The 55396-nt window shown below is 66.8% G+C and carries 53 protein-coding genes (1 of these 53 cut by a window edge); 35 read left to right on the top strand and 18 right to left on the bottom strand.

All coding sequences use genetic code 11. The features are described from left to right. The 4 genes from ISP14_RS17140 to ISP14_RS17125 all read right to left on the bottom strand — a co-directional run. Positions 1-812, bottom strand: partial view of an HlyD family secretion protein gene (locus ISP14_RS17140; RefSeq protein WP_404542224.1) — the 5' portion only. It extends 391 nt beyond the left edge of the window; 812 of the gene's 1203 nt are visible here — the first part of the coding sequence; the start codon lies at positions 810-812; its stop codon lies off the left edge, out of view. Next, on the bottom strand, positions 809-2356 hold the full coding sequence (locus tag ISP14_RS17135; protein ID WP_404542221.1) for an efflux transporter outer membrane subunit: 1548 nt from the start codon (positions 2354-2356) through the stop codon (positions 809-811). Before ISP14_RS17135 ends, ISP14_RS17140 begins: the two co-directional genes overlap by 4 nt. Positions 2357-2367: 11 nt before the next feature. Further along, a complete protein-coding gene (locus tag ISP14_RS17130) occupies positions 2368-2892 on the bottom strand; it encodes a MarR family winged helix-turn-helix transcriptional regulator (RefSeq protein WP_404542219.1) in 525 nt (174 codons plus the stop codon). A 74-nt stretch (positions 2893-2966) separates the two neighbouring features. Continuing rightward, a complete protein-coding gene (locus ISP14_RS17125; protein WP_404542217.1) occupies positions 2967-3746 on the bottom strand; it encodes a TatD family hydrolase in 780 nt (259 codons plus the stop codon). Positions 3747-3938: 192 nt separating this feature from the next. Between ISP14_RS17125 and ISP14_RS17120 the strand changes: the two genes are divergently transcribed. Next, positions 3939-4538 (top strand): glycine zipper 2TM domain-containing protein, encoded by a 600-nt coding sequence (locus tag ISP14_RS17120; RefSeq protein ID WP_404542215.1) that lies wholly within the window; start codon positions 3939-3941, stop codon positions 4536-4538. A 27-nt stretch (positions 4539-4565) separates the two neighbouring features. After that, positions 4566-5045: an outer membrane lipoprotein gene (locus ISP14_RS17115; protein WP_404542214.1), complete on the top strand. Its 480-nt coding sequence runs from the start codon at positions 4566-4568 to the stop codon at positions 5043-5045. A 98-nt stretch (positions 5046-5143) separates the two neighbouring features. On the opposite strand, the gene ISP14_RS17110 is transcribed toward ISP14_RS17115, so the two are convergent. Both ISP14_RS17110 and ygfZ read right to left on the bottom strand, forming a co-directional pair. Further along, positions 5144-5578, bottom strand: a complete 435-nt coding sequence (locus tag ISP14_RS17110) for a cell wall hydrolase (RefSeq protein ID WP_404542212.1) — start codon at positions 5576-5578, stop codon at positions 5144-5146. Positions 5579-6042: 464 nt separating this feature from the next. After that, the gene (gene ygfZ / locus ISP14_RS17105; RefSeq protein ID WP_404542210.1) at positions 6043-6531 is read right to left on the bottom strand and encodes a CAF17-like 4Fe-4S cluster assembly/insertion protein YgfZ; all 489 of its coding nucleotides are present in this window, start codon (positions 6529-6531) and stop codon (positions 6043-6045) included. 3 nt (positions 6532-6534) lie between these two features. On the opposite strand from ygfZ, the gene ISP14_RS17100 reads away from it, so the two are divergent. The 15 genes from ISP14_RS17100 to lpxK all read left to right on the top strand — a co-directional run bounded on the left by ISP14_RS17100 (position 6535) and on the right by lpxK (position 19947). After that, entirely contained in the window at positions 6535-6966 is a 432-nt protein-coding gene (locus ISP14_RS17100) for a hypothetical protein (RefSeq protein WP_404542207.1), read from the top strand. 23 nt (positions 6967-6989) lie between these two features. After that, positions 6990-7157, top strand: coding sequence for a DUF1674 domain-containing protein (locus tag ISP14_RS17095; RefSeq protein ID WP_404542205.1), 168 nt, complete (start codon positions 6990-6992; stop codon positions 7155-7157). 84 nt (positions 7158-7241) lie between these two features. Then, positions 7242-7637, top strand: a complete 396-nt coding sequence (sdhC, locus tag ISP14_RS17090; RefSeq protein WP_404542204.1) for a succinate dehydrogenase, cytochrome b556 subunit — start codon at positions 7242-7244, stop codon at positions 7635-7637. Continuing rightward, positions 7634-8029: a succinate dehydrogenase, hydrophobic membrane anchor protein gene (gene sdhD, locus ISP14_RS17085; RefSeq protein WP_404542201.1), complete on the top strand. Its 396-nt coding sequence runs from the start codon at positions 7634-7636 to the stop codon at positions 8027-8029. Before sdhC ends, sdhD begins: the two co-directional genes overlap by 4 nt. 4 nt (positions 8030-8033) lie before the next feature. Next, entirely contained in the window at positions 8034-9821 is a 1788-nt protein-coding gene (gene sdhA, locus ISP14_RS17080) for a succinate dehydrogenase flavoprotein subunit (RefSeq protein WP_404542199.1), read from the top strand. A gap of 21 nt (positions 9822-9842) precedes the next feature. Beyond that, complete coding sequence (locus ISP14_RS17075) at positions 9843-10622, top strand: succinate dehydrogenase iron-sulfur subunit (RefSeq protein WP_404542196.1); 780 nt, start codon at positions 9843-9845, stop codon at positions 10620-10622. 170 nt (positions 10623-10792) lie between these two features. Then, on the top strand, positions 10793-11041 hold the full coding sequence (locus ISP14_RS17070; protein WP_404542193.1) for an FAD assembly factor SdhE: 249 nt from the start codon (positions 10793-10795) through the stop codon (positions 11039-11041). After that, on the top strand, positions 11013-11450 hold the full coding sequence (locus ISP14_RS17065) for a hypothetical protein (RefSeq protein ID WP_404542190.1): 438 nt from the start codon (positions 11013-11015) through the stop codon (positions 11448-11450). Before ISP14_RS17070 ends, ISP14_RS17065 begins: the two co-directional genes overlap by 29 nt. A 105-nt stretch (positions 11451-11555) precedes the next feature. After that, the gene (locus tag ISP14_RS17060) at positions 11556-12797 is read left to right on the top strand and encodes a lipoprotein-releasing ABC transporter permease subunit (RefSeq protein ID WP_404542187.1); all 1242 of its coding nucleotides are present in this window, start codon (positions 11556-11558) and stop codon (positions 12795-12797) included. Next, positions 12790-13503 (top strand): lipoprotein-releasing ABC transporter ATP-binding protein LolD, encoded by a 714-nt coding sequence (gene lolD / locus ISP14_RS17055; RefSeq protein ID WP_404542184.1) that lies wholly within the window; start codon positions 12790-12792, stop codon positions 13501-13503. Before ISP14_RS17060 ends, lolD begins: the two co-directional genes overlap by 8 nt. Before the next feature lie 181 nt (positions 13504-13684). Next, the gene (locus tag ISP14_RS17050; protein WP_404542181.1) at positions 13685-16003 is read left to right on the top strand and encodes a DNA internalization-related competence protein ComEC/Rec2; all 2319 of its coding nucleotides are present in this window, start codon (positions 13685-13687) and stop codon (positions 16001-16003) included. Between the two features lie 102 nt (positions 16004-16105). Beyond that, positions 16106-16750 (top strand): MotA/TolQ/ExbB proton channel family protein, encoded by a 645-nt coding sequence (locus ISP14_RS17045; protein ID WP_404542285.1) that lies wholly within the window; start codon positions 16106-16108, stop codon positions 16748-16750. Between the two features lie 5 nt (positions 16751-16755). Beyond that, positions 16756-17187 (top strand): ExbD/TolR family protein, encoded by a 432-nt coding sequence (locus tag ISP14_RS17040; RefSeq protein ID WP_404542179.1) that lies wholly within the window; start codon positions 16756-16758, stop codon positions 17185-17187. Next, positions 17184-18965: a lipid A export permease/ATP-binding protein MsbA gene (msbA, locus tag ISP14_RS17035; protein WP_404542176.1), complete on the top strand. Its 1782-nt coding sequence runs from the start codon at positions 17184-17186 to the stop codon at positions 18963-18965. The genes ISP14_RS17040 and msbA overlap by 4 nt, the downstream gene beginning before the upstream one ends. After that, positions 18943-19947 carry a tetraacyldisaccharide 4'-kinase gene (lpxK, locus tag ISP14_RS17030; protein WP_404542173.1) on the top strand — a complete coding sequence of 335 codons (1005 nt, stop codon included), beginning with the start codon at positions 18943-18945 and terminating at the stop codon, positions 19945-19947. Before msbA ends, lpxK begins: the two co-directional genes overlap by 23 nt. On the opposite strand, the gene hutI is transcribed toward lpxK, so the two are convergent. From hutI to ISP14_RS17015, 3 genes are read right to left on the bottom strand one after another with little or no spacing between them, the layout of a single operon-like run. Then, positions 19933-21156 carry an imidazolonepropionase gene (gene hutI / locus ISP14_RS17025; protein ID WP_404542170.1) on the bottom strand — a complete coding sequence of 408 codons (1224 nt, stop codon included), beginning with the start codon at positions 21154-21156 and terminating at the stop codon, positions 19933-19935. The two genes, lpxK and hutI, sit on opposite strands and share 15 nt — an antisense overlap. Further along, the gene (locus ISP14_RS17020) at positions 21153-22604 is read right to left on the bottom strand and encodes a chloride channel protein (RefSeq protein WP_404542168.1); all 1452 of its coding nucleotides are present in this window, start codon (positions 22602-22604) and stop codon (positions 21153-21155) included. The genes hutI and ISP14_RS17020 overlap by 4 nt, the downstream gene beginning before the upstream one ends. 33 nt (positions 22605-22637) lie before the next feature. Next, positions 22638-24203, bottom strand: coding sequence for a GNAT family N-acetyltransferase (locus ISP14_RS17015; protein ID WP_404542165.1), 1566 nt, complete (start codon positions 24201-24203; stop codon positions 22638-22640). A 146-nt stretch (positions 24204-24349) separates the two neighbouring features. On the opposite strand from ISP14_RS17015, the gene hutG reads away from it, so the two are divergent. Both hutG and ISP14_RS17005 read left to right on the top strand, forming a co-directional pair. Next, positions 24350-25300, top strand: coding sequence for a formimidoylglutamase (gene hutG / locus ISP14_RS17010; RefSeq protein WP_404542162.1), 951 nt, complete (start codon positions 24350-24352; stop codon positions 25298-25300). A 120-nt stretch (positions 25301-25420) separates the two neighbouring features. Next, positions 25421-25585, top strand: a complete 165-nt coding sequence (locus tag ISP14_RS17005) for a hypothetical protein (RefSeq protein WP_404542160.1) — start codon at positions 25421-25423, stop codon at positions 25583-25585. Here the strand turns inward: ISP14_RS17005 and ISP14_RS17000 are convergent. Continuing rightward, on the bottom strand, positions 25576-26541 hold the full coding sequence (locus ISP14_RS17000; RefSeq protein ID WP_404542158.1) for a LysR family transcriptional regulator: 966 nt from the start codon (positions 26539-26541) through the stop codon (positions 25576-25578). The genes ISP14_RS17005 and ISP14_RS17000 overlap by 10 nt on opposite strands. Positions 26542-26655: 114 nt before the next feature. Between ISP14_RS17000 and ISP14_RS16995 the strand changes: the two genes are divergently transcribed. The 3 genes from ISP14_RS16995 to ISP14_RS16985 are packed head-to-tail and all read left to right on the top strand — an operon-like array spanning position 26656 to position 29435. Next, entirely contained in the window at positions 26656-27804 is a 1149-nt protein-coding gene (locus ISP14_RS16995; protein ID WP_404542155.1) for an aldo/keto reductase, read from the top strand. 30 nt (positions 27805-27834) lie between these two features. Beyond that, the gene (locus ISP14_RS16990; RefSeq protein ID WP_404542153.1) at positions 27835-28692 is read left to right on the top strand and encodes an alpha/beta fold hydrolase; all 858 of its coding nucleotides are present in this window, start codon (positions 27835-27837) and stop codon (positions 28690-28692) included. Then, positions 28689-29435: a 3-oxoacyl-ACP reductase family protein gene (locus tag ISP14_RS16985; protein ID WP_404542151.1), complete on the top strand. Its 747-nt coding sequence runs from the start codon at positions 28689-28691 to the stop codon at positions 29433-29435. The genes ISP14_RS16990 and ISP14_RS16985 overlap by 4 nt, the downstream gene beginning before the upstream one ends. A gap of 121 nt (positions 29436-29556) precedes the next feature. Here ISP14_RS16985 and ISP14_RS16980 read toward each other — a convergent pair whose 3' ends face one another. Then, entirely contained in the window at positions 29557-30063 is a 507-nt protein-coding gene (locus tag ISP14_RS16980; RefSeq protein WP_404542149.1) for a Spy/CpxP family protein refolding chaperone, read from the bottom strand. Between the two features lie 135 nt (positions 30064-30198). On the opposite strand from ISP14_RS16980, the gene ISP14_RS16975 reads away from it, so the two are divergent. The 6 genes from ISP14_RS16975 to ISP14_RS16950 all read left to right on the top strand — a co-directional run bounded on the left by ISP14_RS16975 (position 30199) and on the right by ISP14_RS16950 (position 39234). Continuing rightward, positions 30199-30888 (top strand): response regulator, encoded by a 690-nt coding sequence (locus ISP14_RS16975; protein ID WP_404542147.1) that lies wholly within the window; start codon positions 30199-30201, stop codon positions 30886-30888. Further along, positions 30885-32255, top strand: coding sequence for a sensor histidine kinase (locus ISP14_RS16970; RefSeq protein ID WP_404542145.1), 1371 nt, complete (start codon positions 30885-30887; stop codon positions 32253-32255). The genes ISP14_RS16975 and ISP14_RS16970 overlap by 4 nt, the downstream gene beginning before the upstream one ends. Positions 32256-32312: 57 nt before the next feature. After that, complete coding sequence (locus ISP14_RS16965; RefSeq protein ID WP_404542143.1) at positions 32313-33299, top strand: multidrug resistance efflux transporter family protein; 987 nt, start codon at positions 32313-32315, stop codon at positions 33297-33299. A 362-nt stretch (positions 33300-33661) separates the two neighbouring features. After that, positions 33662-36748: a glycoside hydrolase domain-containing protein gene (locus tag ISP14_RS16960; RefSeq protein WP_404542140.1), complete on the top strand. Its 3087-nt coding sequence runs from the start codon at positions 33662-33664 to the stop codon at positions 36746-36748. Positions 36749-36886: 138 nt separating this feature from the next. Further along, entirely contained in the window at positions 36887-37867 is a 981-nt protein-coding gene (locus ISP14_RS16955; protein WP_404542138.1) for a TolB-like translocation protein, read from the top strand. A 131-nt stretch (positions 37868-37998) separates the two neighbouring features. Then, the gene (locus ISP14_RS16950; protein WP_404542136.1) at positions 37999-39234 is read left to right on the top strand and encodes an MFS transporter; all 1236 of its coding nucleotides are present in this window, start codon (positions 37999-38001) and stop codon (positions 39232-39234) included. Between the two features lie 98 nt (positions 39235-39332). Here ISP14_RS16950 and ISP14_RS16945 read toward each other — a convergent pair whose 3' ends face one another. Then, a complete protein-coding gene (locus ISP14_RS16945; protein WP_404542133.1) occupies positions 39333-40610 on the bottom strand; it encodes an alkaline phosphatase family protein in 1278 nt (425 codons plus the stop codon). A gap of 78 nt (positions 40611-40688) precedes the next feature. On the opposite strand from ISP14_RS16945, the gene ISP14_RS16940 reads away from it, so the two are divergent. Then, positions 40689-41057, top strand: a complete 369-nt coding sequence (locus ISP14_RS16940) for a hypothetical protein (RefSeq protein ID WP_404542130.1) — start codon at positions 40689-40691, stop codon at positions 41055-41057. 24 nt (positions 41058-41081) lie between these two features. On the opposite strand, the gene ISP14_RS16935 is transcribed toward ISP14_RS16940, so the two are convergent. The 4 genes from ISP14_RS16935 to ISP14_RS16920 form a co-directional block, all read right to left on the bottom strand. Next, positions 41082-42509 (bottom strand): nitrilase-related carbon-nitrogen hydrolase, encoded by a 1428-nt coding sequence (locus tag ISP14_RS16935; RefSeq protein ID WP_404542127.1) that lies wholly within the window; start codon positions 42507-42509, stop codon positions 41082-41084. Then, positions 42493-43074: a TetR/AcrR family transcriptional regulator gene (locus ISP14_RS16930; RefSeq protein ID WP_404542122.1), complete on the bottom strand. Its 582-nt coding sequence runs from the start codon at positions 43072-43074 to the stop codon at positions 42493-42495. Before ISP14_RS16930 ends, ISP14_RS16935 begins: the two co-directional genes overlap by 17 nt. 90 nt (positions 43075-43164) lie before the next feature. Further along, entirely contained in the window at positions 43165-43680 is a 516-nt protein-coding gene (locus tag ISP14_RS16925) for a methylated-DNA--[protein]-cysteine S-methyltransferase (protein ID WP_404542118.1), read from the bottom strand. Next, positions 43677-45191, bottom strand: coding sequence for a DNA-3-methyladenine glycosylase 2 family protein (locus tag ISP14_RS16920; RefSeq protein ID WP_404542115.1), 1515 nt, complete (start codon positions 45189-45191; stop codon positions 43677-43679). Before ISP14_RS16920 ends, ISP14_RS16925 begins: the two co-directional genes overlap by 4 nt. A 216-nt stretch (positions 45192-45407) precedes the next feature. Between ISP14_RS16920 and ISP14_RS16915 the strand changes: the two genes are divergently transcribed. Beyond that, positions 45408-46757 carry a GDSL-type esterase/lipase family protein gene (locus ISP14_RS16915; RefSeq protein WP_404542112.1) on the top strand — a complete coding sequence of 450 codons (1350 nt, stop codon included), beginning with the start codon at positions 45408-45410 and terminating at the stop codon, positions 46755-46757. Between the two features lie 30 nt (positions 46758-46787). On the opposite strand, the gene ISP14_RS16910 is transcribed toward ISP14_RS16915, so the two are convergent. Continuing rightward, positions 46788-47765, bottom strand: a complete 978-nt coding sequence (locus ISP14_RS16910) for an aldo/keto reductase (RefSeq protein ID WP_404542109.1) — start codon at positions 47763-47765, stop codon at positions 46788-46790. Positions 47766-47788: 23 nt separating this feature from the next. Continuing rightward, positions 47789-48673, bottom strand: coding sequence for an EamA family transporter (locus ISP14_RS16905; protein WP_404542106.1), 885 nt, complete (start codon positions 48671-48673; stop codon positions 47789-47791). A 65-nt stretch (positions 48674-48738) separates the two neighbouring features. On the opposite strand from ISP14_RS16905, the gene ISP14_RS16900 reads away from it, so the two are divergent. The 5 genes from ISP14_RS16900 to ISP14_RS16880 all read left to right on the top strand — a co-directional run bounded on the left by ISP14_RS16900 (position 48739) and on the right by ISP14_RS16880 (position 55088). Further along, positions 48739-49314, top strand: a complete 576-nt coding sequence (locus tag ISP14_RS16900) for a CGNR zinc finger domain-containing protein (protein WP_404542104.1) — start codon at positions 48739-48741, stop codon at positions 49312-49314. Between the two features lie 82 nt (positions 49315-49396). Next, positions 49397-51067 carry a urocanate hydratase gene (hutU, locus tag ISP14_RS16895; RefSeq protein ID WP_404542102.1) on the top strand — a complete coding sequence of 557 codons (1671 nt, stop codon included), beginning with the start codon at positions 49397-49399 and terminating at the stop codon, positions 51065-51067. 82 nt (positions 51068-51149) lie between these two features. Next, on the top strand, positions 51150-52514 hold the full coding sequence (locus tag ISP14_RS16890) for a protein kinase domain-containing protein (RefSeq protein ID WP_404542100.1): 1365 nt from the start codon (positions 51150-51152) through the stop codon (positions 52512-52514). A gap of 22 nt (positions 52515-52536) precedes the next feature. Next, positions 52537-53688, top strand: a complete 1152-nt coding sequence (locus ISP14_RS16885) for an ATP-binding domain-containing protein (RefSeq protein WP_404542098.1) — start codon at positions 52537-52539, stop codon at positions 53686-53688. A gap of 2 nt (positions 53689-53690) precedes the next feature. Next, on the top strand, positions 53691-55088 hold the full coding sequence (locus ISP14_RS16880; RefSeq protein ID WP_404542096.1) for a hypothetical protein: 1398 nt from the start codon (positions 53691-53693) through the stop codon (positions 55086-55088). The last annotated feature ends 308 nt before the right edge of the window (positions 55089-55396 follow it).

Here is a 55396-nt window from a genome sequence, read left to right as displayed (position 1 = left end):
ATGTGGCGCAGCTGGTTTTCCTTGAAGTTCGCGTCCACCCACAGGTCGTGCAGCGGCACCACGCTCATCAGCGACTGGCCGGGTGCCACGCTGTTGCCCAGTTGCACGCTGCGCTCGGCCACGTAACCGGACACCGGTGCCACGATGGTGTTGCGCTGGGCGGCCACCCAGGCGGCGCGGAAGTTCGCGCGCGCCTGCTGCACGGCGGGATTGCCGGCAATGTCGGTGCCGGCGATGGCGGCATGCGCCGCCTTGGCCTGGGCCTGGGCCGCATCCAGCGCGGCCTGCGCGCCAGCCACGGCGTCGCGCAGGTGCTGCACGATCTCGGGCGACTCGGCTTGCGCGGCCACCAGCGGCAGGTGGCGCTTCAGGTCGGCCTGGGCTTTGGCGAGATCCACTTTGCGCGCGGCCACCGCGGCGTCGGCGCCGCTGGCGCTGTCGGTCTGCCCGCGCACCTGGCGCACCGCAAGCGCCAGCGCGCTGCGGGCCTGGCGCAGGCGTACGTCGCCATCGGTGGGGTCGAGGCGCACCAGCACCTGGCCGGCATCGACATGCTCGGTGTTGTCGGCCAGCACCGCGACCACAGTGCCGGGCACCTGGGCGGAAATGCCTACCAGATTGCCGCCCACGTAGGCGTTGTCGGTGCTCTCGCGGGTGGAGAGCACGAAGAACCAGAGCAGGAACCAGGCCAGCGCGGCCAGGATGAATACCAAGGTCACGATCAGCAGCGCACGCCGGCGCTTGGGCGGATCCTTGGCGGCGAGACCGCTGTCGTTGCGGTCCTGCGGCAGGGCGGACTCGGTGGCGCTCATGGGCGGGGACTCCGGCTGGCGTTCTTGGAAGATGAGGTATCGGACGATGGGGTCGGGGAAGGCGGCGCGGTGCCGGCGGCATCGGCGGGGATGCGGTAGCCGCCGCCCAAGGCCTTGATCAAGGCAAGGTCGGTGCTCAACGCCTGCGCGTGCAAGGTGATGGCCTGGTCCTGCTGCTGCAGCAATTGAGCCTGCGCGGCGAGACCTTCACGGGCATCGCGCACGCCACGGCGCAGGCGAGCCTCGGCATTGGCGACGAGATGTTCGTTGGCGCCGACCTGACGTTCCTGCTGCTGGCGATTCGTGTCCAACTGCTCGGCGGCCAGGGCCTGACTGGCAACCTCGCGCGCGGCGTGGAACACGGCGGCGTTGTACTGCGCCACCGCATCGTCGAGCTGGGCGCGACTGATGCCGTAGGCCGCCTTCAGGCGGCCGCCTTCGAAGATCGGCAAGTGCAGCGCGGGCGTGATGCCGAACACGCGGCTGCCAGCGCTGAATACGTTGCCCAGATCGCCGGAGCTGCCGCCGCCGAACAGCGCCGGCGCACCCTGGTTGGTGCTGGACAGCCCGGCCATCGCGGTGATGCTGAAGTCGGGGAAGTACTGTGCGCGCGCCACGTCGGTCTGTTTCAGTGCCGCCTCCACCTGCCAGCGGCTGGCGGCGATGTCCGGACGGCGAGCGACCAGATCGAGTCCGGCGTCGGCGGGCAGCGCACCGCTGATGGCGGGCAGCGGCCGTGGCGAAAGCGCGGGCAATTGCGCGGGCGCCACGCCGAGCAGCGCGGCGAGCGCCACCTTGCGGATCTGCGCAGAACCCTGCAGTGCGGTCTGCATCTGCTCCACGGCGGCCACGCGCGCATGCGCTTCCTGTACGGCGTCGGGCAGGTCCACGCCTTGCCGCACGCGCAGCTCGGCGATCTGCAGCAGGTGCTGTTGCACGGCTAGCGCCTGCTGGGCCAACGCCAGCCGCGCCTCGTCGGCCAGCCAGCCGAAATAGGTGTCGGCGACCGAGCTCTGGATCGTCAGCGCCGCTGCACTGCGTTGCGCCTCGGCGGCGTGCGCCTGGTCCAGCGCGCTTTCGATCGCAGCGCGCTTCTTGCCCCACCAGTCGAAGTCGTACTGGAATTGCACGCCGAGATCGGCCTGGTTGTACCAGGTAAAGCCGAGCAGTTGCGGCGGCATCAGGCCGTGTTCGCTCAGGCGCTGCCGGCTCACCTGCGCGCTGCCGTTGATGCTGAGTCCGGCCTGCGCGGCGGCGAGCTTCACCGACTGTTCGGCGGTGAGTACGCGACTCTGCGCCTGGGCGAGATCGGGCGACTGTTGCAGCGCGGTCGCCATCAGCTCGTCGAGCAGCGGGTCGTCGTAGGCGCGCCACCAATCGGTGGCCGGCCAGCCGGCGCGAGTGGGTGCGGACAGGCCAGCCAGGGGTACGTCGTCGCGCAGCGCGGGATGCTGCAGCTTCGGCGGCGCGAACGCGCAGCCGGCGAGCGTCAGCGCAACGGCTAAGGCCAGCGCCGCGCGCGGGCGGGGCGGGGTGAAGGTCATCGCGGGCTCCTTCACGACGCGTCGTCCGCGTCGAGCTGGTCGAGGTTCCTGGCGAGCTTGCGCAGGAGGCGGCTGAGCTGGTTGCGTTCGGTGGCGCTGAAGCCGGCGAACATCGCTTCCACGCGGGGAAACATCGGCGGCAGTATCTTCAGTACGAAGCGGCGGCCGGCGGGGGTTATGCGGATCAGCACGCGGCGGCGATCCTCGGCGCTGGCGCCGCGCGAGATCAGACCGCGCTTCACCAGCGTGTTGCCGATGCGGGTCATGTTGGTGCTGCCCTGCGAGGTGAATTCGCACAGCTCGCCCGGCGTGGAGCTGCCGTCCGGGCGGCTGTACAGGATCATCAGGGTGAGGAATTCGCTGTGGTTGAGCTGGTGCGGCTTGAGCTTTTCTTCCAGCCCTTCGTCCATGCGCGCACCCACCATCGCCATCAGTCGGCACAGCGTGGCCTGTTCGGCGGGCAATTGGGGGACGACTTCGTGCATCCGACCGATGCCTTCGTCCATCATCGCGATGCAGTCGCGTAGCTGAGCCATTTCATCAGTTCATATTTCACTGGTGAAGTAAATGCTGACGCAGATGGAAGTGCAGTGCAAGTGCCGCGTGGCGATCAGGCGGATCCGGGGTCGGGCAGGCGGAACAGGCGGCGGGTGTTCGCGGCGGTGGCGGCGGCCACGGCATGCTCCGGTTCGTCGCGCAGCGCCGCCACGCAGCGAAGTATGTCGGCGACGCGCGCCGGTTCGTTGCGTTGGCCGCGATGGTTTGCGTCGGGTTGATCGGGCGCGTCGCTTTCCAGCAGCAGGAACTCGATGGGCATGTGCGCCACGATGCGACGCAGGCGTTGCGCCCGTTCGTAGGTCACCGGCCCGCCGATGCCGATCAGGAAGCCAAGTTGCCACAGTCGTTGCGCCTGTTCCTCGCTGCCGGAGAAGCTGTGCACCACGCCGCGCACGCCGGGATGGCGGCGCAGGGTGAGGATCACTTCTTCCAGCGCCTGCCGTGCATGCACGATCACAGGCAGGTCGAGCGTGCGCGTCACGGCCAGCTGTTGCGTGAAGTAGTTGCGTTGCAACCCGGGATCCAGTTCGTCGAGGTGGAAATCCAGGCCGATCTCGCCGATCGCCACGGCGGCATGCGTCTCGCACCATGCCAACAAGGCGTCGACATCGCCGGGTGCATGCTGATTCAGATACAGCGGGTGCAGGCCGTAGGCGGGGAACAGCGCGTGCGGGTGCGCGGCGCACAGTTCGCGGATACGCGTCCAGCTGGAGGCATCCACGGCGGGCACTACCATCTGGCCGACCCCGGCGTCGCGGGCGCGCTGCAGCACCTGGGCGCGGTCGGTATCGAAGGCGCGGTCGTCAAGATGGACGTGGCTGTCGGCAAGCACGGGCGTGATGTGTCTCTCGTTTCCTGATGCCGGGCGGCAACGCCGGCTGAAGTGGTCTTGGCGTGAAGTTATTGTAATAACGATGGTCTAGCCGGTATTCAGATTCGTGAATGTTCAATGGCGCTGCGGATCGTACGCGGGTGCAAACTACACACGCGTTCTGGCCGGAAACACTGACAGAGGAGGAAGGTCATGAAAAGCTTGATGGTCAATGCACTCAATGTGGGGATCGCGGCTGCGCTGGCGGTTGGTTTGTCGGCGTGCAACCGCAGTGCCGATGCCGGTACGCAGGGTGCGCAAGCGGCAGCTTCGGCACCCGCGCCCATGCAGCAGCCGGCGCAGCCTGCTGGCCCGCAGTACGCCCAGGTGGTCAGCGTGACGCCGGTGCGTTCGACGAGCTCGCCGCACGAAGTGTGCCGCGACGAAGTGGTGAATCACACGGCGCCGCCTAAGGATCAGCACAACATCGCCGGCACCGCGATCGGCGCCGTCGCCGGTGGCTTGCTCGGCCATATGGTCGGCGGCGGCAAGGGCAATACCCTGGCCACGGTGGCGGGTGCGGTGGGCGGTGGCTACGCCGGCAACCGTATCGAGAATGCGCACCACCAGCCGCAGGTGACTTCCTCGGTCCAGCGCCGCTGCAGCACGGTGGCGGGCGGCGGCGACAAGATCGTCGGTTACGACGTGCAATACGTGTACAACGGCGTCACCCGTACCACGCGCATGGACCACGATCCGGGCGATCGTGTACAGGTGCAGGAAGGTGTGACCGCCGTTTCGGATGCCCGCTGATTTCACGGTCCTCGAAGGAGCGGCGCAATGAACACTTTCATGCGTGGCATTCTCCCGGCGGCCGTGCTTGCGGCGGGGCTGGCGCTGGCCGGCTGCGCCACGGGCCCGGGTTACAGCCAGGGCGGCTATCAGCAGGGTTACGGCCAGGGCTATAGCCGCTGCCAGCAGGGTTGCGGTGTGGTAGAGGACGTGCGTCCGGTGTACATCGACAATGGCAACCCGAATGGCGGCACGCTGGGTGCCGTGATCGGTGCGGTGGCCGGCGGTGTGCTTGGCAGCACCATCGGCAAGGGTAACGGCCGCACGGCCGCCACGGTGGTGGGTGCGGTGGCCGGCGGCGTTGTCGGCAACCAGATCGGCCAGAACTCCGGCGGCGGCAGCAACGCGTGGCGCATCGTGGTGCGGCTGGACAACGGCCAGTACGCCACGGTGACGCAGCGCGACGATCCTCGGGTGCGCAACGGCGATTACGTGCAGATCGTCAATGGAAGCGTCTATCCGATGTGACGCTTGGGTGTTTTCATTGGTGGATGCATAGACGTCTGGACGTCTAAATGAAAAGGCCCTCGAAAGAGGGCCTTTTTTCTGCACCGTCGCCGCCGGTTTCAGTTCACGGCGTAGAAGGTGTGGTCGCCGATGGTGATCGCCGGCTTGTTGTGCGACCACGCCGGCGCCACCGCTGCGGTGGCGAAGTGATCGGCGCGCGGCACCAGCATGCGGCGCTTGTTCACCGGCAGTTGCCAGTCGTGGATCGTGCGGCCGGCGATTTCCCAGGCCTTGTGGAAGGCGTCGACGTTGTCGATTTCGAACGAGCCAGGCGTAGTGGTGGTGGCGAACTGATGCGGCGCCGTCACGACCTGGCATACCGTGTCGCCCCATTGCCCGCGTTCGCGGCGACGCATCGCCACTTCGGCTACGGCCATCTGGCCGATGGTGGGCTGGCTTCGTGCCTCCAGGTACACCGTCGTTGCCAGGCAAGCCTGGCTGGCGACGGGTTGTGGCATCAAGGTGGTCAGCCACAACAACATGGAAAGTTTCATTGTCTGCCTCCAGCGTGCTGTACGCGCAGACGAGTGATTTGTCTGACGCGCCGTTGCGGTGGACGGGCGGGCAGGCCGTTCCACCTGGATTGATCGCACGGCCGAAACTTGTGGCTGTGCGAATGCCACGGGATTGTGGCGTTTCGAGCGGCGGCATTCGGTGCCGATCGAGGGATGTTGCCGAGGCGCTGCGCGACGTCTGTGCCGTGTAGCCTGCAACGAATTCCGCACTCAGGCGGTTGTTCCATCCGACGATCTTCGCCGGGTCGCGCCGATACGGAATCTTCCGTTTCGTCGCGTGTTTCGGCAGCCGTGTTGGCGGGTGCCGCAATGAAAGTGTTGGCGGAGCCTAACGGTGGATTTTTCTCACGGCAAGTGCCAGGCCTTCCGGATTCAACGTGCGCTCATACAAAACGTCGACAAAAATGAACAACTGTTCACGAAAACGTGACGATGCATGCGTATCAGTTTTCCCAACGATGTTGCATGCACAACATCAGACCATCGTCGAGTTGCAATGTGGTGTTCTCTGCAGCGGTCGACATGACGTCGTCGCTCAACACAGCGAGTGCATCGATATCGTTGATATCGTTCCTGTCATCGACGACATCAAGCAGCATGCCGATATCGTTTCCGTCGCGATACAGGATGTCGCCAGGCGCAGCGCTCCGTGTCAGACGCAGCTTGCATAGATGCCGCTTGTGGCCGCCGCGCCAATGCAGGCGCGCGACGATTTCCTGTCCGGGGTAGCAGCCTTTGTCGATGGCGACCGCTTGCAGGCGGTACAGCGACAGCGCAGGCGGCAGCAACGCATCCAGCGCGGATGGCGGCAGCCACGGCCAGCCGAGTTGCAACTGCAGCGACTGCCATGCTGTGTCGTTCTCGCCATCGGCGGTGAGGCGCAGGCTGTGCGTGTCGCAGCCAAGCGCGATGACGTCGGTGTCGACCTGCACGGCATGCAACGGCAAAGCGGCTCCAGTGGCTATCGCGCGCCACGGTGCTACCTGCAGGGTGAGTCGGGAGCGGAACACGAAACGACGCAAGGCTTCGCTCAATGCTGCCGCTTCGCCGCCGCGCAGCAGCAACAGCAGGCGGTGTTCGTCCAGCCGCGCCAGGTGGAACAGGGCACGTACACGGCCTTGTGCGCTCAGCCAAGCGCTGAATTGCCAGGCGCCGACGGCAAGCGATGGGAGGTTGCTGCTGAATTGCGCTTGCGCAAAGGCGAGCGCGTCGGGCCCTTCGATCAGCAGGGTTTCGGCGTGGCGGGGAGTCGGCATAGGGCAGTCAAGATGCGGCCGGCGATGGCGGAGCGCAAGTCATCGCGGCGCGAAGCGCATACAGCGCTCGCGGCATTCGTCAAGGTTGTGCGGCACTGCGGCAAGTATTAACCTTCCGCCGCTTGTTAACGACCATGTCCGACACTTCCCGCCCAACCGAATCCAGGCCCGTTTCCGCTCCGGCGGAACCCGTGGCCGTGCCTGCGCGACCGGCGGGGGAGAAGGCGGCGGCGGAGCGACCGGCGCTCGACCCCACGCGCTACGGCGACTGGGAAAAGAACGGGCGCTGTATCGACTTCTGATACGTCGCGTGGCGGCATCCGTCGTTGCGCGCGTGCGGTTTCGGCTTGGCAGACAGATCAGCGATTCCACCCAGGATAGCCGCCATGGCAGACACGCGACGACCGCTCTCTCCGCATCTACAGATCTACAAGTGGCAAGTGCAGATGATGACCTCCATCCTGCATCGCGCCACCGGCATCGCGCTGGCCGTGGGCACGCTGCTCGTGGTCTGGGGCCTGCTCTCGCTGGCTGCGGGCGAGGCCGCTTTCAACCAGTTCAAGATCTGCATGGGCAGCCCGCTGGGGATCATCCTGCTGGTCGGCTGGAGCTGGGCGCTGTTCTATCACCTGTGCAACGGCATCCGTCACCTGGTGCAGGACACCGGCGCGGGCTATGCCATTCCGCAGTTCGTGCGTTCGAGCTGGCTGTCGGTGATCGTCAGCCTGCTGCTGGTGATCCTGGTCTGGGCCTATGTGCTGACCGCCGGAGGTGCCGCATGAGCACGAACGCGAAGGACTTGCGCAACCCGCTGAAGCGCGCGCGCGGCCTCGGCTCGGCGCAGTCGGGCGTGGGCCACTGGTGGACGCAGCGCGTCACCGCGGCCGCCCTGGTTCTGCTCGGCCTGTGGTTCGTGGCCACGGTGCTCTGCCTGCTGCACGCCGACTACGCCACGGCGAAAGCCGCGGTGGCGAAGCCGTGGAACGCGCTGCTGCTGATCGTGTTCGTGATCACCATGTTCTGGCATGCCGTGCTCGGCCTGCAGGTGGTGATCGAAGATTACGTGCATACCCGCTGGAAGGAAGTGGTCCTGCTGGTGGCGATCAAGTTCCTCGCGGTGCTGGGCGCGCTCGCGGGCGTGCTGGCCGTGCTGCGCATCGCATTGGGAGTTTGAGACCGTGGAAAGCTACAAGATCCAGCAGCACAAGTTCGACGTGATCGTGGTCGGCGCCGGCGGCGCGGGCCTGCGCGCCACCTTCGGCCTGGCCGAGAAGGGCCTGAAGACCGCGTGCATCACCAAGGTGTTCCCGACCCGCTCGCACACCGTGGCGGCGCAGGGCGGCATTGCCGCCGCGCTCGGCAACATGGGCGAGGACGACTGGCGCTTCCACTTCTACGACACCATCAAGGGTTCGGACTGGCTGGGCGACCAGGACGCCATCGAGTACATGTGCCGCGAGGCCATCCCCTCGATCTACGAACTGGAACACTACGGCGTGCCGTTCTCGCGCACCGACGAAGGCCGCATCTATCAGCGTCCGTTCGGCGGCATGACCACGCACTACGGCAAGGGCACCGCGCAGCGCACCTGCGCCGCCGCCGACCGCACCGGCCACGCCATCCTGCACACGCTGTACCAGCAAGCGCTGGCGCACGACGCCACCTTCTTCATCGAATACTTCGCCATCGACCTGATCTTCGATGACGAAGGCGTCTGCCGCGGCGTGCTCGCGCTGGACATGAACGAGGGCACGCTGCACCTGTTCCGCGGCCAGGCCGTGGTGCTGGCCACCGGCGGCTACGGCCGCGCCTACTTCAGCGCTACCTCGGCGCACACTTGCACCGGCGACGGCGGCGGCATGGTGCTGCGCGCCGGCCTGGCGCTGCAGGACCTGGAATTCGTGCAGTTCCATCCCACCGGCATCTACGGCGCGGGCTGCCTGATCACCGAGGGCGTGCGCGGCGAAGGCGGCTACCTCACCAACTCCAAGGGCGAGCGCTTCATGGAGCGCTACGCGCCCAGCGCGAAGGACCTGGCCTCGCGCGACGTGGTCAGCCGCGCCATCACCATCGAGGTGCGCGAAGGCCGCGGCGTGGGCGAGCACAAGGACCACGCCTTCCTCAACCTGATGCACCTCGGCCCCGAGGTGATCCACGAGCGCCTGCCGGGTATCGCCGAGTCGGCGCGTATCTTCGCCGGCGTGGACGTGACCAAGGAGCCGATCCCGATCCTGCCCACCGTGCACTACAACATGGGCGGCATCCCGACCAACTACCACGGTGAAGTGGTGCAGAAGAAAGGCGACGACGTCGACGCCGTGGTGCCGGGCCTGTTCGCCATCGGCGAGGCGGCCTGCGTGTCCGTGCACGGCGCCAACCGCCTGGGTTCCAACTCGCTGCTGGACCTGGTGGTGTTCGGCCGTGCGGTGTCGCACCGCTGCGCGGAGATCATCAAGCCGGGCGCGGCGCACAAGGATCTGCCGGCCAGCGCGCTGGACAAGGCGCTGGCCCGCTTCGACGGCCTGCGCCATGCCGACGGCGAGCTGCCGACCGCGAAGATCCGCCTCGACATGCAGCGCACCATGCAGACCGACGCAGCGGTGTTCCGCACCGGCGAGAGCCTCAAGGAAGGCTGCACCAAGATCGACGCGGTGCACGCCTCGTTCAAGCACGTGCGCACCAGCGATCGTTCGCTGGTGTGGAATTCCGACCTGATCGAGACGCTGGAACTGGCCAACCTGCTCGACCAGGCGGTGGGCACCATGCATTCGGCCGAGCAGCGTCCGGAAAGCCGCGGCGCCCACGCGCGCGAGGACTTCCCCGACCGCAACGACGCCGAGTGGATGAAGCACACCCTGGTGAAGGTGGACGAGAACGGCAAGGTTGGCTTCGACTACCGCCCGGTGCACATGTACACCTTGACCGACGAGGTCGAGGTGGTGCCGCCGAAGAAGCGCGTCTACTGATAACCGGACTGGAGAGCCACTGTGGCCGAGTTTTCGCTACCCAAGAATTCCAAGATCCAGCCGGGCAAGCACTTTCCGGCGAAGGATGCGAAGAAGCCCCGCACCTTCCGCGTCTACCGCTGGAACCCGGACGACGGCCAGAACCCGCGCATCGACACCTATGAGGTGGACATGGCCGCGTGCGGCCCGATGGTTCTGGACGCGCTGCTGAAGATCAAGAACGAGATCGATCCGACGCTGACCTTGCGCCGTTCCTGCCGCGAGGGCATCTGCGGCTCGTGCGCGATGAACATCGACGGCACCAACACGCTGGCCTGCATCTGCGCCGTCGACCATGTCGCGTCCGGCGACGTGAAGATCTACCCGCTGCCGCACATGCCGGTGGTGAAGGACCTGGTGCCGGACCTCACCCATTTCTACGCGCAGTTTGCCTCGATCAAGCCGTGGATGCGCACGCAGAGCGCCACCCCGGACCGCGAGCGCCTGCAGTCGCCGGAAGACCGCAAGAAGCTCGACGGCCTGTACGAGTGCATCCTGTGCGCTTGCTGCTCCACGAGCTGCCCCAGCTACTGGTGGAACGGCGACCGCTACCTCGGCCCGGCGATCCTGTTGCAGGCCTACCGCTGGATCGTGGACAGCCGCGACGAAGACACCGGCGCCCGTCTGGACGACCTGGAAGATCCGTTCAAGCTGTACCGCTGCCACACCATCATGAACTGCGCGCGCACCTGCCCGAAGGGCCTGAACCCGGCCAAGGCGATCGCGGAGATCAAGAAGCTGATGGTGGAGCGCCGCACCTGATGTTTTCCCTCTCCCCTTTGGGGAGAGGGCAGGGTGAGGGGCGAGGGCTTGCGAGAAAGTTGATCGAGGAAGATTTTTCGATGATGGTTCGGCGCAAGATTGGCCCCTCACTTCAATCCTCTCCCCGCAGGGGAGAGGAGGCAAAGGAGGCGCTACGCGCGCTTTGATCTATGGACGCTGCCCGCATCAAACGTTTGCGCTGGCGCACCCGCCGCGGCACCCGCGAGCTGGACGCGCTGTTCGGCGGCTGGCTGGACGAAGCCTTCCCGCACGCCGACGAGGCAACGCAGCAAGCCTTCGACGAACTGCTAGACGTGCAGGACCCCGACCTGTGGGACTGGGTGATGGGCCATGCCAAGGCGCCGCGCGCGGACTGGCAGGCGATCATCGATGACATCCGCGCCCGCCATCGGCTTTGAATACCGCCCCTCGCGCTGGCTGCCACGCTTGCTGTGGCTGCTGGCGGTGCTGGCCTTGCTTGCCACTGCGTCCTGCGGCTTGCCGCTCGGGTTGAAACTCGCCATGGCGACGTTGCTGGTCGCCCTGGTGTTCCGCGCCGTACGGCGCCACCGCACCTCACGGGTGGCGGCAGCCGGTTGGGGCGGCGAGGGCGGCTGGAGCCTGCACCTCGCCGACCATGGCGACATACCGGCCAAGCTGGCCTCGTTCCGCGTTCTGGGCGAATGCATCCTGCTGCGCCTGCGCACGACGTCGCTGGGCGAGCAGGCCTTGCTGCTGGCACCCGACAACAGCGACGCGGACATCCGCCGCCGGTTGCGCATGCGTCTGGCCACGGTGCAGGCGGGACAGGACATGCCGGACGCTTGAACCCCCGCTTTCCGGGGCACTCCGGCACGCCTGCGTTGTCTGTGCGAATGCCGGATAATGCCGGTTCCCTCGGGCGAGCCGCCCTTCCTTACCCAGCGACCGCCCATGTTCCGACCGCTAGAGCTTTTCATCGGCCTGCGCTACACCCGCGCCAAACGGCGCAACCAGTTCATCTCCTTCATCTCTGCCGTTTCCATCGTCTGCATCTCGATGAGCGTGATCGCGATCATCACCGTGATGTCGGTGATGAATGGTTTTGGCTATCAGATGAAGACGCGCATCCTCGGCGCGATCTCGCACGCCACCATCTCGGGCATCGGCCAAAGCATGGAAGACTGGCCGCGCGCCCTGAAAATCGCCCAGTCCAATCCGCACGTGAAGGGCGCCGCGCCTTACGTGGAAATCCAGGCACTGCTGCAAGGCCGGGCGACGGCCGGTGCGATGGTGCGCGGCATCGATCCGTCCCTGGAGCCCAAGGTGGTCGACATCGGCCAGCACATGGTGCACGGCAAACTCGACGCGCTCACGCCGGGCAGCTGGAACATCGTGCTGGGGCAGGATCTCGCCACCCAGCTTGGCGTGAGCGTCGGCGACCAGGTGGTGATGGCGGTGTCGGAAATGCGCGCCACCCCGTTCGGCGGCGTACCGCGCATGCGCGGCTTCCACGTGGTGGGCACCTTCACCATGGGCATGGAGCAGTTCGACTCCGGCCTCGCGCTGGTCAACATCGAGGATGCCGAGAAGCTCAACAGCCTGAGCGGCCCCAGCGGCATCCGCCTGAAGCTGGACGATCTCTTCAATGCCCGGCCGGTGGCGCACGAACTGGCCGACCAACTGGGCCAGATCTATCGGGTGCGGACCTGGGACCAGGACAACGCCAACCTGTTCTCCGCGCTGTCGATGGAGAAGCTGGTGATGTTCATCATCTTGTCGCTGATCATCCTGGTGGCGGTGATCAACCTGATCTCGATGCTGATGATGCTGGTCACCGACAAGCAGGCCGACATCGCCATCCTGCGCACCCTGGGCGCCACGCCGCGCAGCATCATGAGCATGTTCATGGTGCAGGGCGTGCTGGTAGGCCTGGTGGGCATCGGCTTCGGCGTGGGGCTGGGCGCGCTGCTGTCGTGGAAGCTGCCGGGCATCGTGAAGGTGATCGAGCACGTCTTCCACGTGCAGTTCCTGTCGCCGGACGTGTACTACATCAGCGAAGTGCCCAGCCGGCTGGACTGGCAGGACGTGGGCTGGGTGGCCCTGGTCACCTTCGCGTTCTCGCTGCTGGCCACCTTGTATCCCGCGTGGCGCGCTTCGCGCACGCAGCCGGCGCAGGCGCTGCGCTATGAGTGAGAAGAGCCCGATGCCGTCGAACGTACCCGTGCTGCGCGCCCATCGCGTCGCCAAGACCTACGCCGAGGGTGGCCTGCACACCGAGGTGCTCTCCGACGTCAGCTTCGAGCTGAAGCGTGGCGAGACCATGGCCATCGTGGGCGCCTCCGGCACCGGCAAGAGCACCTTGCTGCACATCCTGGGCGGGCTGGACACGCTCAGCGCCGGCGAGGTGGAGGTGGATGGCCACCAGCTGTCGAAGCTCTCCGACGCCGAGCGCGGCCGCGTGCGCAACCGTTCGCTGGGCTTCGTCTACCAGTTCCACCACTTGTTGCCCGAGTTCACCGCGCTGGAGAACGTGTGCATGCCGCTGCTGATCCGCGGCACCGCGATCGCCGAGGCACAGAAGCAGGCCATGGCTCTGCTGGAGCGGGTGGGATTGGCTGCGCGCATCCACCACAAGCCGGCCGAGCTTTCTGGCGGTGAACGCCAGCGTTGCGCCGTGGCGCGCGCACTGGTGACCCGGCCCGCCTGCGTGCTGGGCGACGAACCCACCGGCAATCTCGACGAGGGCAATGCCGCCCAGGTCTATGCGCTGATGCTGGAACTCAATCGCGAGATCGGCACCAGCTTCATCCTGGTCACCCACGACCATCGCCTCGCGGCGCGGATGGACCGCACCCTGGTGTTGCATGGCGGTGTGTTGCGCGAAAAACCGCGCGACTAAAGGCCGGCCCGCGCAGCGGGCCAGCCTTGGGGTCTGATCTCGACCGGGCTCGTCGATCTGCCAAACCGCCGGGATAGCGGTTGGACGAGATCGGCAAAGGCTTTCGCCTACGTGTTTTTCGTCCGCCGTCCCAGTGCGAGCCGGTTAGCCTCGGCTCGCCCCCTCCGGGAAACGGGACCTCATGGCACAGGCGTGCCACAAACCATTCGCCGCGACGCTGGCAGCGCCCGCGCTGCTCGTGGGGGTGCTCGCGGTGCAGTGGCTGCCGGCGTTGCCGCCGGCCTGGCTGTCGATCCCGTTGTTGTTGCCCGTCGTGGTAGCGTTCTGGCGCTGGCCGCGCTGGCGTCTTCCGTTGTGTGTCTGTGCCGGCGCGCTGTGGGCCATGTGCATCGGTGCCGGCGCGATGGACGCGCGCCTGCCGCGTGCCCTGGAAGGTCGCGACTTCATGGTGACGGGGCATATTGACGGGCTGCCCTTGGAGCGCGAAGACGCCACGCGCTTCGCCTTCATCGCCGAACACGTCACCCTGGATGGCGAGCCCATGCCCTTGCATGGCCGGATGATGGTGTCGTGGTACGACGAGGCGCCGCCGCTACGCCCCTGCGGGCGCTGGCGTCTGCTGCTGCGGCTGAAGCGGCCGCGCGGATTGCTCAATCCCGGCACGGCGGACGGCGAGCGCGTGGCCTTGCAGCACCGTATCGTCGCCACCGGCTATGTGCGCAAGGACCCCGGTAACGCGTTGCTGGCCGGCGCCCAGTGCCTGGATGGCGTGCGCGATGCGATTGCGCGGCAAATCGCTAGGCGGGTGCGCGACCGGCACGATGCGGCCCTGCTGCAGGCCTTCTCGGTGGGCGACACCCGGGGGTTGAGCCAACACGACTGGGAAGTGGCGCGCGCCAACGGCATTCCGCATCTGATCGCGATCTCCGGTTTCCACGTGGGCGTGGCGGCGTTGTTCGGCGTATGGCTGGCCAGTGTGCTGTACCTGCTGTGGCCGAGGTTGGCGCTGCGCCTGCCGCGGGTGCAGGCGCAGGCAGCGGGGGCATTGCTGGCGGCAGGCGTCTACGGCGCGCTGGCTGGCTTCGGCCTGCCCACCGTACGCACCTTGCTGATGATCGCGGTGGTGGCGCTGGCGCGTTGCGGCCGGCGTGGCGGCAACGGTGCGCAATCGTTGGCGCTGGCCTTGATCGCCATGCTCGTGGTCGATCCTCTGGCGGTGCTGGCCGCGGGATTCTGGCTGTCGTTCATCGGCGTGGCGCTGCTGATGTTGTGCCTGCAATCGCGCCGGCGCGGCCTGCGTGCCTTCCTGTGCGAACTCGGCGCGGGGCAACTGCTGATGACGGTGTCGCTGCTGCCGCTGACCCTGTGGTTCTTCGGCGAGTCCTCGTTGGTAGGCGCGCTCTCCAACCTGGTCGCGGTGCCATTCGTGAGTTTCGTGATCGTGCCTTGCGTGCTGCTGTGCATGCTGTGCCTGGGCCTATGCCCGCCACTCGCCACGCCAGTGCTGTGGCTGGCGGCGCAACTTGCTCACGCGCAATGGTGGTTGCTGGAACGCATGGCGGTTTGGCCTGGCGCGCACTGGTATTTGCCGCAGTTGACGCCCTGGGCGCTGCTGCTGGCCACGCTGGGTGCGTTGTGGCTGTTCCTGCCGCGTGGCGTGCCCCTGCGAGCGCTGGGGCTGCTGCTGTTCCTGCCGTTGCTGTGGCCGCCGCTGGCGAGGCCGGCAGCGGGGGCGTTCGAGGCCTGGGTGCTGGACGTGGGGCAGGGCTTGTCGGTGCTGCTGCGCACCCGTCACCACACGTTGTTGTACGACACGGGCGCGCGCTATCCCTCCGGCTTCGACCTGGGCGAAGCGGCGGTGCTGCCAGCGATCCATGCGCTGGGCATCACCCGGCTGGATGTGTTGATGGTGAGCCATGCCGACAATGACCACGCCGGCGGCGCGGGGGCCGTGGCGGCGGCGTTCCCGCAGGCACGCCGCTATGCGGGTGAACCGGAACGCATGCCGGTGCCGATGCCGGCGTGCGTGTCCGGGCAGGCCTGGGAATGGGACGGCGTGCGCTTCCGCGTGCTGAGCCCGGCGCCCGCTGCCGCCGGCAAGTCCAACGACCGTTCCTGCGTGTTGCTGGTGGAGGGGACGGGCGGCAGCTTGCTGCTCACCGGCGACATCTCAGCGAAAGTGGAGCCGCAGGTGGCAGCGGCGCTGGGCGAGGACGCATCGCCCGTGCTGCTGGTGCCGCATCACGGCAGCAAGACGTCGTCCAGCGCGGACTTCATCGCCGCGGTGGCGCCGCCGTTCGCCATCGTCTCGACGGGTTGGCGCAACCGTTTCGGACATCCCAAGCCGGAGGTGATGGCGCGCTACGCGGAAGCCGGCGTGCCGGTGCTGGACACGGCCGACAGCGGCGCGATCGGCATCGGGTTTCCTGCCGACGGCCCGGCGCGTGTCACCGGGCGCTGGCGCCTGCGTGACCTGCGCTACTGGCGCGAGACGCCTTGATTCCGGGAATGCCATACCCACCACGGAACCATGCGGACCGGCTGCTATGATGCGGCCTCCTCGTTTTGAACGCCCGGTGGGACGAACGTGCTCGATATCCTGATGGCTGGCGGCTGGGCGATGTTGCCCATCCTGGTGTGTTCGCTGGTGGCGCTGGCGATCGTGCTGGAGCGTTGCTGGACGCTGCGGCGCAAGGCGGTGCTGCCGCCGGGGCTGGGGGAAGAAGTGCGCCAGTGGGCGGGGGCCGGCCAGCTTGACCCGAACCACCTGGAGGCGCTGTCGAACGGCTCGCCGCTGGGCGAACTGCTGGCCGCCGCGCTGGCGGTGCGCGGCCAGTCGCGCGAGCTGATCAAGGAGCGCATCGAGGACACCGGCCGTCACGTGGTGCACGAGATGGAGCGCTACCTCAACACGCTGGGCACGATCGCGCTGATCGGCCCGCTGCTGGGCTTGTTCGGCACGGTGATCGGCCTGATCCGGATGTTCATGCAGGTAATGGCCGGCGGCATCGGCGATCCGGCGAAGATGGCCGGCGGCATCGGCGAGGCGTTGATCTGCACCGCTTCCGGCCTGACCGTGGCGATTCCCGCCTACGTGCTGCACCGTTACTTCCGTTCGCGCGTGGCCGGCTACTGCGTGCAGATGGAGAAGCAGGCCACCGCGCTGCTGGACGAGCTCACCCTGGGTGCTCCGGCGGCTATGCGGCCGCGCCGCACGTCGGCAGCCGTCGCGCCGGGCGCGGGCTGAAGCGCATGCGCATCGGCAACGACCGCCGCGGGGACGAGTTCGAGATCAACGTGGTGCCGTTGATCGACGTGCTGCTCACCTTGTTGATGTTCTTCGTGCTCACCAGCACCTTCATCCAGCATTCGCGCATGCAGGTCACCCTGCCCAATGCCAGCGCGCAAGACCGCGACATGAACGCGCCTGCGCTCACCATCATGATCGACCGCGACGGCCGCTACTGGGTGGGCAGCGACGCGGTGCCGGGCGAGGGCATCGACGCGCTGAAACAGGTGATCGAGCGCAACGCGAACGGCGACCACGACCGCCCGGTGACGATCCGCGCCGATGCGTTGTCCTCGCACCAGAGCGTGGTGACCGCGATGGACGCGCTGGGCCAGCTCGGCTTCACCCGCCTGTCGATCGCCACCACGCCGACCAAGCCGGGCGAGGCGCAATGAGCGGCAGCAAGACGGCGATCTGGGACGCCCATACCTGGGTCATCTACAGGCGGTTGCTGGGCTACAGCAAGCGCTATTGGATGGTGGGCCTGATCGCGCTGGTCGGCATGATCCTCGACGGCGGCGGCCTGGCCGCCTTCACCGAGCTGATCCAGCCGATGATCGACAACCTGTTCAAGGAAAAGGACGCGTACCTGATCTTCTGGATGCCGATCTGGATCATCGGCATCTTCTTCGTCCGCTCCATCGGCACCTTCATCAGCAACTACGGCATGTCTTACATCGGCCGGCACGTGGTGCAGTCGATCCAGCGCGACGTGTTCGCCTCCTACCTGCGCCTCCCGGCGGCTTATTTCGGCAGCGAACCGTCGGGCCAGCAGATCTCCCGCATCACCTACACCAGCGAGCAGGTCGCCGCCGCCGCCAGCGATGCGGCGAAGATCGGCATCACCGACGGCTTCACCGTGCTCGCCATGCTCTACGTGATGCTGCACAAGAGCCCCTATCTCACCTTGTCGCTGCTGATCATGGTGCCGGCGATCGCCCTGGTCGCCACCGTAGTCAGTCGGCGCTACCGGCAGATCAGCCGGCGCATCCAGGGCTCGATGGGCTCGGTCACCGGCACGGTGGAGGAGACGGTCGGCGCGAACCGCGAGGTGCGCATCTACGGCGGCCAGGCGCACGAGGCCGGGCGCTTCGACGAGGTCACGAGTCACACGCGCCGGCTCAACCTGAAGATCGCCGCCACCAATGCGGCCTCCAGTTCCACCGTGCAGCAGGTCGCCGCCTGCGCGCTGGCGGCGTTGGTGTTCCTGGGTACGCGGCCGGCGGTGCTGGACAACGCGATGACGCCGGGCGTGTTCTTCGCCGTGCTCACTGCAATGGGCACGATGCTGCCCTCGCTGAAGCGGCTGACCAACGTGCAGTCGAACATCCAGCGCGGCATGTCCGCGGCAGAAGACCTGTTCGAGATCATCGACCTCCCCCCCGAGACCGACCGCGGCACCCGCGTGCTGGAACGCACCCGCGGCGACCTGTGTTTCGAGGACGTGCGGCTCACCTATGTGCGCAACGACTTTCCGGCGCTGCGCGGTGTGGATCTGCATTGCGCGCCGGGCACGGTCACCGCGCTGGTGGGGCGCTCGGGCAGCGGCAAGAGCAGCCTGGTAAGCCTGTTGCCGCGCTTCAACGAGCCCAGCGGCGGGCGCATCGTGCTCGACGGCGAGAACTACGAGGACTACACCCTGGCCTCGCTGCGCCGGCAGATCGCCTGGGTGGGGCAGAGCGTGGTGCTGTTCGACGACACCGTGGCCAACAACATCGCCTACGGCGAACTGGCCGGCGCCAGCGAGGCCGAGATCGTGGCCGCGGCCGAGGCCGCCAACGCGATGGAGTTCATCGCGCGCCTGCCCAAGGGCATCCACAGCCACATCGGCGAAGGCGGCAACCAGCTCTCCGGCGGCCAGCGCCAGCGCATCGCGATCGCCCGCGCCATCCTCAAGAACGCGCCGATCCTGGTACTGGATGAGGCCACCAGCGCGCTGGACACCGAATCCGAGCGGCTGATCCAGCAGGCGCTGCAGCAACTGATGCGCGACCGCACCACCTTGGTGATCGCGCACCGGCTTTCCACCATCGAAGGCGCGGACCAGATCGCCGTGATGGAGCAGGGCCGCATCGTGGAGCGCGGCAGCCACGCCGAGCTGCTGGCGCTGGGCGGCCATTACGCCGCGCTGCACCGCATGCAGTTCCACGATGCGAACCAGGGCGGCGACTGAGGCGTCCGTGGCGCTCGCCGACGAACTCTCCGGAATCTGGTATGGCAAGGGCCGCAGCCCATGGTGGACGTGGCCGCTGGCTGGCCTGTACGGCGCGCTCGGCGCGCTGCGCCGCGTGCTCTATCGGGCCGGGCTGCTGCGTCGCGTACGCCTGCCGGTGCCGGTGATCGTCATCGGCAACCTCACCGCGGGCGGCACCGGCAAGACGCCGTTGACCATCGCGTTGGCGGAGGCCTTGCGCGCACGCGGCTTCCGCCCCGGCGTGGTCAGCCGCGGCCATGGCGGCCGACAGCGCGAGCCGATGCTGCTGAACGGGACGCCCGACCCCGCCGCGGTGGGCGACGAACCCTGCCTGATCCGCGCCAGCGGCGTGCCGGTGGCGGTGGGGCGCGACCGTCCTGCGGCGGCGCAGTTGCTGGTGGCGGATGGCTGCGACGTGGTGATCGCCGACGACGGCTTGCAGCACTACCGCCTCGCCCGCGATCTGGAGATCTGCGTGATCGACGGCGCACGCCGTTTCGGCAACGGCCACCTGTTGCCGGCCGGCCCCTTGCGCGAGCCGCTGCGCCGGTTGGCGCGGGTGGATTTGCGCGTCTGCAACGGCGGCACGGCACAGGCCGGCGAATACCCCATGCGCCTCGTCGGTGGCGAAGCCGCGACGCTGCTTGGCGACCATCGGCAGGCCTTGTCGGCGTTCGCCGGGCGGCGCGTGCATGCCGTGGCGGCGATCGGCCATCCGGCGCGCTTCTTCGCCAGCTTGCGCGCCATCGGCATCGATGTGTTCGAACATGCCTTCCCCGACCACCACGCCTTCGCCGCCGCCGAGCTTGCCTTCGGCGACGACTTGCCGGTGTTGATGACCGACAAGGACGCGGTGAAATGCCGTGGCTTCGCCCAGCCGCACTGGTGGCGCGTGCCGGTACAGGCCGAGTTGCCGGCCGGTTTCTTCGACGCGGTGCGGGTGCGGTTACGACGCGACTGATTGCCCGGCTACGTACACCTGCCGTACCAGCGACCCGCCGATCCAGTAACACAGCTCGGCCGGCTGCCTCGCATGCCAGGACACCAGGTCGGCACGCTGGCCCACGGCGAGGGCGCCGCGATCGGCGAGACCCAGTGCGCGGGCCGCGTTGGCCGTGATGGCGCGCAAGGCCTCGTCGGGTGTGAGCCGGAACAGCGTGCAGGCCATGTTCGCGGCCAGCCGCAGCGACAGCAGGGGCGAGGTGCCGGGGTTGCAGTCGGTGGCGATCGCGATCGGCACGCCATGCGCACGCAGCGCCGCCACCGGCGGCAGCTGTGTTTCGCGTAGCGCGTAGAACGCGCCGGGCAGCAACACGGCCACGGTGCCGGCTTCCGCCATGGCGGCGATGCCCGTTTCGCCCAGGTGTTCCAGGTGGTCGGCGGACAGGCCATCGAAGCTCGCCACCAGCGCGGCGCCGCCCTGGTCGGACAGCTGTTCGGCGTGCAGCTTCACCGGCAGGCCGAGTTGTTGCGCGCGTTCGAACAAGCGGCGCGTCTCGGCGGGCGTGAAGGCGATGCGCTCGCAGAACGCATCCACCGCATCGACCAGGCCTTCGGCGGCCAGTGCGGGCAGCATCTCGTCGCAGACCAGGGCCACATAGTCGTCGCGGCGTTCCCTGTATTCGGGCGGCAGCGCGTGCAGGCCGAGGAAGCTGGTACGCACGGTGATGCCCAGCTCGGCGCCGATGCGCCGCGCCACGCGCAGCATGCGGCGCTCGGTCTCGATGTCCAGTCCGTAGCCGGATTTGACCTCCAGCGTGGTCACGCCGTCGGCGAGCAGGGCGCGGGCGCGCGGCAGCGACTGGGCGAACAGCGCGTCTTCGCTGGCGGCGCGGGTGGCCCGCACGCTGGAGACGATGCCACCGCCGGCGCGGGCGATCTGCTCATAGCTGGCGCCGTTGAGGCGCATGTCGAACTCGTTGGCGCGGTTGCCGCCGAACACCAGATGGGTGTGGCAGTCGACCAGGCCCGGCGTGAGCAGCGCGCCAGCGAGATCCTCGACGCGCGCGGCCTGCGCGTTGACCGGCAGATCGTGCATCGGGCCGATCCATGCGATGCGCCCATCGGCACAGGCCAGGGCGGCGTTCTCTAGCAGGCCGAATGACGCATCGCCGGCGCAGCCGGCCAACGTGGCGTGGGTCAGCAACAGATCCCAGTGAAGGGCACTCATGGTTGGGATTTCTCCGTGGCGGCATCCGTGGATGCGGTCGGCTCGGCATAAGCGCTGGTAGTGCTGGCGGCAGGCAGCGGTTCCGCGGTATTCGCGTGCGCGGCCTGTTGCTGTTCGAAATCGCGCACCATGCGTTCGGCGAGGTCCTTGTACACCGGCGTGGGGCTGAAGATCGACGCGGCGGCGCGGGCGAGCAGGCAGGCGGCCATGATCGGTATCACCATGGCCTGGTTGTCGGTCAGTTCCATCGCGATCACGGCCGAGGTGAGCGGCGCGCCGGTGACACCGGACAGGTAGGCGCTCATGCCCAGCAGCACTACCGCCGCGGCCGGGGCGTTCGGCAAGAGGTGCGCGATGTTGTGGCCCAGGCCCGCGCCCACCGCCAGTGCTGGCGAGAAGATGCCGCCGGGAATGCCGGCCCAGTACGACACCACGTTCGCCAGCAGCTTGGCGATGCCGAAGCTTTCGCCCGGTGTTGCCGCGGCCTCCTGCACGAAGGCGCGCGCCTGGTCGTAGCCGGTGCCGTACACGCTGCCGTGCGAAAGGATGCCGATCACCGCCAGCGCCAGGCCGCAGCCGGTGGCGAACAGCACCGGGTGGCGCGAGCGCAGGCGGCCCACCAGGGCGAGCGGCCCGCGTCGGCTGAGCAGGATCAGGCGGGCGTACAAGCCGCCGAGCAGGCCGCAGATCGCCCCGCACAGCAGCACCGCCAGCCACGCATGGCCCAGCGGCAGGTTGGCCTGCACCTCGCCGAAGTACGCATAGTTGCCCATGATGCCCAGCGAGACGATGCCGCCCACAATCACCGCGGTGAGCAGCAGGCCGCTGAAGCGATGTTCGAAGGTGCCGGCCAGCTCCTCGATTGCGAATACCACGCCGGCCAGCGGCGTATTGAACGCGGCCGCGATGCCGCAGGCGCCGCCGGCGAGGATGAAGCGCGAGATCGCCTTGGCGTCGCTGAAGCCGAAGCGCTTGCCGAGCGAGTAGAACAACCCCGCGCCCACGTGCACCGTAGGCCCTTCGCGGCCGATCGAGGCGCCCACCGCCAGCGCGATCAGGGTCAGTGCCATCTTGCTTGCCGCGATCGGCAAGGCCAGCATGCGCGCGCGGAAGCTTTCGTCTTCCACATGCAAGGTGGCGATCGCCTGCGGGATGCCGCTGCCGCGCGCCGCGCGCAGCCGGCCCTCGGTGGCCCAGGACAGCAGGCCGAACACCAGCGGGGTGAGGATCAGCGGAATCCATGCGCCGTAGGCGAGGATGTGCAGGAACAACGCATAGGCCCAGGTGCTGGCCTTGGCGAACAGGATCGCCGCCAGCGCCACTACGATCGCTCCGCTCCACAGCGCGATGCGTCGCTTCCACTGCTGAGGGGCAAAGAATTCATGGCCCAGCAGGGCCTGCAGGCGCGGATTCGACGATTTCGGCCGGGGTGCGGGGGCTTCGGGCATCCGGGGATTATCGCAAAGCGCGGCGCACCGTCGTTAGCGCGGCTTCGGCAGCCAGCGTGTCTCGTACAGGTCGAAGCGGCGATCCTTGAGGTTCTGCACCGCGCCGGCGTTGCGGGCGCGGGCCAGGCTCTCCAGGCTGAGGTCGGCGAACAGTACGGTTTCGCTGTTCGGGGTGGAGTCGGCGGCGATGCCGTCGCGCGCGAACGGGAAGTCGCAGGGCGTGAGGATGCAGCTCTGGCCGTACTGGATGTCGAAGTTGTTGACGCCGGGCAGGTTGCCCACGTTGCCGGAGAGCACCACGTAGCACTGGTTCTCCACCGCGCGGGCCTGTGCGCAGTAGCGCACGCGCAGGTAGCCCTCGCGCACGTCGGTGCAGAACGGCACGAACAGGATCAGCGCACCCTGGTCCACCAGGTGGCGCGCCACCTCGGGGAACTCGCTGTCGTAGCAGATCATCACGCCGACCGGGCCGCAGTCGGTCTGCACCGTGGCGGCGCTCTCGCCGCCGGCGATGTTCCAGGTGATGCGCTCACTGGGCGTGGGATGCAGCTTCTCGCGCTCGTGGATCGAACCGTCGCGCAAGCACACGTAGCAGACATTGTGGATGTCGCCGTTGGCCTGCTCGGTGGGATGGGTGCCGGCGATGATGTTGATGTTGTAGTGCACCGCCAGCCGGCCGAAAAGCTCCTTCACCTGCGGCGTGTACTGGCTGAGTTTGCGGATCGTCTCGGTGGCCGGCAGCTCGGTGTTCTCGATCGACAGCAGCTGCAGCGTGATCAACTCGGGGAACACCACGAAGTCCGCGTTGTAGTCCGCGGCGATGTCGGTGAAGTACTCGGCCTGGGTGGCGAACTCCTCGAACGAGGCGATGCGCCGCTGCTGGTACTGCACCGAGGCCACCCGCACCCGGTCGGGCAGTAGCCGCGGGGAAGGAATCGAGGGGATGTCGGGTTGGTCGAGCAGCAGCGGATTGCGCCACACCAGATGCACCGCGTAGCCCAGCGATTCGTGGTCGGAGGGCACGTAGTCGCGCAGCAGGCCGATCACCTCGAAGTCGTTGCCGAGCTGGAAGCTCAACGTCAGGTCGCGGCGGCGACCGTCCAGCACCGCCTGCACGTAGGCCTCGGCACTGCCGTAGCGCTGGATGTTGCGCGCCAGCCCGGGGATGCGCCCGCCGAACACGATGCCACGCAGCTTCAGGTCCATGCACAGCCGCTTGCGCGCTTGGTACAGGCGCTGGCCGATGCGCATGCGGCGGTAGTCCGGGTGCACCACCACTTCCATGCCGTACAGCCAGTCGCCGTCCGGCTTGTGGCGCGACGCCATGCCGCCGCCGGTGATCTGCAGCCAGGTATGCGGCGCCAGCGCGATGGCCTCGTCGGTGCGGAAGGTGGCGCAGTAGCCCACCAGCTCGCCTTCGTACTCCACCACGAACTGGCCTTGTGGAAAGTGCGTCTGCTGGGAGCGCAGCATCTCCGCCGAATGGCCCCACTCGGGCGTGTAGACGCGCGCGGTAAGCGCGACCAGCGCCGGCACGTCGGCGGGCGTGGCCAGGCGCAGGCGCAGCTTCGGAACGCGTTCGCCGGGTTTCCTTGCCATGCGCGCATGCTGCGATGGCCGCAGTGAAGCCGATGCGAGCATGGCGGCAAGAGCTTGTTTCATGCGGAGACATGCAGCCGGCCTCTACAATGCGCGCATCACGCACGGGAGTGGTTCATGAAACAGGCAATCCGGCAGGTGCATCGATGAGCGCCGCCATCAGCGGCTGGAGCGGCCGGGTCGATCTTCCGGAAGGCCCCGCGACGCGGCGCTGGCACCAGTGGGTGCGCGAACCCGCGGCCGGCGCCGCGCCCGGCGTGGCGGTGCTGGGTTTCGCCAGCGACGAAGGCGTGCGGCGCAACGGCGGGCGGACCGGCGCGGCCGCAGGTCCTGCCGAACTGCGCATGATGCTGTCCAACCTGCCGGTGCTGGACGACACGCCGCTGTACGACGCGGGTACCGTCGATGTCGCCGATGGTGATCTGGAAGGCGCACAGCAACGCTATGCCGAACGGCTCGCCGCGCTGCTCGACGCCGGCCATCTGCCGGTGGGCCTCGGCGGCGGCCACGAGATCGCGTTCGCCACCTATCAGGGGCTGGCGCGGCATCTGGGCGAGCGGCGGCCGCGCGTGGCGATCGTCAACCTCGACGCGCATTTCGATCTGCGCCGGCAGGATCGCGGCAGCTCGGGCACGCCGTTCCTGCAGGCCATCGAGCATGCGCGGGCGTTGGGCCTGCCGCTGGACTACAGCGTCTATGGCATCAGTGCCTCGGCGAATACCCGCGTGCTGTTCGACACGGCCGACGCGCTGGGCGTGCACTACGTGCGCGACGACGAGCTTGGCCTGCTCGACTTGCCTGCACGCATCGCGGAACTGCAGGCGAAGCTGGCGGACGTCGACGTCGTCTACCTCACGCTCTGCCTCGACGCGCTGCCGCACGCGATGGCGCCCGGCGTCAGCGCGCCCAGCGCGCGCGGCGTGCCCATGGAGGTGGTCGAACCGCTGATCGACGCGATCGTCGCCACCGGCAAGGTGAAAGTGATGGATGTGGCCGAGCTGTCGCCACCGCATGATCGCGACCACGTCACCGCGCGCGTCGCCGCGCGCCTGATCCATCGCGCCACCCATGCGATAGGGCGCGCCGCAAGAACCTGAGTTGGCTGCGGGTCAGGTGGATAAGGGCTTGCTGAATCCCGTCCGCATGACGCCGGGTCGGCCGTCATCGCGGCGTGAGGCGGGGCGTTTCATGCAGCACATCCCCAAGAGGAGTGCGCCATGCGTCGTTTCCTGTCTGCTTGCCTGATCGCCGCCGCGTTGATCGGCGGCAGCTGCGCGTTAACCGGTTGCGTCGTAGTGGCCCCGCGCCCCGCCCGCGTGTGGGTGCCGGGCTACTGGTCGCCTGGCCATGTCTGGGTCGAGGGCAACTGGCGTTACCGCTGAGGCGTGCGCCGGGCGCGTGCAGGAGGGCGCGTGTCCGGCACGGCCCCCGCCGCCTGCCTGCGCTCGCGCAGAAAGTCGATGAACACGCGCAGCTTCGGCGGCACCTGGAAGCGGCTGGGGTAGTACAGGTAGAAGCCCTCGAACGGCGGCAGCCAGTCGTCCAGCACGCTTTCCAGGCGGCCGTCGTCCAGGGCTTCGCGCGCGAACGGCTCCAGCACCGTAGCCAGGCCGGCGCCGTCGCAAGCGGCGCGCACGGCCAGCGGAATGTTGTTGACGGTGAGCCGGCCGTTCACCGCGATCTCGAACCACTGCCCCTTGCGCGGACCGCTGCGGTGCGCGAATTCCCAGCGGTACAGCGCGCGGCTGCTGATCTGGCGGAAGTTGATGCAGTCGTGCGCCTCCAGTTCGCGCGGCTGCCTGGGGTGGCCGTGTCGCGCGAAGTAATCGGGTGAGCCCACCACCACCGAGCGCATCGGTCCGCTCACCGGCACGGCCACCATGTCGCGCTGCAGGCGCTCGCCGAGGCGGATGCCGGCATCGAAGCCTTCGGCAATCAGGTCGCTGAGGCCGTTGTCCACGTGGATGTCCAGCTTGACGTCCGGCCAGCGCGCCATGAATTCGCCCAGCAGCGGATCGAGCAGCGCGATGGTCACTACGTCCGGCACAGTGAGCCGCAGCAAGCCGGCAGGGCGGTCGCCATGCTGGCGCAAGGCGTCCATCGCCGCATCCAGTTCGTTCAGCGCGGGGGCGATCCGCTGCAGCAGGTCGTGGCCTGCCTCGGTGAGGCCCACGCGCCGCGTGGTGCGGTGGAGCAGGCGCGTGCCGAGCTGCGTTTCCAGCTGGCGCAGGGTCTGGCTCAGCGCGGAGGCGGTGACGTCCAGCGCTGCCGCGGCACGGGTGAAGCTGCCGTGCTCGGCGATCGCGCGGAACGCGCGCAAGGCGTAGTCGTCACGCATGGTGATTCCGTCAATTGATTAGTCATACTTCAAGAAGCTTGTAGACAATTACCATTTTTCACGGCAATCGCAAAGTGCAGACTGGGCTCGTCTTCCAACGTAGAGGAGTCCGCCATGTCACTCGATTCGTACTACACGCTGGGCCGCTCGGGGCTGCGCATCAGCCGCCTCGCACTAGGCGCGATGACCTTCGGCGAGAACTGGGGCTGGGGCGCCGACGAGCGCACCGCACGCGCCATGTTCGACCGCTACCTGGCCGCAGGCGGCAACTTCGTCGACACCGCCGACCTCTATACCGAAGGCCAGAGCGAAAGCCTGCTCGGCCGCTTCATCGCCGACAGCGGCAGCCGCGACCGCGTGGTGCTGACCACCAAGTTCAGCTACAACGCGGAACCGGGCAACCCCAACGCGGGCGGCAACGGCCGCAAGAACATCCTGCGCGCGGTCGAGGGCTCGCTGCGCCGGTTGGGCACCGACTACATCGACCTGTACCTGCTGCACACCTGGGACCGCGTCACCCCGGCCGAAGAGGTGTTGCGCACGCTGGACGACCTGGTGCGCGCGGGCAAGATCCGTTATGCCGGCTTGTCGGACGTGCCGGCCTGGTACGCCGCGCAGATCCAGACCCTGGCGCTGGCGCACCACCTGCAGCCGCTGGTGAATCTGCAGCTGCAGTACTCGCTGGTCGAACGCAACATCGAGCGGGAATACGTGTCGCTGGCGCAGGAACTGGGCTACGGCATCACCGCGTGGAGCCCGCTGGGCATGGGGCTGTTGTCGGGCAAGTACCGCCCCAACGAGTCCGGCCACGATGGGGCGGGCGATGGTCGCATCCAGGCGCTGAAGGGCAGCGGGCTGGTGTCGCTGCTGGACAAGTTCACGCCGCGCAACTGGGCCATCGTGGGCGCGGTCGAGCAGGTGGCGCGCGAACACGGCTTGTCGATGGCACAGGTGGCGATCCAGTGGGCCGCGCGCCGGCCGTCGATCGGCTCGGTGATTCTGGGGGCGCGCACGCTGGAGCAGTTCGAGGACAACCTGGCCGCGCTGGACAAGCCGCTGCCGGACGATGCCCGGCGCACCCTGGACACAGTTTCCGCGCTGCCCCAGCAATTCCCATACAGCTTCTTCGAGCAGGCGCAGCAGGAACGCATCCATGGCGGTGCGGCCGTCGGCGACAAGCCGGACGACTACCGCGCGCCGGTGCGCGTGACAGCGTCCGAAGTCAGCGCCACGCAAGGCCTGGTGGCATCGAACCCGCGTTGATGGTGCACACCGGACGCCAAGGAGACTCTCATGACAATCACTACCTTTGTTGAAACGAACGGTGCGCGCTTGCACGTCGAAACGGCGGGCTATGGCGACGCGGTAACGATGCTGCACGGTTTCCTGGTCGACAGCCGGCAATGGGACCGCGAATTCGCTGCGCTGGCGAATGACTATCGTGTGTTGCGTTACGACGCGCGCGGCTTTGGCCAGTCGGAAATCGTGCCCGGCCGCGCCTATGCGCATCACGAGGATCTCGTCGCGGTGCTGGATGCCTGCGGCGTTGAGCGCACGGCCTTACTGGCCTGTTCCGGCGGCGCGGCCACCGCGCTGGATTTCGCGCTGGCGCATCCCGAGCGCGTCAGCGCATTGATCTTTGTCGGCGCCGGCTATTGGGGCAAGTTTGCCGACCGCACGCCGGCCGCGCGCGCCTTCCTCCAGGCCTTGGGTACCTATGACGTGGCAGGCATGATCGACAGCTCGCTGCGCGCCTTCACCGATGGGCCGCGTCGCGCTGCGACGGATGCCGATGCCGGTGTCCGTCGCCGCACCGAAGCGATGAGCGCGCTGCAATTCCGTCGCACACCGAACTACTGGCGCCACGCCGCACAAGATCAGCGCACACCGCAGCCTTCCGCGCTGGATCGCCTGGGCGAGCTTTCCGTGCCCGCCTTGCTGATGGTGGGCGGGGAGGATCAGCCCGAGGTGCAGGAATTGTCCGCCCGGCTCGCCGATGGCATCGACCATGCGCAGTTGGTGGTGGTGCAGGGTGCCGGCCACCATGTGAACATGGAAGCGCCAGAGGCCGTGTTGGCCGAGGTTCGTCGCTGGCTGGGGCGACACGCGACGCACAGGGCGGCAGCCCTTTACATGGGAGATGCGGCATGAGTCCGGTATCGATCGGGCGTCCCCTCGACGGACGCGTGGCCCTGGTCACGGGTGCCTCGCGCGGCATAGGCCGTGCGGTGGCGATCGCGCTGGCGCGCGAAGGCGCCAGCGTGGCGGTGAACTACCTGCGCAATGAACAGGCGGCCGCGGAGGTGTGTGCGGCGATCGCGAACGATGGCGGGCGGGCCATCGCGGTGCAGGCCGATGTTTCAGTGGCGGCGGACGTGGCGCGACTGGTGGCCGAAACACGGCAGCGGCTCGGCGACATCGCGATCCTGGTCAACAACGCAGGGATGGCGCGCCTGCAGTCGATCGAGCAGGCGACCGAGGACGACTGGGACGCGGTGATCGACGCCAACCTCAAATCGGTGTTCCTGGTGACGCAGGCGGTCGTGCCGGACATGCGCGGCGCCGGTTGGGGGCGCATCGTCAACTTGTCGTCCACAGCGGCGCAGATAGGCGGCATCGTGGGTCCGCACTATGCGGCATCCAAGGCCGGCATTCTCGGGCTGACGCATTTCTACGCCTCGCGACTGGCGGGCGAGGGCATCACCGTCAACGCGGTGGCACCCGGATTGATCGCCACCGACATGGGCGATGGACTCGGTGCCAGCGCTGCGCGCATCCCGGTGGGCCGCTTCGGCACGGCGGAGGAAGTGGCCGACGTGGTAGCGGCGCTGGCACGCAACGGCTACCTCACCGGCCAGACCATCAGCCCCAACGGCGGCATGTATCCCACCTGAGGTAGTGGGCAGGCGTCGTATCGCCCAGGCGCCAGGCAACAAAAAAGCCGCGCCGGCCATCGGCCGACGCGGCCCCCCGCTGCGCAACGAGGGAGGAGGGGATGCGCAGCGGTTCCTGCCCTTACTGGCCGCTCTGCGAGCCGCCGCTCGCCTTCTGCTGGGCCTTGAACTCCTGCCATTGCTGGTGGCGTGCCTGCTGCTGCGCCTTCATCGTGGCCCACTGCGACTGCTGGGCCGGGGTCAGTACGGCGTAGATCTGCGCGCGGACGTTGGCCATTTGCTGCACGCGTGCCGTGGTGGCGGCGCCTTCGGCCTGGGCTAGCGAGGCCGCGGCGGCCTGGTAGCCGGAGTCGGAGGGGTTCATCGCCTCGAACGCCTGCCGCTGCTGGCGCACCGCCTGGAACTGACTCTTGTTCTGGCCGAAGCTGCTCTTCATGATCTGCTTGATGCTGGCCTTCTGGGCGTCGCTCAGGTTGAGCTTGTGCAGATCCATCATGCCGTGGTGGCCGCCATGGTGGCCCCAGCCGCCGGGACCGCCCGGGCCGGGGGCGCCTTGCGCCGCGACGGCGAAGCTGCCGATGGCCAGCGCCGAGCTGAGGGCCAGGCCGAGAATGAGGTTCTTGCGCATGGTTGTCGCCTCTTGCATGGGGGAGTGGAACGTGTGGCTATTGGACGACATCCGGGCGTGTATGTTCTTTGCGAAAGCGTAAAGATGGGTAAAGCCCCCTGCCGCCAGACGCTGCGCATCGCTAAATAGCTGCCCATGTCCCGCATCCTGATCGCCGATGACGACCGCGAACTCTGCAGCCTGCTGGCCGAGTACCTGCAGCGCGAGGGTTTTGCCGTGGATCTCGCCCACGACGGCGAGGCGGCGCTGGCGCGGCTGAACAGCGCGGCGCAGCGGCCCGACCTGTTGATCCTCGATGTGATGATGCCGGGCCGCGACGGCCTGGAGACGCTGCGCGAACTGCGCAGGAAATACCGCTTGCCGGTGATCATGCTCTCGGCACGCGGCGAACCGGTGGACCGGGTGGTGGGGCTGGAACTGGGCGCGGACGACTACCTCGCCAAGCCCTGCCTGCCACGCGAGCTGCTGGCCCGCATCCGCGCACAGCTGCGGCGCAACACGCCGGGCACCGCCACCGGGGAGTTGCAACTGGGCGTGCTGCGCTTGCTGCCCGGCGAACGCCGGGCCACGGTCGAGGAACAGGAGCTGTCGCTCACCGGCGCCGAGTTCCAGCTGCTGCTGGCGCTGGCGCAACGCGCTGGCGAACTGGTGGACAAGGCGGCGCTGACCCGCCTCGCACTGGGGCGCGAGCTGGAGCGCTACGACCGCAGTATCGACGTGCACGTGAGCCGCCTGCGCCACAAGCTGGCCGAAGCCTCCGCGCACTCGCCGCGCATCGATGCCGTACGCGGCGCCGGCTACGTGCTGGTGGCGGTCGCCCCATGAATCCGTTCAAGAGCTCGCTGTACTGGCGCCTGCTGCTGTGGTTCTGCGCGGTGAACCTGCTGGTGCTGGTGCTGGGCGGCTTCCTTGCCCGGCGCTTCGTCGAATACACCACCGCGGTGGAGATCGACTGGAGTGCGCTGGCGCAATCGGCCGACCAGGCCTACGAGCAAGGCGGCCAGCCCGCATTGGCGGACTGGATAGCGCAGCAACGGCACGAAGGTGTCTTCGTCGAGGCCACCTTGTTCCAGAACGGGCAGGCGCTGCAGCCGATCCGCCTGCCGCCGTCGATCCACGATTCCTTGCCCGGCATGCTGGCGGCCGACCGCAGCCTGGTGCTGAAGCCTTGGCGCAGCCAGTTCGTGTATCTGGCGGTGCAGCCCGTGATCGGCGCGGATGGCCAGCAGCGCCAGCTGGTGGCGGTCAGCCGCACGCATACGCGGCTGCCGCCGCAGACGCGCGAGAAGATCCTGCTGGCCGTGCAATTCGTGCTGTCGCTGCTGTGCATCGGGCTGGTGGGATGGTGGGTGGCGCGCAGCGTGGCGAAGCCGGTGCAGGCGCTGCGCGACGCGGCGCGGCGCATGGCCGCGGGCGAACTGTCCACACGGGTGGGCCGCCAAGGCGCCACGCGTGACGAACTGTCCCAGCTGGCCGGCGATTTCGACGCCATGGCCGAACGCATCGAGGCCTTGGTCACGCACGACCGCCGCGTGCTGCAGGATCTATCGCATGAACTGCGCTCGCCGCTGGCGCGCCTGCAGCTGATCCTCGACCTGGCCCAGCGCGCCGACGATCCCGCCGTAGCGGAACGCCACTTCCGGCGAGCCGAGCAGGAGATCGCCCGGCTCGATCGCATGACCGGCGACATGCTGGCGTTGTCGCGCATGGAAGGCGGCCTGCCAGGCATGGAACGCGAGCGGCTGGACTTCATCGAGCTCGCCCACGACGGCTTGCGGCAAGCGTCGTTGGAAGCGGATGCGCGCCGCATCCATCTGCAATGGCTGCCCGCAGACGGGCCGGCCGACGTGGTCGGCAGCCCCGTGCTGTTGGAGCGCGCGCTGGGCAACCTGATCGCCAACGCCATCAAGTACAGCGCCGAAGGCGCCGCCGTGGAACTCGCGGTGCGCGCCATCGACGGGCAGGCCGAATGCGTGGTGCGCGACCACGGTCCCGGCGTACCCGAGGCCGAGCTGGATTCCCTGTTCCGGCCCTTCTTCCGCGGCAGCAATGCCGCCCGCGCCGAAGGCCACGGCCTCGGCCTCGCCATCGCGCAGCGCGTGGCCAAGGCGCATGGCGGCGAAATCCTCGCGCGCAATGCCGAAGGGGGCGGGTTCGAGGTGCGGTTGCGGTTGCCGCTGGCGGCGAGCTGAGGCGCTACGCAAAGCTGCCGCGATTTGCCACACTCGCGCTTTGCCGACGATCCGCCGATGCGCCGCAATGCTCTCGCCGCCGTGGGACTGGCGCTGTGCGCGGCGCTGTTCTTCACGATGACCTACGTGCTCAACCGCAGCCTGGTGAGTGGCGGCGGACATTGGGCATGGGCAGTGATCCTGCGCTACCTCATCACCTTGCCGCTGCTGGCGCTGGCCCTGCCGTGGCGCGGCGGGCTGGGCGAACTGCCGCGTGAGCTGCGCAGGCATCCGCGTGCCTGGCTGACCTGGAGCAGTGTCGGCTTCGTACTGTTCGGCGTGCCGCTGACCTGTGCTGCCGGCAGCGGGCCGGCGTGGCTGGTGGCGGGCAGCTTCCAGACCACCGTGCTGGCCGGGCCGTTGCTGGCACCGCTGATCTACCGCGACGCGCGCCGGCGGCTGGCCTGGCCCACGCTGGCGATCGGCGCGCTGATCGTGGCGGGCGTGTTCGCGCTGCAATGGGGGCATGCCCACGGCCGGCTGGGCACCGGCGACTGGCTGGCGGCCGGTGCGGTGGTGTTGGCCGCGTTCGCTTATCCGTTGGGCAACCGCATGCTGTTGCTGCACCTGGAAACCAGCGCCCACCGGGTGAACGCGTTGCAGCGCGTGTTCGGCATGACGCTGTGCAGCTGGCCCTTGTGGCTGCTGTTCGCTGCGATCGCATGGGTCGCGGTCGGTCCGCCGAGTTGGCGCGAGGGGCTGCTGGCAGGTGGCGTGGCCTTGTCCTCGGGCGTGATCGCCACCGTGCTGTTCTTTGCCGCCACCGACCGGGTGCGCACGCAGCCCACCGCGCTGGCCGCGGTGGAGGCGATGCAGGCGGCCGAACTGTTGTTCACCACGGCGCTGGGCGCGGCCTTGCTCGGCGAGGCATGGCCGCATGGCTGGGCGGCGCTGGGCGCGCTGGCGATCGTGTCCGGCATCGCACTGTTCGGCTGGGTCAGCGGTAGCGAGGCAGCTGGCGACGAGGCGGCCACGCGCGCCTTGCGCAGCGATCGTAGCGCCTAAGAGCCTGTTCACGATCTCCACATAGCTCGCGTTGCCTTGCCGTGGCCGTCAGGTGGCAGGGCGTGGCGCAGCGCCTGCCTGGCTGGCAGGTCAAGCCGCGCGCTGCCGCATGGCGGCCACGGCAAGGCAACCCGAAGGGCCGGGTCTGTTTGCCCGCATGCCGGCGTCATCACTCAGTCGTGGACGGACGTCCACTCCTTCGTTCTTCCTTGGCCTGCGCGCAAACAGCTCCCGGCGCGAGCCATGCGGAGATCGTGAGCAGGCTCTAAGAATGCTTCGATTTATTGCGTATTGAATCGTTTGCTTGCGAAAAGATGGCTGGCGGGTTACATATTCACGTCGATCATCCATCGGGGGCCGCCATGAGCAAATCACCAACCGTCTGCCTGCTGGCGTGCGCGCTGTTCGCCGCCGGTGCCGCCGCGGCGCAGACCCAGACGCTCGCCGATGGCGTGCAACTGCGCTGGAACGCCGACCAGTACGGCAACCATCGCTACACCGTTGCGGTGGACAAGGCCGCCGCGGCGGTGCAGGTAACCATCCCCTGGCACCGGCGCGATCATCACCCCGAAAGCGTGGCCGTCATCGTCGCCGGCCCGGACGGGCAGGTGGTGGGCAACGTGGTGCGCGAGCGCATCGACCAGGCCGAAGGCGTGCTGGCGTTCGAAGCGAAACAGGCCGGCACCTACGCGATCTACTACCTGCCTTACGCCGGCAAGGGCCGCTCGAATTACCCCACGGTGACCTACCGCGCGCCGACGGATACCGCGGACGCCGCGTGGGTGAAGAAGAACGGCCTCGGCGATCCCGGCCATGCGGCGAAGCTGCCGCAGGCACGCGTGATCGCTTACGAGGCGGTGGACGATTTCGATGCCTATACCGACATGGAGCGCACTGCCGCGCCGGACGCATTGCAGTACCTGCTTGCCGCGAATCCGGACCGGCCCTGGCTGCTGTTTCCGGAGACGCGCGAACACCCGATCCGCATGTTCACCCAGATCCCCGAGCGCTGGGCCCAGCGTGGCGCCGGCGGCAGCCTGGCCGACCAGGCCCTGCGCGGCGAATACCTGAGCTTCCAGGTCGGCCTGTGGACTGCGCGTGCCGCGGCGCAGGACGTGCGGGTGAGCTTCGGCGATCTGCGCGGTCCGGACGGCGCGACGATTCCGGCCGCACGGCTCAGCTGCTTCAACCTCGGCGGCACCGATTACGCGGGCAAGCCGTTCGCCAATCGCCTCGATGTGGCGCAAGGCCGCGTGCAGCCGCTGTGGATGGGGCTGGATGTTCCGGCGGATGCGAAGCCAGGCACCTACCGCGGCACGCTGACGATCAGTGCGGCCGGGGCGCCGCCGCGGCAAGTGCCGCTGGCGATCACGGTTGGCGCCGACACGGCGAAGGCGCATGGCGACGACGATCCGTTCGAGCTCACCCGCCTGCGCTGGCTGGACTCCACGCTGGCGCAGAACAATGAACTGGTGAAGCCGTTCACCGCGGTGACGGTGCATGGCGCCAGGCTCGGCATCCTCGGCCGCACCGTGACGCTCGCGTCCAGCGGCCTGCCGGCGCAGATCGACAGCTTCTTCGACGAGCGCATGACGGGCTATGCGAAAACGCCGCGTGCCTTGCTCGCCGCGCCGATGCGCCTGCTGGTACAGGATGCCTCCGGCACGCACGTGCTCGATGCGAAGGGTTTGCCCAAGGTGCAGACCGACGGACCCGGCAAGGTGCACTGGCAGGTGGCGGGACAGGCCGGCGCGCTCAAGGGCGAGGTCACTGCCAGCCTGGAGATGGACGGCACGCTGAGCTACGCCATCGCACTCACTGCCGCGGCGCCGGTGAAGCTCGACGATATCCGGCTGGAAATCCCGCTGAAGAACGACGTGGTCCAGTACGAACTGGGCCTGGGCCGCACCGGTTCGACCGCGCCGGACAACTTCGCGTGGAAGTGGAACGTGGAGAACAACCAGGACGGTGCCTGGATCGGTGCGGTCAACGCCGGCCTGGAATTCCACCTGCGCGACGAGCACTACCGTCGCCCGCTCAACACCAACTTCTACCACCAGCAACCGCTGCTGATGCCGGGCTCGTGGGACAACGCCGGGCAGGGCGGCATCACCTTCGCGCGCAACGGCGCGCGCTACCTGGTCAAGGCGTTCAGCGGCCCGCGCACGATGGCGGCGGGGCAGACGCTGCACTACAACCTCGTGCTGCGGGTGACGCCGTTCAAGACGATCAAGCCGGCGCAGCATTTCGCCGAGCGCTATTTCCACAAGTACGCCGACCTCGACGAGATCAAGGCCGAGGGCGCCAACGTGGTGAACATCCACCACGCCACGCCGATCAACCCGTGGATCAACTACCCGTTCCTCACGCCGGCGCAGATGAAGGCGTACATCGATGCGGCTCATACGCGCGGCATGGAGGTGAAGATCTACGACACCGTCCGCGAGCTGTCCGACCGCTCGCCCGAACTGCCGATGCTGGAAAGCCTCACCGGTTGCCGCATCGGCGACGACGGCCAGGCGGCGCCGGGACCGTGCAGCGAGGTCATCAGCCCCGGCAAGGGCGGCGGCTTCTCCTGGCTGCAGGAGCATCTCGACGGCAACTACATCGCCGCCTGGCACGTGCCGGAGAACCGCGACGCGGCGGTGATCGACGCCGGCCAGAGCCGCTGGCACAACTACTACATCGAAGGGCTGGACTGGCTCGCGCGCAACATCGGCATCGACGGCTTGTACCTCGACGACGTGGCCTACGACCGCACCACCATGAAGCGCGTGCGCAAGGTGCTGGACGCGCATCGCCCGCATGCGCTGATCGACCTGCATTCGGCCAGCCAGTTCGATGCACGCGACGGCTACATCAACAGCGCGCTGCTCTACATGGGCTTGTTCCCGTACATCGACCGCCTGTGGTTCGGCGAGGAATTCGACTACGAAAAGACCTCGCCGCAGTACTGGCTCACCGAGATCTCCGGTATCCCCTACGGCCTGATGGGCGAGATGCTGCAGAACGGCGGCAACCCGTGGCGCGGCATGGTGTTCGGCATGACCAACCGCCTGCCGTGGACCGGCGGCGACCCGCGCCGGCTGTGGCAGCTGTGGGATGCGTTCGGCATCGAGCAAGCCGACATGGTCGGCTGGTGGGTGCACGACACGCCGGTGAAGACCGGCAACCCCGACGTGCTCGCCACCAGCTACGTGCGCAAGGGCGACAAGACCCTCGTGTCCATCGCCTCCTGGGCACCTGCCACGGCGAAGGTGAAGCTCACGATCAACTGGAAGGCGCTCGGCCTGAATCCTGCGCGCGTCCGTCTGGTGGCGCCTGCGGTGGAGGGCTTCCAGCCCGCCACCACCTTCAAGCCGGGCGATGAGATCACCGTGGAGCCCGGCAAGGGTTGGTTGCTGGAGCTGGAGGCGCCGCCGGCGCACGGCAGCGACAGTCAAGGGTGACGTCCGGCACCTGCGGCAAGGCGATCGTGCAACTAGCGTGACGCCCACGCTGCGCCGCGTCCGGTCGATGGACGCGGCACCGCGTGGATGGGGATGTCCGATCGCTGGTTCTCGACTTGCCGCATAGGGAGTTACCACGTGTCCGGTTCACGCTGCCGCACGCTCTGCCTGGCCCTGGTTGCCGCCCTGGGCCTCAACACCGCCATCGCGGCCACCGCCGCACCGCCGGCGCTGGCCGCGCCGCAGATCTTCGCGCCGGGCATCGTCTCCGGTCCTGCCAACGACGAGGCACCGACCTTCAGCCCCGACGGCAACACGCTGCTGTTCACCCGCAGCGGCGCCGGTGGCGGCAGCATCATGGAATCGCATCGCGTCGACGGGCATTGGTCCGCGCCGGTGATGGCATCGTTCTCCGGCGCCTGGCCGGATCTTGCGCCGGAGTTTTCGCCGGATGGCAAGTACGTGGTCTATGTGTCGATCCACCGCATCGACACCACGCCGGCGCACAACCAGGTAGGCCTGTGGCGCGTGGACCGCGAAGGCAGCGACGGCTGGAGCAAGCCCCGGCGCCTGCCGGACGCGGTCAACATCAGCGACGCCGTGTGGAAGGCCAGCATGACGCGCGATGGCAGCATCTACTTCCTGTCGATCGACCCGGGCAAGGGCAAGCGCCTGTACGTGTCGCACTATGCGCACGGCGCCTACCAGCCGGCGCAGCCGCTGCCGTTCAGCCATTACGGCGACAACGACGTGGATCCGGAGATCGCGCCCGACGGTTCGTACATGGTGTTCGCCAGCGATCACCGCCTGCCGGGCGACAGCAAGGACCACTTGTTCATCGTGTTCCGCCAGGGCGATGGCTGGGGCACACCGCAAGCCATCCGCTACGCCGGCGACGATGCCCCTGGCTTCAGCACCGACTACCTGCCGCACCTCGGGCCGGACCAGCACGCGCTGTACTTCACCAGCGACCGCAGCATGCCAGTGGCGCACTATCCGCACACCCCGGCGCAGGCGGCCGAATACCTGCAGCGTATCGAGCAGTGGGACAACGGCAACCTCAACGCATGGTCGGTGTCGCTGACGCCCTTGCTGGAAGCGCACAGCCACGCCGGCTGATCCGCGTGCCGGCGATGCGCCGCCGCGCATCGTCGATGGTTCCGTGCGGAGGCTCTATTCTTCCCGCATCCCCCGGAAGGATGCAGCAGGCCATGCACCGTTCCCCGCTTCCCGATGCACCGGCGACGGACATGCAAGACTGGATCCGCCACGGCACGCCCGCGTTCCGCCGCACCAATCTCGCGCTGTTCGCCGCGGGCCTCGCTACGTTCGGCCTGCTGTATTGCGTGCAGCCGCTGATGCCGGAGTTCAGCCGCGACTACGGCGTCAGCGAGGCGGGCGCGGCGATGTCGCTGTCGCTCACCACCGGCGTGCTGGCGTTCGCGATGCTGTTCGCGGGCGGACTGTCCGATGCCTGGGGGCGCAAGCCGGTGATGGTGGCCTCGCTGCTGTCTTCCGCGGTGCTGGTGCTGGCCAGTGCGGCGATGCCGACCTGGGGTTCGCTGCTGGTAGTGCGCACTCTGTTGGGGCTCACGCTCAGCGGCCTGCCCGCGGTGGCGATGACCTACCTCAGCGAGGAGATGCACGTCGAGTCGATCGGCCTCGGCATGGGCTTGTATATCAGCGGCAGCGCAGTGGGCGGCATGGGCGGCCGCCTCGTCACCGGCGTGCTCACCGACTTCTTCAACTGGCGGGTGGGCGTCGCCGTGGTGGGCGTGATCGGCCTTGTCTGCGCCCTGGCGTTCTGGCGAGCGCTGCCGCCGTCGCGGCATTTCGTGCGCCAGCCGCTGGCCGTGCGTGCGCTGGCGGCGCGTTTCGCCGGCATGTTCCACGACCGCGGACTGCCGTGGCTGTTCGTCGAGGGCTTCCTGCTGCTCGGCGCCTTCGTCACCGTCTACAACTACCTCGGCTACCGCCTGCTCGCGCCGCCGTACAAGCTCAGTCAGGCCGTAGTGGGGCTGATCTTCAGCATCTACCTGATCGGCACCTTCAGCTCGGCGTGGATGGGCCATCTCGCCGGCAAGCTGGGCCGGCGCAAGGTGTTGTGGACGGCGCTGGCGCTGATGCTGGCGGGCGTGGTGCTGACGCTCGCCGCGTCGCTGTGGCTGATCATGCTGGGCATCGTGGCGATCACCTTCGGCTTCTTCGGCGGCCACTCCATCGTCAGCAGCTGGGTGGGACGCCGCGCCGGCGCGGCGAAGGCGCAGGCCTCGTCGATGTACCTGTTCTGCTACTACATGGGTTCCAGCGTGGCCGGCGCCAGCGGTGGATTGTTCTATGCCGCGCACGGCTGGAACGGCGTGGCCGCCTTCGTCGGCGCGCTGGTGCTGGTGGGGCTCGCCATCGCGCTGGGGCTGGTCCGGCTGAGGCCGCTGGTCAATGTGCCCACGCCGCCCACGCCGATGAGCAAGGGCGCGATGGGCTAGCGACGCCGGCTTTTGTAGGAGCGCACCCTGTGCGCGAATGCTCTGTGCCCAGATCAGGGCGAAAAACAATCGCGCACAGGGTGCGCTCCTACAGGGGTTTATTGCGCGGCCGGCTTCAGCATGCCCTTCACGGCGTCGTAGTCGCCGTCGTTCGCGACGGTGGGAATGCCGAGCAGGTGGGTCATCAGCGGGTAGACATCCACGTTCGGGAATTCCGGGTAGCGCAGGCCAGCCTGGAACGCCGGGCCGTGCGCCACGAACAGCGCCCGCATGCGCGGATCGGCGTTGTCGTAACCGTGGTCGCCGGTGCTGATGTGGCCCTTGTGCTGCGTCTGGTAATCGGCGGTGGTGATGCGCCAGCCGGTATCAGCCAGGCACACCAGTTGCGGCACGCGCGGGTTGCTGCCGTAGTGGAAGCGGGCGGGGATGCGCGTCTTGTCCCAGCAGCGCATGTGCTGCTGCGGCTGCTCCAGCTTGCGCTCGATCGCGGCGAAGTCGTGGCCAGGCTTGGGATTGAAGCCGGCGAGGATGCCGAGGCTGACCGTGTGCACCGCGTTCAGCGGGATCAGCTTTTCGATCAGCACGTTGTTTTCCAGCGGCACGCCGGCCATGCCGTGGTCGGCCAGCACGATCAGGTTGATCCCGTCGTACAGGCCGCGCTGCCGCAATCCCTCCACCAAGTGCGCCAGCGCCGCGTCGGTATCGCGCAGCGCCTGGTCCACCTCGGGCGAATCCGGGCCGTGGTCGTGGCCGGCGTGGTCGACCGCGTCGAAGTACAGGGTCAGGAAACCGGGCCGCTGCTCCGCCGGCAAGTCCAGCCAGGCCAACACCTGGTCCACGCGCTGGATCGGCGTCACCGCGCCGTCGTAGGGCTTCCAGTCATCCGGGTGCTTGCCGTGGATGTCGGCTTCGCTGCCGGGCCAGAACATGGTGGCGGTGTGCAGGCCATGGGCCTCGGCGGTCTCCCAGATCGGCGTGGCTTCGGCCCACCAGCGGCCATCGCTCACCGCTTCGCGATTGCCCAGCGTGAACTTGCCGAGCTGCGGATCGAACATGGTGTTGTTGACGATGCCGTGGTGGTCCGGATACAGGCCGGTGACCAGGGTGTAGTGGTTCGGGAAGGTCAGCGAGGGGAACGAAGGCTGCATCGCATCGGCATGCACGCCGTTCTTCGCCAGCATCGCCAGCGTGGGCGTGAGGCCGCGATCGATATAGTCGGCCCGGAACGCGTCGATCGAGATCAGCAGCAGCGGTGCGGGGCGCGCCGCGCTTGCGGTGGCGACCGGTGCGACAGCGGTGGGAGCGGGCGGTTGCGTGGCGCAACCGGCGCTGAATGCCGCCAGCGCGGTCAGCAGCAGGCGAAACGGGAATTTCATGCAGGAATCCATACGATGCGAATGTCCCTCCATGATCGCCCAGATGCCATGACAATCGCACGTTCTTGTGGCCGGAAAATGCACCGCTCCCCGTCACGCTGGCTGCTGGCGGGCCTGATCGTGGCCGCTGGAACGGCCGCGGCGCAGACCCCGCCGGCAAATGCCAACTACCAGCAGACCGTGCGGCAGCAGCAGGTCAACGACCAGCTGCAGAAAAGCCAGCAGCAAGAGCAGCAGCGCCAGAACGTGTCGAACATGACGCAGCAGCCACTGGCCCAGGGTTCCGCGGCGCGCAACCAGCAGAGCCAGGCCGACCGCGCGCAGCAGGATCGCGCGAACGCTCGCCAGCAGGATCTCGTCAACCAGTACGACGCTGCTTCCACGCCGCCATCGCGGCGGCCTGCGGCAACGGCGGCCGACGCGTCCAACCCTTCGCAAGGTCACTGACGACGCGCAGGTGCCGCTGCCGAGTCAGTCGGCGCGTTGACGCATGGGCAGGCATGCCGCGAACAGCAGGGCGGCGAGCATCGCCAGGTCCAGCCACGCGAACCAGTCGCCCCAACGGGAGTACAGCGTGCGCGTATGGCGCAGTGGCAGATCGCCCACCAACTCGGCGTCCTGCCGCTCGCTGGACGCTTCGGCCAGCACGCGGCCGCGATCGTCGCTGAGCGTGAGCCGGCCTTTGCGCGCGGCGCGGGCGATGGCAAAGCCGCTTTCCACGCCGCGCATGATGGCCATGCGGCTGTGCATCCAGCCATCCACGTTGAAGTCGTCCGCGGGCACCAGCATGAGCTGCGCGCCGCGCGTCGCATAGGCGTCGCCGATGTCGTGGAAATCCATGTCCTTGCAGATCGCCAGTCCGATCCGCGGCGTGCCGTCCAGCATGCGATAGGCCTGTCCCGGGGTGAAGGGATCGAGGCCGGGCAGCAGGTGGTGCTTGCTGTAGGTGGCAGGACTCACAAGGCCCGGCTGGAACACCATCGCCATGTTGCGCTGGGCATGCGGGTCGCCTTTGAAGGCCACGCCCACGTCCAGGATCAGGTCGTGTCGTTGCGCCAGTTGCGCGAATGCCGGCAGGGTCGACGTGTCGCTGGAGAACGATGTTTCCGGAATCACCACGACACGTGCGCCTTCGCTGGACAGGCGCTGGGCCGCCATCGCGTAGCGGGCCTGGAGTGCCTGGCCGTCGGTATCCTGCAGCGAGGGCTGGACTGGTTTGTCCAGCGATACCAGTCCGATGCGCAGCGTGCTTGCCGCGGGTGCCCGCAGGCGGCAGGCGCCATAGATCAGCACCGCAGCGATCAGTGACACCGCGATAGTCACCGTCGTTACGCGGGCGCGCCGCGACAGTTGCGGGGCCGCCTGGGCCGCGGCGGCGGCTGGCAACAGCAGCACCAGGAAGCCGATGCCCCAGAGTCCGGTGACAGCGGCGATCTGGATGACCGGCAGCGCGTCCATCTGGGTGTAAGCGATGCTGCCCCACGTGCCGTGCGGCGAAACCAGGTTGTTGATGTATTCGACGGCCACCCAGGTTGCCGGCATCGCCAGCGCCGCGGCCAGCGCCCGTTTCCGTAGCAGCAGATGTCGGAACAACAGCACGCCCAGGGCGAAGGCGAGGGCGGGCAAGCTGAGTACATACACAATCACAGCCAGCGGCAGGCCGATGTCGGTGTGCGCGTAGGTCCACAGGTTGAGTCCGCCGATCGCATAGGCAACGAAGGCCGCCAAAGCCGCCCAGTGGGCGCGGCTGCGCGGCGCCAGCCAAAGCACCGGCAGCGGCGCCAGCCAGGTCAGCCACCACAGCGGATACAGGCCGCTGCCGAACCACCAGCCCAGCGCGGACAACGCGGTCGCGGCCAGCCAGGCCGGCAACGCGCGACGATCAAGCCTTGATGCCATCGAGCAATCTCCCGAGCGATGCGAGATAGAACCTGCGGAACTGCGTTTCGTCGTAGCTGAAGCGGCCGGCGCGGTAGAGCGCGATCAGGCCGTGGCTGTGCGCCCACAGCGTCATCGCGACGTCCCACGGGTCGTCTTCGCGCAACTCGCCCAGGCGCATGCCATCAGCCAGCGCATCCACCACCACATTGAGCGTGGGGGACAGGCGCGCGCGGAAGTCCTCCGGAAAGCGGCGGGCGTCATCGCGACGTACCGAAAACGCGTGGTCGAACAGGTGCGGGTGTTCCAGCGCGTAGTCGAGATAGTTTTCCTGCGCCTTGTACAGCCGTTGCAGGACACCGCTCTCCTCCGCGTTTTCCAGCCACTGGCGCGCGGTGCTGTTGAAACTGTCGTCGGAAAGCCGCTTGAGCAGCGCCTCGCGGTTGGGGAAGTGGCGATAGATCGCCATCGGCGTGATGCCGACCTGTTCAGCCACCCGGCGCATCGTCACGGCGTCCGCACCCTCGCGGTCGAACAGGCGATGCGCGGCGCGGAGGATCTTCGTCGCGGTATCCAGCTTCTTCATGTATACACTGTATACATTGGCGGGCACGCGTGGCAATAGGTCCCTCGGCATGCGCCGAGGGAAGTCTGCATTACCGGGGTGCCGGTCGAATCAGGGAGCGGCGAACAGATCGCCGTGCGCGATGCGCTGCTCCATCGACAGCAGGAAGCGCTTCACCGGCAGCCCGCCGCCGAAGCCGGTGAGGCTGCCGTCCGCGCCGATCACGCGATGGCAGGGCAGCACGATCGGCAGCGGGTTGCGCCCGTTTGCCGCGCCCACCGCGCGTACCGCCTGCGGTTGCGCGATGCGCCGCGCCAGTTCGCCATAGCTGGTGGTGACGCCATAGGGGATGCGCGCCAGCTCCTGCCACACCGCCAGCTGGAACGGTGTGCCGATCGGATGCAGCGGCAGCGCGAACACCTGCCGCGTGCCGGCGAAATATTCCTCCAGCTGCACGCGTGCGAAGGCGAGCTTCGCGGCATCGTGTTTCCAGTGCGGTGCCGGCGCCTTCTGGTGACGCCCGCTCTCGAACCACACTTCGCGCAGGCCCCGCGCATCGGCGACCAGACGCAGCTGGCCGATCGGCGTGGGCAGCTCGTCGTACCAGATCGTTTCCGGGGTGCTCATGCGGACGCTCCCTTGCGCTTCGGGCGCGGCGCCGGTGCCGCGTCGGCGCTGGCGCGCCACAAGTGGATCACCGCATAGGCGCGCCACGGCCGCCACGCTTCCGCGAGCGTGGTGAGCGCTTTCGTGCTGAGCGCGTCGCCACCACCTGCAGCGGCGCGGCGCAGGATCAGGTCCGCGGCGGGGAATGCGTCGGGGTGGCTCAGTGCGCGCATTGCCATGTAATGCGCCGTCCATTCGCCGATACCGGGCAACGCGACCCAGCGCGCCACGAATTCGTCCAGCGGTTGCTCGGCGCGGAAATCCACACGGCCGTCCAGCAGCGCGCGCGCCACGCCGCGAATCGTTTCCGCGCGCGCGCCGGTCACGCCGAGCGCGCGCAGGTCTGCGTCGGCCAGCGTTTCGGGCGTCGGGAACAGCCGGTCCAGCCCAGGCAGCGGCGCCTGCGCCAGTGTCGTGCCATTGCGCTGCACCAGCCGCGTGGCCAGCGTGCGCGCCGCGGCCACGCTCACCTGCTGGCCGAGGATGGCGCGCACCGCAATCTCGAAGCCGTCCCAGCTGCCGGGCAGGCGCAGGCCGGGACGCTTGCGCAGCAGCGGGCGCAACGTAGCCTCGCTGCGCAGTGCGCCGGCGATCGCTTGCGGATCGGCGTCGAGGTCGAACAGGCGGCGCACGCGCGCCACCACGCCGAGCATCAGCGCCGGTTGCGGGCAATGCAGTTCCAGCTTCAACGCATGCTCGCCGCCCGGCCACGCGGACACGCGCAGCCAGCCGGGCGCATCGGCAGGGCCGAACACCCGCGCGTAAGTGGTCTCGTCCACCAGCTCGATGCCCGGTAGCGCGCGGCCGCGCAGGAACGCGAGCAGCGATGCGAAATCGTACGGCGGCCGATACGCCAGCCGCAGCACCAGCGCGCCATCCGTTGCCGCGGCGCGCGGCTGGCGGCGCAGCTCGCGCGGCGCGATGCGGTTTGCCTGCGCGAACGCGGCATTGAAGCGGCGCAGGCTGCGGAAGCCGGACGCCAGCGCGACTTCCGTCACCGGCAGCGCCGTCTCCGTCAGCAGCTGCTTGGCGAACAGCAGGCGGCGTGTGGTGTGCACGCTCAGCGGCGGCGCGCCGAGCCGCTCCACGAACAGCCGGCGCAATTGCCGCGCGCCCATCCCGACGCGTTCGGCCAATTGTTCCAGCGAGCCCTCGTCCAGCACGCCGTGCTCGATCAGTTTCAGTGCGCGCGCCACCACGTGGTCGCCGCGCTGCCACACATCGTTGCCCGGCGACAGCTCCGGGCGGCAACGCAGGCAGGGCCGGAAACCGGCCGCTTCCGCCGCCGCCGCGCTGGCGTAATAGCGCACGTTTTCGCGCTTCGGGGAGGGGGCGGGGCATACCGGCCGGCAGTAGATGCCGGTGCTGCTGACCGCGGTGAAGAACAGGCCGTCGAAGCGTGCGTCGCGGCTGAGCCGCGCCTGTTCGCAGGTGCGCGGGTCGGGCAGGGGACTGGCGTGGGGATCGCTCATGCCTGCAGGCTAGCACCGTCGCGACGACGCGACTCGCCGTTTTCGGACATCAATGGTGCGAGCCGCTTGCGTCGCGGCAGCTGCCGTCTGCGTTGACAATCCGGCACGGGCTGCCGAACGATCCGGGACGGCGCTCCGCCATATCCCGAGCAGGCACGCATGACGCACGCATGTCGCAAAGCCCGTTTGCCGTTCGCTGCCAGGTTGGCGGCGGTCATGTCCGGATGCTTGCTGCTCGCGGCCTGCGCCGTCGGCACCAGGCCGGTGGCACCGACATGGGTCGCTACCTGGGGACAGGCGATGACCTCGCACTACGTGCGCAGCACCGGTCACGACGGCAAATGGCTTCTGGATGCTTACGTGCAGCCGGTCGAGCATGCGCCCACGGTCGATCACCTGACCCTGCGCCAGAGCGTGAACGTCAGTGCCGGCGGCGGCCGCGTGCGCATCCGGCTGTCGAACTACTACGGCCGCGCACCGCTCAGCGTGAGCGCCGCACGCATCGCGCTCGGCGCCGGCGATGCCAGTGACCTGTCGGCGATCGATCCCGGCAGCGACCGGTCGCTGCGCTTCGACGGCGGCAAGCCTTCGATCACCATCGCACCCGGCAGCGAAGCGGTCAGCGATCCGGTCGAGCTGCGCGTGCCGGCGTTGTCGAACGTGGTCGTCAGCCTGTACTTCGACGGCCCGGCGCAGCTCGCCGATGCCCATCCGATGGAACAAGCGCACACCACGTACGCGGTCGACGGCGATGCCACGCAACAGAGGTCGCTGGCGCAACAGCCGGCCGCGCAGGCGCTGCCACATACGCGGGACGCCCCTATCTACCTGCTGACTGGTGTCGAGGTCGTAGTGCCGGCCGGTACGCGCGGCATCGTCGCGTTTGGCGACTCGATCACCGATGGCGCCCTCGCCAGCGCGCCCACCACCACCTGGCCGGCGGTGCTGGCCGGCCTCGCGCAGCGCAACGGCGACGCGGCGGCGGTGGTGAACGCCGGCATCAGCGCCGACGAACTGACCACCGACCAGATCGGTGCGCCCGGCGCCGGCGCTTCCGGCCTGAAGCGTTTCCTGCGCGACGTGGTCGACCGCCCCGGCGTCACCGATGTGGTGGTGCTGTTTGGCGCCAACGACATCAACCGCGGCATCGATCCCGCTGGTTATCCGAACGGCGCCTCGGCCGGCGACCTGATCGCGTCGATGCGTATGCTGGCCGACGTCGCCCATCAGCACCACCTGCGCATCTACGCCGGCACGGTCACGCCGTTCGCCGGATTCCCGGGCTGGTACAGCCCGCAGCGGGAGGCCGTGCGGCTGCAGTTCAATCAGTGGATACGCGACTCGGGCAGTTTCGATGGCGTGATCGATTTCGCCGACGCCGTGGCAGGCACGTACGCCCTGCCGCCGCTGGTCGCGAAGCAGTCGCCGTTGCCGGTGGGTATGGCGACCGTCTGCGCGGGCGACGCCGGCCTGCACCCGAACGACCGCGGCTACGCCGCGATGGGGACGCTGGCCTACAACGTGCTGTTCCACGCGACGCTGCAACCGCCGCAAGGTTGCCATTAAGATCCCACCGCTGCCGGCGCCCGCGCCGGCTCAGGCGTGCCCGAGCACGCGATGCGGCTGGTAAGGCGCTTCCAGTTGCAGGCACTCCTCGTTGTCCAGCTGCACATCCAGCGATGCGACGGCTTGTTCGAGGTGGGGCATCCGGGTGGCGCCGACGATGGGTGCGGTGACGCCGGGCTGGCGCAGCAGCCACGCCAGCGCAATTTGTGCCGGCGCCAGCCCGCGTACCGCGGCCAGTTTCGAGACTTCGTCGGCGACGGCGAAATCGTCGTCGCTACCGTAGAGGTCTTCGGCGAATGCGTCGCTGCCGGCGCGCGTCGTGCGCGCACCATGGCGCGTCCGGCTGCCGGCCAGCAGGCCACGCGCCAGCGGGCTCCACGGCACGACGCCGATGCCTTCGGCGCGGCACAGCGGCAGCATCTCGCGCTCCTCTTCGCGATAGACCAGGTTGTAGTGGTTCTGCATCGAGACGAAGCGCGGCCAGCCGTGCCGGTCGGCGGTCATCAAGGCCTTCTGGAACTGCCATGCATACATGCTCGATGCGCCGATGTAGCGCGCCTTGCCCGCCCTGACGATATCGGCCAACGCTTCCAGCGTTTCCTCTATCGGCGTTTCGTCGTCCCAGCGGTGCACCTGGTACACGTCCACGTAGTCCATGCCCAGCCGCCGCAACGACCCGTCGATCGCGTCGAAGATGTGCTTGCGCGACAGCCCCCGGCCGTTGGGGCCGCGGCCGGTCGGGTAGAACACCTTGGTGGCGACCACCACCTCGTCCCGCCGCGCGAAGTCGCGCAGCGCGCGGCCGAGCACGCCCTCGCTCTCGCCCCCCGAGTACATGTCCGCCGTATCGAAGTAGTTGATGCCGAGTTCCAGCGCGCGCTGGATGAACGGGCGGCCCTCCGGCTCGTTGAGGATCCAGGGCTTGGCCGCCGACGAGCCGTAACTCATCGCGCCGAGGCAGATGCGGGAAACCTTGAGGCCGCTGCGGCCCAGATTGACGTAGTGCATGTCGGTGCCTTGCTGCGTTCCGGTTAGTCCGAGGGGCGGTGCAGGGCGACGGCCACGGCGACCAGCGCCACGCCGATCCACTCCGCCTGGGTAGGCCACTGCCGCAGCACCACGATGCCGACCAGCACCGCCGTCGCCGGGAGCAGGGCGACGAACACGGCATAGGTCGCGCGCGGCAGGCGGCGCATCGCCAGCTGGTCGAAGACATAGGGAATGACCGACGAGCTGAGGCCGACGCCGATGCCCGCGGCCAGCGCCGCCGGATCGAGCAGCGCGGGCAAGGCATCGGCCAGGCCCAGCGGCGAGATCGCCACGCCGGCGACCAGCATGGCCGCGCCCAGCCGGTCGATCGGACTGGTGCGCGGGTTGGTGCGGGCAACGCGATGGGCCAGCACGATGTAGAGCATGAACAGCCCGGCATTCGCGAACGCCCACACGAACGCCATCGGCTGCCCGCGCCACAGCGGGGCGGTGAGGTGGTAGACGCCGGCCACCGCCAGCGCGAGCGCCGCCAGGTTGCGCGGCCGGCGCGCGCCGGCCGCGGCCAGCATCACCGGCCCGACGAATTCGATAGCGGCCACCGTGCCGAGCGGAAGCGCGGCGATGGCCTCGTAGAAGCAGTAATTCATGACCGCGAGGACGCCACCCAGCGCCAGGATCAGCCGCCGTTCGTGGCCGTCCATGTCGCGCCATGCCCGCCAAGGCCTGCGCCACAGCGCAAACACCGCCGCGGCCGAAGCGATGCGCAGCCAGGCGACCCCGGGAACCGGGACCCGGGCAAACAGCAGCACCGCGAACGAGGGGCCCAGGTAATGGAACAGCGCGCTCCCCACGAAGTAGAGATGCGGCGGGACGCGGTCGGCGCGGCTGCCCGCGCGGGACTCTTTATTACCAGTAAGTGTGTTCATGATGGTGAGATTTATAGACCCCCATGACTCACCTGTCAAACGTCGTTTGGTGGTAAATTGCCGCCATGGACGCGATCGACCTCGACCCCGGCGCCTACCGGGGAACCTACAAACTGGTCGGCGGGAGACTGCCGCTCGACCTGGTCAACACCATCAGCTGGCCGGATACGCCGCGTGCCCACGATTGGCTGGATTCGCCCCGGAACATCCGCGGCTGGCTCCGCGCCGTGGGCCTGCCGGCGCCTGCCGACGAGGTGGACGTGGCCGCCGTGCACGACGTGCGCAGCCTGCTGGCCGCGGTGCTGAGGCCGATGGCGCACGGCGAATCGCCATCCGCCGCTGCGGTGGCGCGGCTGAGCGAGGCGATCGGCGACGCCAGTGGCCGTCGGGTCATCGATCCGGATAGCCTCGGCTGGCGCTGGATCGCGCCCGTCACGATCCACGATGCGTTGGCGCCCGTGCTGCTCGATGCCGCGGACCTGGTGACCGCCGGGCAGCGCGAGCGGCTGCGCTATTGCCCGTCCTGCGACTGGCTGTTCGAGGACCAGACCCGCAACGGCCAGCGCCGCTGGTGCGACATGGCCGACTGCGGCAGCCGCGACAAGGCCAAGCGTTACTACCGGCGCAGCAAATCGGGCTGAGCGGCCGCGATGCCGCACTGCGGTTTGCCGTCCGGCATGGCGCTCGCCACAATCGGGTTTTCACCGGCTCCCCGAGATCGCCATGAACGCTCCCACCCGCATCGACACCACCCGCACCATCCGCGCGCCGCGCGGCACCGAGCTGAGCTGCAAGAGCTGGCTCACCGAGGCGCCGTTCCGCATGCTGCAGAACAACCTCGACCCCGAGGTGGCGGAGAACCCGGCGGAGCTGGTGGTGTACGGCGGCATCGGCCGCGCCGCGCGCAACTGGGAATGCTTCGACGCCATCCTGCGCAGCCTGCGCGAGCTGGGCGACGACGAAACCCTGCTGGTGCAGTCCGGCAAGCCGGTGGGCGTGTTTCCCACCCACAAGGACGCGCCGCGCGTACTGATCGCCAACTCCAACCTGGTGCCGGCCTGGGCCAACTGGGAGCACTTCAACGAGCTCGATAAGAAGGGCTTGATGATGTACGGCCAGATGACGGCCGGCTCGTGGATCTACATCGGCTCGCAGGGCATCGTGCAAGGCACCTACGAAACCTTCGTGGAGATGGGCCGGCAGAGCTACGGCGGCAGCCTCAAGGGCAAATGGATTCTCACCGCCGGCCTCGGCGGCATGGGCGGCGCGCAGCCGCTGGCGGCGACGCTGGCCGGCGCGTGCTCGCTGAACATCGAATGCCAGCAGAAGAGCATCGACTTCCGCCTCAAGACCCGCTACGTGGACGAGCAGGCCAGCGACCTCGACGACGCGCTGGCGCGCATCGCCAAGTACACCGCCGCCGGCGAAGCGAAATCCATCGCGCTTCTTGGAAACGCGGCGGATATCCTGCCCGAACTCGTGCGCCGTGGCGTGAAGCCCGACGCCGTGACCGACCAGACCAGCGCGCACGACCCGGTCAACGGCTACCTGCCCAGCGGCTGGACCGTGGAGCAGTGGTTCGAGCGCCGCAAGAGCGACCCCAACGGCACCCGCGACGCCGCCAAGAAGTCGATGAAGAAGCACGTGGAAGCCATGCTCGCCTTCCACGCGCAGGGCATCCCCACCTTCGACTACGGCAACAACATCCGCCAGATGGCCAAGGACGAAGGCTGCGACAACGCCTTCGCCTTCCCCGGCTTCGTGCCCGCCTACGTGCGCCCGCTGTTCTGCCGCGGCGTGGGCCCGTTCCGTTGGGTGGCGCTGTCCGGTGACCCGGAAGACATCTACAAGACCGACCAGAAGGTAAAGGAGCTGATCCCCGACGATGAGCACCTGCACCGCTGGCTGGACATGGCCAAGGAGCGCATCAACTTCCAGGGCCTGCCCGCGCGCATCTGCTGGGTGGGCCTGGGCCAACGCCACAAGCTCGGCCTCGCCTTCAACGAAATGGTGCGCAACGGCGAGCTGAAGGCGCCGGTGGTGATCGGCCGCGACCACCTCGACTCCGGCTCCGTCGCTTCACCGAACCGCGAAACCGAGGCAATGAAGGACGGCAGCGATGCCGTGTCCGACTGGCCGTTGCTCAATGCGCTGCTCAATACCGCAGGTGGCGCGACGTGGGTGTCGCTGCATCATGGTGGCGGCGTGGGGATGGGTTACAGCCAGCACTCCGGTGTGGTGATCGTGTGCGATGGCAGCGCCGAGGCGGACAAGCGGATTGCGCGGGTGTTGTGGAACGATCCGGGTACCGGCGTGATGCGGCATGCGGATGCGGGGTATGAGATTGCGGTGGAGTGTGCGAAGGAGCAGGGGTTGAAGTTGCCGATGGTTTGACTCTTGTATTGGCGCGGGTGCAGTTGCGCTAAATCTGCAAAGGAACCTTAGTTAGTAGCCCAAAGTACATAAAGGTACAGTCATGGATCGAGCACAGGCAGATGCACTTAGGGATTCACTGGTCGGAAGAACTGTCGGTGGCTGGAGCATCGACGGCTTTCACGGTCATGGAAAATCCGCTGTTGTCATGGCGTCTCAACGGAATGGAGTGCGCGGAGCAATAAAAGTTTTCCATCCCGAACTGATAGAACGATTTGGTCGGGAAGTGCAATTAGAACGAATACGGCGCGAAACAAGTTTGGTCGGCATTAGGCACGAGAACCTCGTTGAAATTCTAGGCGGAGGGGTTTGCGAAGATACCGGCCATCTTTTCGTGGTTATGGAAGAGCTAGATTGGAGAAATCTGAAAGATGCGTTACTTGACGTTCCTGATGAGTCGATCAAAATCATAATTCGCGACGTCGCTCTCGCGGCCAGGTTTTTGGAAAATAGAGCGTTAGTTCATCGAGATATTAAGCCGGAAAATATAGCCGTAAACGCAGACTACACACGTGCGAAGCTACTAGATCTTGGCGTAATTCGTCCATTTGGTCTTGCGGACTTAACGGATGTGAATGCGCGCCCTTTTATAGGTACGCTACGTTATAGTTCTCCAGAGTTCCTCAGGCGCGAGGAGGAGGATACGCCCGATGGATGGAGAGCGATATCGTTCCATCAAATTGGTGCTGTTCTACATGATCTTCTGATGAAGGTTGAGCTATTTCACGAGTATTCAGAGCCTTACCCCGTTTTAGTCGAGGCGGTACAAAAAGTGCTACCTCAGGTTCACGGGATGGACGCAGAATTAACAGCCACCTGCAAGCATAGTTTGGTTAAATCTCCGAAGACCCGTCTAGAGCTAGTTACGTGGAGCAGCTTTATTCCCGGAGAGGATGGTGCACCAAAGGCGTTGGCTTTGCATGAAAAAATCAAACTGCGGCAGCGCTACCATCAAGAGGTAAATATGGAGTCTGGGCTCGCAGATGGAGAAGGCTGGCGCCTCCTCAAGCAAACGCTAGAAGAAGTAAGTAGCGCATTAGATATAAAAATTGCCGTCCTTCTATCTACTTTGAAGTGTTTTCCTCTTCACACCATCCAGCATCGCGTTTCCGCTGAGACTAGTTCTTTTTCCAGTATTGTAAGCTTTGAGAGCGACAAATCTATAGGGCTGCCGACGGGCATCGATATCGTCTTGGATATGAGTCTTATAGATCATAATAACGGCGATCCCGTATATCGGCTGTCAGGACAATCGTCTACGGTCGGTGTATCAGGAGAGAAGTTAATGCTGGTGGTCGATGAGGTAATAGTATTGGGTCTGCTCAACGATGTGATCGCGAGCCCGCGGATAGAGGAATTTCTTCTTTCTACGCTGGAAAAAGCGTACGAGGCTTTAGATTTAGGTTAACTTGTGTTAGGGGGAGGGGGGTATGAGTGGTGTATGGTGGAAGGATCCTTCAGAGTTAATTGAGGAGCAGATCGAAATTCTGGATCTGCCGCTAGATAGAAGTCTGCTAATTCAGGGGCCGCCCGGGAGTGGAAAGACAAATCTTCTCTTGCTGCGCGCCAACTACATGTTTCTAGCTGATCAGCCCAATATCAACGTAGTGGTGTTTGGATCTGTATTGCGGGATTTTATCCAACTAGGTGGCGATGTTTACAAGTTTCCTCGAGACAGAGTGACGACGCATTCTAGGCTATTCGGTTTTGTCCTTGCGGAGAACGGTGTGCCAGTCGACACGAAAGGCATGTCCTTTGTGCAATCGAGGGATGCGCGCAGATTGGGTATTTCAAAGTTAAGTGAGAAAGGAGAGTTGGGCGCAGTGTATCAAGGACTCTTTCTTGATGAGGCGCAAGACTACGTTCCTGATGAGATCAAGCTTTTGAGGAAGTTGACTTCTACTATTACCGCCGCCAGTGATTCAAAACAGAAAATATTTGATGGCGATGACTGCACTCAGGAACTTAAGGCTAGCGTCGATGAGTGTCGTCAGCTCAAGTATCACTTCCGCAATGGCAGGCAGATATGTCGCGCTGCAGACGCAATCATGCAAGGCAAAGCGAACTACACATCGATGACGCAGCATTCTCACTATGATGAGGCTGAATATCCTTCCTCTGTTTTAGTCAGAAAGGGTTTGGATATCGAAGGTCAAGCTGCGGCCATTGCTTCTCAGCTCAATGATCAGCGTGTGGCCTATCCTGAGGACGTTATTGGAGTCCTGTGCCCGCGAAGGCAGGAGCTTGATGAAATTTACGGATATCTAATGCATTCGCCATTGGCGGGTGAGGTGACTCGTTGTAACGAACCTGGATTTGACCCTAACTGCCACATTTGGCTCACAACAATATCTTCTTCCAAGGGTCTTGAGTTTAGGGCGGTACATCTCGCCGGCTTGGACTTTATTTCTTCTACTGGAGCAGGTCAAAGGAGGCTGGCCTTCACGGCAGTTACTAGGGCTAAAACTTCGCTCACGCTGTATTACGAGAAAAAGGTTCCCGGATATCTTGATGCTGCGATGCGGATTTTTGATCCACTAAAGAAGTCAATTTCCAAAGCAATGATCTTTGGTAAGGAATAGTTATGTGGAAAGCACGCCTAAATAGACGCGAACTATTGGAATCACTTCTTGTTGATGTCGTAGCCAAGGTCGAGCGTTGCGATAACATCGAGCTCGATGCTAATTCCTCCTTGGATGACGATCAGTTTTTGGTCTTTTGGAGGTCCAATCCTGTCGCTAGTAATGAGTTCCCTGTGCTACTGGTCGTGCCGGACGCGAAAGTAGTCGAGACGCTTGCGTTACTTGCTTCAACTCCACAGCTGCCCTCTCCATTTTCGTCGTTCTGTCGTGTAGTTTCTGAGATCGATTTTCGTGCCTTGGCTACCCATAAGTCTTCTGGAAGAAGCGAGGTCTTGGACGGATTGGTTGGAATGTCGTTGGCTGAGGTTGCAATTTTATCGAACGGAAATTTGCGGGTCTCCGACATTGGGCCGGCGGCTTGTAGGCGGTCGCTTTCCTTTACGTTCGGCCGGAGCCTTTTTGCCTGCGCAACTCATTTTCTCCCCATTAGCGTTGAGGGCTGGTACAGAGTACAGCAAGTTGTAAATCCATTCGCTAACATTGGGCTAATGCGGGACGTTGGTGCGGCTTCAACCATGATGTTTGGCGTGGCTGCTGAGGTTTTTTCTGGCCTGCCCCCTACGACAGTTATGAGTTCGGTTTGCTATGAAATTCTAGAATTTGGCGAGCCGTCTGAGGACGTTTGGGCGAACCTAAAGTCCCCGGTTGGCGAGTCTCCGTCACTGAAGACGTTAAATGCTTATGCTCGGGAGGAGCGCGGTTCGTACTTGCAGGCAGCTCTAGCAAGTATGGAGATCGCCAGGGCTCGGCCAACTGATGAGGAGGTTGCTTTTTGCGCGCTTCTTGCTTCTCGGATTGCTCCCGGTTCTTTTGAGCATATGAATCTGCTTGCGAGCTTTCCTGACAAGCGAGTGGCGCTTTGGTACGGTTTTTTTGCGGCGCTGCAGCGGCGGTCGCAGGCGCTTCGCAGTTATGGCGGAATCGGTCTGAGGGTCCGTCGAGATTTATTGAAGGCCGTTAAGTTTTCAGAGATTCCATCCTCAGATATATCTCTCAATGAACTGCTAGTAATTTCGAGGCAGGGCATTGATATGATGTCGAAGAGACTTGGGCATTCTAATGAAATCGTTGTCGAATTGTGCCCGACGTTGGAGGCGAGTTTTCGGTTCGCGTTGAAGCAAGAGAAGGCGGCCGAATATTCTGGAGGGGAGGATAGTCAGCGGAGGATTTCGTTTCCTAATGATGTTTCAGATGATCCGTCATCGGTGGTTGTTGATAAGCTTGATACTGCGCGGCAGTTGCTAGCGGAGATTTCGATCGTCCTAAAAGGGGTTGGTTACAGCGAGGAAAAGGGTGTGCGTGCGTCTAAAGGACGTAATACACCTAAACGTTCGCGATAATGGGCGGAGGCAATTAGGCCGCAATCATGGGTCAATTTCCTCGTTTGCGAGCCTCCTTCGCCGGTTGACTTTGGGATTTTCAGGTCTGGCCATGGGCTCTGCCGGGCACACCTTGGCGAAGCGGCCCGGCAGGTTCGCGCTTGGACTCAATACGGCACGTCGCTCGAATGGTAATCCCCCCGTAAATTAGCAGACGCTGAAAGTGGAATTTTCTCGTAATCTTTCCCGAGGAGGTTCCATGAAGAAGTCCCGATTCAGCGATAGCCAGATCATCGCCGTGCTCAAGCAAGCCGAGGACGGTACGCCCG

Source organism: Dyella agri (assembly GCF_044904705.1).
GTDB classification, from domain to species: Bacteria; Pseudomonadota; Gammaproteobacteria; order Xanthomonadales; family Rhodanobacteraceae; genus Rhodanobacter_A; species Rhodanobacter_A agri.
The sequence above is the reverse complement of the archived record's forward strand: the minus strand, read 5'-3'. Positions and strand labels throughout refer to the sequence as shown.

Excerpts from the sequence above, each read along its gene's own strand:
- ISP14_RS17065 (WP_404542190.1), top strand. The coding sequence starts at position 11,013 with ATGACATCCGCGCCCGCCATCGGCTTTGAATACCGCCCCTCGCGCTGG.
- ISP14_RS16905 (WP_404542106.1), bottom strand. The coding sequence starts at position 48,673 with ATGAACACACTTACTGGTAATAAAGAGTCCCGCGCGGGCAGCCGCGCC.
- ISP14_RS17005 (WP_404542160.1), top strand. The coding sequence starts at position 25,421 with ATGCGTCGTTTCCTGTCTGCTTGCCTGATCGCCGCCGCGTTGATCGGC.
- ISP14_RS16890 (WP_404542100.1), top strand. The coding sequence starts at position 51,150 with ATGGATCGAGCACAGGCAGATGCACTTAGGGATTCACTGGTCGGAAGA.
- ISP14_RS16945 (WP_404542133.1), bottom strand. The coding sequence starts at position 40,610 with ATGAAATTCCCGTTTCGCCTGCTGCTGACCGCGCTGGCGGCATTCAGC.
- lpxK (WP_404542173.1), top strand. The coding sequence starts at position 18,943 with ATGCGAACCAGGGCGGCGACTGAGGCGTCCGTGGCGCTCGCCGACGAA.
- ISP14_RS17130 (WP_404542219.1), bottom strand. The coding sequence starts at position 2,892 with ATGGCTCAGCTACGCGACTGCATCGCGATGATGGACGAAGGCATCGGT.
- msbA (WP_404542176.1), top strand. The coding sequence starts at position 17,184 with ATGAGCGGCAGCAAGACGGCGATCTGGGACGCCCATACCTGGGTCATC.
- ISP14_RS16970 (WP_404542145.1), top strand. The coding sequence starts at position 30,885 with ATGAATCCGTTCAAGAGCTCGCTGTACTGGCGCCTGCTGCTGTGGTTC.
- ISP14_RS17095 (WP_404542205.1), top strand. The coding sequence starts at position 6,990 with ATGTCCGACACTTCCCGCCCAACCGAATCCAGGCCCGTTTCCGCTCCG.
- hutG (WP_404542162.1), top strand. The coding sequence starts at position 24,350 with ATGAGCGCCGCCATCAGCGGCTGGAGCGGCCGGGTCGATCTTCCGGAA.
- ISP14_RS16950 (WP_404542136.1), top strand. The coding sequence starts at position 37,999 with ATGCAAGACTGGATCCGCCACGGCACGCCCGCGTTCCGCCGCACCAAT.
- sdhC (WP_404542204.1), top strand. The coding sequence starts at position 7,242 with ATGGCAGACACGCGACGACCGCTCTCTCCGCATCTACAGATCTACAAG.
- ISP14_RS17070 (WP_404542193.1), top strand. The coding sequence starts at position 10,793 with ATGGACGCTGCCCGCATCAAACGTTTGCGCTGGCGCACCCGCCGCGGC.
- ISP14_RS16935 (WP_404542127.1), bottom strand. The coding sequence starts at position 42,509 with ATGGCATCAAGGCTTGATCGTCGCGCGTTGCCGGCCTGGCTGGCCGCG.
- ISP14_RS17115 (WP_404542214.1), top strand. The coding sequence starts at position 4,566 with ATGAACACTTTCATGCGTGGCATTCTCCCGGCGGCCGTGCTTGCGGCG.
- ISP14_RS17015 (WP_404542165.1), bottom strand. The coding sequence starts at position 24,203 with ATGGCAAGGAAACCCGGCGAACGCGTTCCGAAGCTGCGCCTGCGCCTG.
- ISP14_RS16990 (WP_404542153.1), top strand. The coding sequence starts at position 27,835 with ATGACAATCACTACCTTTGTTGAAACGAACGGTGCGCGCTTGCACGTC.
- ISP14_RS16900 (WP_404542104.1), top strand. The coding sequence starts at position 48,739 with ATGGACGCGATCGACCTCGACCCCGGCGCCTACCGGGGAACCTACAAA.
- ISP14_RS16995 (WP_404542155.1), top strand. The coding sequence starts at position 26,656 with ATGTCACTCGATTCGTACTACACGCTGGGCCGCTCGGGGCTGCGCATC.
- ISP14_RS16920 (WP_404542115.1), bottom strand. The coding sequence starts at position 45,191 with ATGAGCGATCCCCACGCCAGTCCCCTGCCCGACCCGCGCACCTGCGAA.
- ISP14_RS17120 (WP_404542215.1), top strand. The coding sequence starts at position 3,939 with ATGAAAAGCTTGATGGTCAATGCACTCAATGTGGGGATCGCGGCTGCG.
- ISP14_RS16910 (WP_404542109.1), bottom strand. The coding sequence starts at position 47,765 with ATGCACTACGTCAATCTGGGCCGCAGCGGCCTCAAGGTTTCCCGCATC.
- ISP14_RS16925 (WP_404542118.1), bottom strand. The coding sequence starts at position 43,680 with ATGAGCACCCCGGAAACGATCTGGTACGACGAGCTGCCCACGCCGATC.
- ISP14_RS17050 (WP_404542181.1), top strand. The coding sequence starts at position 13,685 with ATGGCACAGGCGTGCCACAAACCATTCGCCGCGACGCTGGCAGCGCCC.
- ISP14_RS17045 (WP_404542285.1), top strand. The coding sequence starts at position 16,106 with ATGGCTGGCGGCTGGGCGATGTTGCCCATCCTGGTGTGTTCGCTGGTG.
- ISP14_RS16940 (WP_404542130.1), top strand. The coding sequence starts at position 40,689 with ATGCACCGCTCCCCGTCACGCTGGCTGCTGGCGGGCCTGATCGTGGCC.
- ISP14_RS17110 (WP_404542212.1), bottom strand. The coding sequence starts at position 5,578 with ATGAAACTTTCCATGTTGTTGTGGCTGACCACCTTGATGCCACAACCC.
- ISP14_RS17000 (WP_404542158.1), bottom strand. The coding sequence starts at position 26,541 with ATGCGTGACGACTACGCCTTGCGCGCGTTCCGCGCGATCGCCGAGCAC.
- ISP14_RS17060 (WP_404542187.1), top strand. The coding sequence starts at position 11,556 with ATGTTCCGACCGCTAGAGCTTTTCATCGGCCTGCGCTACACCCGCGCC.
- ISP14_RS16965 (WP_404542143.1), top strand. The coding sequence starts at position 32,313 with ATGCGCCGCAATGCTCTCGCCGCCGTGGGACTGGCGCTGTGCGCGGCG.
- ISP14_RS16915 (WP_404542112.1), top strand. The coding sequence starts at position 45,408 with ATGTCCGGATGCTTGCTGCTCGCGGCCTGCGCCGTCGGCACCAGGCCG.
- hutU (WP_404542102.1), top strand. The coding sequence starts at position 49,397 with ATGAACGCTCCCACCCGCATCGACACCACCCGCACCATCCGCGCGCCG.
- ISP14_RS16985 (WP_404542151.1), top strand. The coding sequence starts at position 28,689 with ATGAGTCCGGTATCGATCGGGCGTCCCCTCGACGGACGCGTGGCCCTG.
- lolD (WP_404542184.1), top strand. The coding sequence starts at position 12,790 with ATGAGTGAGAAGAGCCCGATGCCGTCGAACGTACCCGTGCTGCGCGCC.
- ISP14_RS16880 (WP_404542096.1), top strand. The coding sequence starts at position 53,691 with ATGTGGAAAGCACGCCTAAATAGACGCGAACTATTGGAATCACTTCTT.
- ISP14_RS16980 (WP_404542149.1), bottom strand. The coding sequence starts at position 30,063 with ATGCGCAAGAACCTCATTCTCGGCCTGGCCCTCAGCTCGGCGCTGGCC.
- ISP14_RS17135 (WP_404542221.1), bottom strand. The coding sequence starts at position 2,356 with ATGACCTTCACCCCGCCCCGCCCGCGCGCGGCGCTGGCCTTAGCCGTT.
- ISP14_RS17020 (WP_404542168.1), bottom strand. The coding sequence starts at position 22,604 with ATGCCCGAAGCCCCCGCACCCCGGCCGAAATCGTCGAATCCGCGCCTG.
- ISP14_RS17100 (WP_404542207.1), top strand. The coding sequence starts at position 6,535 with ATGCAACGGCAAAGCGGCTCCAGTGGCTATCGCGCGCCACGGTGCTAC.
- ISP14_RS16975 (WP_404542147.1), top strand. The coding sequence starts at position 30,199 with ATGTCCCGCATCCTGATCGCCGATGACGACCGCGAACTCTGCAGCCTG.
- sdhD (WP_404542201.1), top strand. The coding sequence starts at position 7,634 with ATGAGCACGAACGCGAAGGACTTGCGCAACCCGCTGAAGCGCGCGCGC.
- ISP14_RS16885 (WP_404542098.1), top strand. The coding sequence starts at position 52,537 with ATGAGTGGTGTATGGTGGAAGGATCCTTCAGAGTTAATTGAGGAGCAG.
- ISP14_RS17040 (WP_404542179.1), top strand. The coding sequence starts at position 16,756 with ATGCGCATCGGCAACGACCGCCGCGGGGACGAGTTCGAGATCAACGTG.
- ISP14_RS16930 (WP_404542122.1), bottom strand. The coding sequence starts at position 43,074 with ATGAAGAAGCTGGATACCGCGACGAAGATCCTCCGCGCCGCGCATCGC.
- hutI (WP_404542170.1), bottom strand. The coding sequence starts at position 21,156 with ATGAGTGCCCTTCACTGGGATCTGTTGCTGACCCACGCCACGTTGGCC.
- ISP14_RS16960 (WP_404542140.1), top strand. The coding sequence starts at position 33,662 with ATGAGCAAATCACCAACCGTCTGCCTGCTGGCGTGCGCGCTGTTCGCC.